This is a genomic window from Enterobacter sp. 03-F-07-AD-ECC (assembly GCF_047530935.1).
In the GTDB taxonomy this organism is placed as follows: domain Bacteria; phylum Pseudomonadota; class Gammaproteobacteria; order Enterobacterales; family Enterobacteriaceae; genus Enterobacter; species Enterobacter cloacae.
Window position 1 is genome coordinate 54,301 of the sequence record NZ_JBLKBZ010000011.1, and the last position, 57,671, is coordinate 111,971.

Annotated in this window: 45 protein-coding genes (2 of these 45 only partly in view); 25 read left to right on the top strand and 20 right to left on the bottom strand. The window is 56.7% G+C overall.

The window, feature by feature from the left end; all coding sequences use genetic code 11:
* Positions 1-485: the 3' portion of a glycerophosphodiester phosphodiesterase gene (gene ugpQ / locus ACMWKA_RS16710; RefSeq protein ID WP_013099123.1), read on the top strand. Its footprint begins 262 nt before the window's first position; the window shows 485 of its 747 coding nt (coding positions 263-747); the start codon falls outside the window, past its left edge; it ends in the stop codon at positions 483-485.
* Here the strand turns inward: ugpQ and ACMWKA_RS16715 are convergent.
* Complete coding sequence (locus ACMWKA_RS16715) at positions 469-846, bottom strand: DUF2756 family protein (protein ID WP_013099122.1); 378 nt, start codon at positions 844-846, stop codon at positions 469-471. The two genes, ugpQ and ACMWKA_RS16715, sit on opposite strands and share 17 nt — an antisense overlap.
* 122 nt (positions 847-968) lie before the next feature.
* On the opposite strand from ACMWKA_RS16715, the gene ggt reads away from it, so the two are divergent.
* Positions 969-2,714: a gamma-glutamyltransferase gene (gene ggt / locus ACMWKA_RS16720; protein WP_414760435.1), complete on the top strand. Its 1,746-nt coding sequence runs from the start codon at positions 969-971 to the stop codon at positions 2,712-2,714.
* Positions 2,715-2,768: 54 nt separating this feature from the next.
* On the opposite strand, the gene yhhY is transcribed toward ggt, so the two are convergent.
* A complete protein-coding gene (gene yhhY / locus ACMWKA_RS16725; RefSeq protein WP_013099120.1) occupies positions 2,769-3,257 on the bottom strand; it encodes an N-acetyltransferase in 489 nt (162 codons plus the stop codon).
* Between the two features lie 309 nt (positions 3,258-3,566).
* On the opposite strand from yhhY, the gene ACMWKA_RS16730 reads away from it, so the two are divergent.
* From ACMWKA_RS16730 to gntU, 5 genes are all read left to right on the top strand, one after another.
* Positions 3,567-4,604 (top strand): oxidoreductase, encoded by a 1,038-nt coding sequence (locus ACMWKA_RS16730; protein ID WP_023621444.1) that lies wholly within the window; start codon positions 3,567-3,569, stop codon positions 4,602-4,604.
* A 123-nt stretch (positions 4,605-4,727) separates the two neighbouring features.
* The gene (locus ACMWKA_RS16735; protein WP_048972508.1) at positions 4,728-5,423 is read left to right on the top strand and encodes a pirin family protein; all 696 of its coding nucleotides are present in this window, start codon (positions 4,728-4,730) and stop codon (positions 5,421-5,423) included.
* Positions 5,424-5,524: 101 nt separating this feature from the next.
* Positions 5,525-6,520 (top strand): gluconate operon transcriptional repressor GntR, encoded by a 996-nt coding sequence (gene gntR / locus ACMWKA_RS16740; RefSeq protein WP_014833579.1) that lies wholly within the window; start codon positions 5,525-5,527, stop codon positions 6,518-6,520.
* A 126-nt stretch (positions 6,521-6,646) separates the two neighbouring features.
* Positions 6,647-7,174 (top strand): gluconokinase, encoded by a 528-nt coding sequence (gene gntK, locus ACMWKA_RS16745; protein WP_038420757.1) that lies wholly within the window; start codon positions 6,647-6,649, stop codon positions 7,172-7,174.
* Between the two features lie 3 nt (positions 7,175-7,177).
* On the top strand, positions 7,178-8,518 hold the full coding sequence (gene gntU, locus ACMWKA_RS16750) for a gluconate transporter (protein ID WP_014833577.1): 1,341 nt from the start codon (positions 7,178-7,180) through the stop codon (positions 8,516-8,518).
* Between the two features lie 153 nt (positions 8,519-8,671).
* Here gntU and ACMWKA_RS16755 read toward each other — a convergent pair whose 3' ends face one another.
* Together ACMWKA_RS16755 and yhgN are read right to left on the bottom strand one after the other, a co-directional pair.
* Positions 8,672-9,118 (bottom strand): hypothetical protein, encoded by a 447-nt coding sequence (locus tag ACMWKA_RS16755; RefSeq protein ID WP_029883906.1) that lies wholly within the window; start codon positions 9,116-9,118, stop codon positions 8,672-8,674.
* 396 nt (positions 9,119-9,514) lie between these two features.
* Positions 9,515-10,108 carry an NAAT family transporter YhgN gene (gene yhgN, locus ACMWKA_RS16760; protein WP_003861574.1) on the bottom strand — a complete coding sequence of 198 codons (594 nt, stop codon included), beginning with the start codon at positions 10,106-10,108 and terminating at the stop codon, positions 9,515-9,517.
* Between the two features lie 177 nt (positions 10,109-10,285).
* Here yhgN and asd point away from each other — a divergent pair, with 177 nt between their 5' ends.
* The 6 genes from asd (at position 10,286) to glgP (ending at position 20,997) form a co-directional block, all read left to right on the top strand.
* Positions 10,286-11,389: an aspartate-semialdehyde dehydrogenase gene (gene asd, locus ACMWKA_RS16765; protein ID WP_029883894.1), complete on the top strand. Its 1,104-nt coding sequence runs from the start codon at positions 10,286-10,288 to the stop codon at positions 11,387-11,389.
* A 239-nt stretch (positions 11,390-11,628) separates the two neighbouring features.
* Positions 11,629-13,815 (top strand): 1,4-alpha-glucan branching enzyme, encoded by a 2,187-nt coding sequence (gene glgB, locus ACMWKA_RS16770; protein WP_414760436.1) that lies wholly within the window; start codon positions 11,629-11,631, stop codon positions 13,813-13,815.
* Complete coding sequence (gene glgX / locus ACMWKA_RS16775) at positions 13,812-15,785, top strand: glycogen debranching protein GlgX (protein WP_414760437.1); 1,974 nt, start codon at positions 13,812-13,814, stop codon at positions 15,783-15,785. Before glgB ends, glgX begins: the two co-directional genes overlap by 4 nt.
* A 17-nt stretch (positions 15,786-15,802) precedes the next feature.
* The gene (gene glgC / locus ACMWKA_RS16780; protein WP_013099110.1) at positions 15,803-17,098 is read left to right on the top strand and encodes a glucose-1-phosphate adenylyltransferase; all 1,296 of its coding nucleotides are present in this window, start codon (positions 15,803-15,805) and stop codon (positions 17,096-17,098) included.
* Positions 17,098-18,531 carry a glycogen synthase GlgA gene (gene glgA, locus ACMWKA_RS16785; RefSeq protein ID WP_013099109.1) on the top strand — a complete coding sequence of 478 codons (1,434 nt, stop codon included), beginning with the start codon at positions 17,098-17,100 and terminating at the stop codon, positions 18,529-18,531. Before glgC ends, glgA begins: the two co-directional genes overlap by 1 nt.
* 18 nt (positions 18,532-18,549) lie before the next feature.
* A complete protein-coding gene (gene glgP / locus ACMWKA_RS16790; protein ID WP_013099108.1) occupies positions 18,550-20,997 on the top strand; it encodes a glycogen phosphorylase in 2,448 nt (815 codons plus the stop codon).
* A gap of 86 nt (positions 20,998-21,083) precedes the next feature.
* Here the strand turns inward: glgP and glpD are convergent, their stop codons facing one another.
* Positions 21,084-22,592 carry a glycerol-3-phosphate dehydrogenase gene (glpD, locus tag ACMWKA_RS16795; RefSeq protein WP_222169118.1) on the bottom strand — a complete coding sequence of 503 codons (1,509 nt, stop codon included), beginning with the start codon at positions 22,590-22,592 and terminating at the stop codon, positions 21,084-21,086.
* Positions 22,593-22,842: 250 nt separating this feature from the next.
* Between glpD and glpE the strand changes: the two genes are divergently transcribed.
* Genes glpE through ACMWKA_RS16810 form a run of 3 tightly spaced genes read left to right on the top strand, consistent with a single transcriptional unit; the run spans position 22,843 to position 24,828 of the window.
* A complete protein-coding gene (glpE, locus tag ACMWKA_RS16800; protein WP_014833569.1) occupies positions 22,843-23,175 on the top strand; it encodes a thiosulfate sulfurtransferase GlpE in 333 nt (110 codons plus the stop codon).
* Between the two features lie 47 nt (positions 23,176-23,222).
* Complete coding sequence (gene glpG, locus ACMWKA_RS16805) at positions 23,223-24,053, top strand: rhomboid family intramembrane serine protease GlpG (protein ID WP_013099104.1); 831 nt, start codon at positions 23,223-23,225, stop codon at positions 24,051-24,053.
* Positions 24,054-24,069: 16 nt separating this feature from the next.
* Positions 24,070-24,828, top strand: a complete 759-nt coding sequence (locus ACMWKA_RS16810) for a DeoR/GlpR family transcriptional regulator (protein ID WP_057072379.1) — start codon at positions 24,070-24,072, stop codon at positions 24,826-24,828.
* A gap of 61 nt (positions 24,829-24,889) precedes the next feature.
* On the opposite strand, the gene malT is transcribed toward ACMWKA_RS16810, so the two are convergent.
* A complete protein-coding gene (malT, locus tag ACMWKA_RS16815) occupies positions 24,890-27,595 on the bottom strand; it encodes an HTH-type transcriptional regulator MalT (RefSeq protein ID WP_414760438.1) in 2,706 nt (901 codons plus the stop codon).
* A 585-nt stretch (positions 27,596-28,180) separates the two neighbouring features.
* On the opposite strand from malT, the gene malP reads away from it, so the two are divergent.
* Positions 28,181-30,574 carry a maltodextrin phosphorylase gene (gene malP, locus ACMWKA_RS16820; protein WP_023619866.1) on the top strand — a complete coding sequence of 798 codons (2,394 nt, stop codon included), beginning with the start codon at positions 28,181-28,183 and terminating at the stop codon, positions 30,572-30,574.
* A gap of 9 nt (positions 30,575-30,583) precedes the next feature.
* Complete coding sequence (gene malQ, locus ACMWKA_RS16825; RefSeq protein WP_045900930.1) at positions 30,584-32,662, top strand: 4-alpha-glucanotransferase; 2,079 nt, start codon at positions 30,584-30,586, stop codon at positions 32,660-32,662.
* 111 nt (positions 32,663-32,773) lie between these two features.
* On the opposite strand, the gene gntT is transcribed toward malQ, so the two are convergent.
* From gntT to gntX, 3 genes are all read right to left on the bottom strand, one after another.
* Positions 32,774-34,090, bottom strand: coding sequence for a gluconate transporter (gene gntT / locus ACMWKA_RS16830; protein ID WP_013099097.1), 1,317 nt, complete (start codon positions 34,088-34,090; stop codon positions 32,774-32,776).
* Between the two features lie 389 nt (positions 34,091-34,479).
* Positions 34,480-35,055, bottom strand: coding sequence for a Fe-S biogenesis protein NfuA (gene nfuA, locus ACMWKA_RS16835; RefSeq protein ID WP_013099096.1), 576 nt, complete (start codon positions 35,053-35,055; stop codon positions 34,480-34,482).
* Positions 35,056-35,116: 61 nt separating this feature from the next.
* Entirely contained in the window at positions 35,117-35,800 is a 684-nt protein-coding gene (gene gntX / locus ACMWKA_RS16840; protein WP_414760439.1) for a DNA utilization protein GntX, read from the bottom strand.
* A gap of 35 nt (positions 35,801-35,835) precedes the next feature.
* Between gntX and bioH the strand changes: the two genes are divergently transcribed.
* Positions 35,836-36,618 (top strand): pimeloyl-ACP methyl ester esterase BioH, encoded by a 783-nt coding sequence (bioH, locus tag ACMWKA_RS16845; protein ID WP_262812393.1) that lies wholly within the window; start codon positions 35,836-35,838, stop codon positions 36,616-36,618.
* On the opposite strand, the gene feoC is transcribed toward bioH, so the two are convergent.
* The 5 genes from feoC to greB all read right to left on the bottom strand — a co-directional run bounded on the left by feoC (position 36,590) and on the right by greB (position 42,639).
* Positions 36,590-36,829 (bottom strand): [Fe-S]-dependent transcriptional repressor FeoC, encoded by a 240-nt coding sequence (gene feoC / locus ACMWKA_RS16850; RefSeq protein WP_013099093.1) that lies wholly within the window; start codon positions 36,827-36,829, stop codon positions 36,590-36,592. The genes bioH and feoC overlap by 29 nt on opposite strands.
* Positions 36,830-36,837: 8 nt before the next feature.
* Positions 36,838-39,156: a Fe(2+) transporter permease subunit FeoB gene (gene feoB, locus ACMWKA_RS16855; RefSeq protein ID WP_029882174.1), complete on the bottom strand. Its 2,319-nt coding sequence runs from the start codon at positions 39,154-39,156 to the stop codon at positions 36,838-36,840.
* Positions 39,157-39,186: 30 nt separating this feature from the next.
* Positions 39,187-39,414 (bottom strand): ferrous iron transporter A, encoded by a 228-nt coding sequence (feoA, locus tag ACMWKA_RS16860; RefSeq protein ID WP_010436417.1) that lies wholly within the window; start codon positions 39,412-39,414, stop codon positions 39,187-39,189.
* Between the two features lie 334 nt (positions 39,415-39,748).
* The gene (locus ACMWKA_RS16865; protein ID WP_343482594.1) at positions 39,749-42,079 is read right to left on the bottom strand and encodes a Tex family protein; all 2,331 of its coding nucleotides are present in this window, start codon (positions 42,077-42,079) and stop codon (positions 39,749-39,751) included.
* 86 nt (positions 42,080-42,165) lie between these two features.
* Positions 42,166-42,639 carry a transcription elongation factor GreB gene (gene greB / locus ACMWKA_RS16870; RefSeq protein WP_013099090.1) on the bottom strand — a complete coding sequence of 158 codons (474 nt, stop codon included), beginning with the start codon at positions 42,637-42,639 and terminating at the stop codon, positions 42,166-42,168.
* A 232-nt stretch (positions 42,640-42,871) separates the two neighbouring features.
* Between greB and ompR the strand changes: the two genes are divergently transcribed.
* Positions 42,872-43,591, top strand: coding sequence for a two-component system response regulator OmpR (gene ompR, locus ACMWKA_RS16875; RefSeq protein WP_006177890.1), 720 nt, complete (start codon positions 42,872-42,874; stop codon positions 43,589-43,591).
* A complete protein-coding gene (gene envZ / locus ACMWKA_RS16880) occupies positions 43,588-44,934 on the top strand; it encodes a two-component system sensor histidine kinase EnvZ (protein WP_029882169.1) in 1,347 nt (448 codons plus the stop codon). The genes ompR and envZ overlap by 4 nt, the downstream gene beginning before the upstream one ends.
* A 96-nt stretch (positions 44,935-45,030) precedes the next feature.
* Here envZ and pckA read toward each other — a convergent pair whose 3' ends face one another.
* Positions 45,031-46,650: a phosphoenolpyruvate carboxykinase (ATP) gene (gene pckA, locus ACMWKA_RS16885; protein ID WP_414760440.1), complete on the bottom strand. Its 1,620-nt coding sequence runs from the start codon at positions 46,648-46,650 to the stop codon at positions 45,031-45,033.
* A 335-nt stretch (positions 46,651-46,985) separates the two neighbouring features.
* Between pckA and ACMWKA_RS16890 the strand changes: the two genes are divergently transcribed.
* Positions 46,986-48,734, top strand: coding sequence for a DUF4153 domain-containing protein (locus tag ACMWKA_RS16890; protein WP_129327958.1), 1,749 nt, complete (start codon positions 46,986-46,988; stop codon positions 48,732-48,734).
* Between the two features lie 35 nt (positions 48,735-48,769).
* Here ACMWKA_RS16890 and hslO read toward each other — a convergent pair whose 3' ends face one another.
* The 4 genes from hslO to ACMWKA_RS16910 form a co-directional block, all read right to left on the bottom strand.
* Positions 48,770-49,648: an Hsp33 family molecular chaperone HslO gene (gene hslO / locus ACMWKA_RS16895; protein ID WP_013099084.1), complete on the bottom strand. Its 879-nt coding sequence runs from the start codon at positions 49,646-49,648 to the stop codon at positions 48,770-48,772.
* Positions 49,649-49,672: 24 nt separating this feature from the next.
* Positions 49,673-50,074: a ribosome-associated heat shock protein Hsp15 gene (gene hslR, locus ACMWKA_RS16900; RefSeq protein WP_013099083.1), complete on the bottom strand. Its 402-nt coding sequence runs from the start codon at positions 50,072-50,074 to the stop codon at positions 49,673-49,675.
* On the bottom strand, positions 50,071-50,754 hold the full coding sequence (gene yrfG / locus ACMWKA_RS16905) for a GMP/IMP nucleotidase (protein WP_013099082.1): 684 nt from the start codon (positions 50,752-50,754) through the stop codon (positions 50,071-50,073). Before yrfG ends, hslR begins: the two co-directional genes overlap by 4 nt.
* Before the next feature lie 62 nt (positions 50,755-50,816).
* Positions 50,817-52,955, bottom strand: coding sequence for an intracellular growth attenuator family protein (locus ACMWKA_RS16910; protein ID WP_013099081.1), 2,139 nt, complete (start codon positions 52,953-52,955; stop codon positions 50,817-50,819).
* Positions 52,956-53,280: 325 nt separating this feature from the next.
* On the opposite strand from ACMWKA_RS16910, the gene nudE reads away from it, so the two are divergent.
* Complete coding sequence (nudE, locus tag ACMWKA_RS16915) at positions 53,281-53,841, top strand: ADP compounds hydrolase NudE (protein ID WP_029882167.1); 561 nt, start codon at positions 53,281-53,283, stop codon at positions 53,839-53,841.
* An 82-nt stretch (positions 53,842-53,923) separates the two neighbouring features.
* On the opposite strand, the gene mrcA is transcribed toward nudE, so the two are convergent.
* Entirely contained in the window at positions 53,924-56,476 is a 2,553-nt protein-coding gene (gene mrcA / locus ACMWKA_RS16920; protein ID WP_013099079.1) for a peptidoglycan glycosyltransferase/peptidoglycan DD-transpeptidase MrcA, read from the bottom strand.
* Positions 56,477-56,596: 120 nt separating this feature from the next.
* Here mrcA and ACMWKA_RS16925 point away from each other — a divergent pair, with 120 nt between their 5' ends.
* Positions 56,597-57,373, top strand: coding sequence for a DNA utilization protein HofM (locus ACMWKA_RS16925; protein ID WP_414760441.1), 777 nt, complete (start codon positions 56,597-56,599; stop codon positions 57,371-57,373).
* Positions 57,370-57,671 carry the 5' portion of a PilN domain-containing protein gene (locus tag ACMWKA_RS16930; RefSeq protein WP_048972496.1) on the top strand. It continues 187 nt past the right edge of the window, so the window shows 302 of its 489 coding nt (coding positions 1-302); its start codon is at positions 57,370-57,372; its stop codon lies beyond the right edge, outside the window. Before ACMWKA_RS16925 ends, ACMWKA_RS16930 begins: the two co-directional genes overlap by 4 nt.

A 57,671-nucleotide genomic window follows, 5' to 3' on the forward strand; every position in this document is an offset into this window, starting at 1 on the left:
AGTACAAAGGCGAACCGTTGCCGCTGCTGGCGGAAGTGGCCGACCGTTGTCGTCAACACGGGATGATGGCCAACATCGAAATCAAACCGACGACCGGTACCGGGCCGCTCACGGGCAACGTGATTGCGCTGGCCGCACGCGAGCTGTGGGAAGGCATGACGCCACCGCTGCTGTCGTCATTTGAAATTGATGCCCTTGAAGCGGCACAGGCTGCGGTGCCGGAGCTGCCGCGCGGGCTGCTGCTGGACGAGTGGCGCGAGGACTGGCGTGAGCTGACCACCCGCTTAGCGTGCGTGTCGATCCATCTCAATCATAAGCTGCTGGATGAGGCGAGGGTTAAGATGCTGAAAGCGGCAGGGCTGCATATTCTGGTGTATACCGTCAACAAACCCCAGCGTGCGGCTGAGCTGCTGCGCTGGGGTGTGGACAGCATCTGTACCGATGCGATTGACCTGATCGGCCCGGACTTTAGTTCTGCGGATTAAGCATACTGCCATTAGACTGCGACGGCAGCATATGCTGCTGTCCGCTGCCTGACGAACTCATCCCTCCCAGCATCCCGCCGTTTTTATTCGGCAGCGGTTGCTCGCGCATCTGCCCCTGCTGCACGCGCTGGGTGTTAGTGTTCATCTGATTTTGCAGGCTCTGCTGCTGCATTCGGGTCTGCGTGTTCAACTGCTGGTTCAGCATCCCTTTTTGCTGTTGCTGCTGACTCATCATCTCCGTCTGCATACGCTGCTGGCTCGGAATGACATAGCCCGGCTGGTTAGGGTTATTCATCGTATTGAGTGGCTGTGCAAGTGCGGCAAACGGGAGCAACGCCGTAAGGATCAGGAAGCGTTTCATGATCTTCTCCTTCTTTGAGGTTTCTCTTAAGTTTACCCCGAATTCACCATGACGATGATTTTTTAGGAGTTGTGAACCAGGCTTAAGCGGGGAATATGGCTCCCTTCACCTGGAGAACAATAATGATGAAACCAACCCTTTTGCGCTGGGTCGCCATCGCTGCGCTGATGGCAGGCGGTACATTTAGCGTGGCGGCTAACCCGCCTGCGGCTCCTCCGGTCTCTTATGGCGTGGAGGAAGATGTGTTTCATCCCGTGCGGGCCACGCACGGGATGGTGGCCTCGGTGGATGCGCTGGCAACGAAAGTGGGCGTCGATATTCTCAAACAGGGCGGTAATGCGGTGGATGCCGCGGTGGCGGTCGGCTATGCGCTGGCGGTAACACACCCGCAGGCGGGGAATCTCGGCGGCGGCGGCTTTATGATGCTGCGCACCAAAGACGGGAAGACGACGGCTATCGACTTCCGCGAAATGGCGCCTGCTCAGGCCTCCCGCGATATGTTCCTTGACGATCAGGGCAATCCGGACAGTAAAAAATCGCTGACCTCGCACCTTGCGTCCGGTACGCCTGGCACCGTCGCAGGCTTCTCGCTGGCGCTGGAAAAATACGGCACGATGCCGCTGAACAAAGTGGTCCAGCCTGCCATTAAGCTGGCACGCGACGGCTTTGTAGTGAATGACGCCCTGGCCGATGACCTTAAAACCTACGGCAGCGAAGTCATTCCGAACCATGTAAACAGCAAGGCGATCTTCTGGAAAGACGGAGAGCCGCTGAAGAAGGGCGATAAGCTGGTGCAGAAGAACCTTGCCAAAAGCCTGGAGCTGATTGCGGAGCATGGCCCGGACGCCTTCTACAAAGGGGCGATTGCCGACCAGATTGCCGAAGAGATGCAAAAGAACGGCGGGCTCATCACCAAAGCGGATCTGGCGGAGTATAAGGCAATGGAGCGCGAGCCAATTAGCGGCACCTACCGTGGCTATGAGGTCTTCTCCATGCCGCCGCCGTCCTCCGGCGGGATCCACATCGTGCAGATCCTCAATATTCTGGAAAACTTCGATATGCACAAGTTTGGCTTCGGCAGTGCCGATGCCATCCAGGTGATGGCCGAGGCGGAAAAACGCGCCTATGCCGACCGCTCGGAATACCTTGGCGACCCGGACTTTGTGAAGGTGCCGTGGCAGGCGCTGACCAACAAAGCGTATGCCAAATCCATTGCCGATCAGATCGACATCAATAAGGCTAAGCCGTCGAGCGAGATCCGCCCCGGCAAGCTGGCACCGTATGAAAGTAACCAGACCACCCACTTCTCGGTGGTGGATAAAGACGGTAACGCGGTGGCGGTTACCTATACGCTCAATACCACCTTTGGAACCGGTATTGTGGCGGGTAACAGCGGCATTCTGCTGAACAACGAGATGGATGACTTCTCTGCCAAACCGGGCGTACCGAACGTCTACGGGCTGGTCGGTGGGGATGCCAACGCGGTGGGGCCGAAGAAACGTCCGCTGTCGTCGATGTCACCAACCATTGTGGTGAAAGACGGCAAAACCTGGCTGGTAACCGGCAGCCCGGGCGGCAGCCGAATTATCACCACCGTGCTGCAGATGGTGGTGAACAGTATCGACTTTGGTATGAACGTGGCGGAGGCGACCAACGCCCCACGCTTCCATCACCAGTGGCTGCCGGATGAACTGCGCGTCGAGAAGGGCTTTAGCCCGGACACCCTCAAACTGCTGGAGCAGCGCGGACAGAAGGTAGCGGTGAAAGAGGCGATGGGCAGCACCCAGAGCATTATGGTGGGGCCGGACGGGGCGCTGTTTGGCGCGTCAGACCCGCGGTCGGTGGATGATTTAACGGCGGGGTATTAATCTGTTGTCTAATTCCCTCTCCCGGTGGGAGAGGGTTAGGGTGAGGGCAACTAACTACTTCATTCGCGCCATATAATACGCATCCACATACTCGCCGTTGCGCAGGGCATAACGCTTGCCTGTGCCTTCAATCTCAAATCCGTGTTTTTTGTACACCGCAATCGCCGGCTCGTTATCGACAAACACCGTCAGCTCAATGCGGTCAACGCGCAGCCAGTTATCGCACATATCAATCATGGTGCGCATCAGTGCGCTGGCAACGCCCCGGTTTTGCCACTGCGCGCCTACACAGATCCCAAAATCAGCCACATGGCTGCGGCGCGGGCGTTGCGCAACGGCGATGCACAGGTGTCCGGCAACGGTGCCGTCGATACATGCGACCAGCTGTTTAATGCCCGGCTGGTCGGATAGCCGCTCTTGCCACATCTGCTCAGAGGGATGAGGAACCTGTAGCGTGTTGTGGTACACCTCCGGCTGGGCGTGGATCTGACGAATGGCGTCATAATCTTTCGGTTCCGCATGGCGTATCACTATCTCACTCATTCCTTATTCCTCAGTCAGTTAAACATCCTTTCCAACATCAGTGACTTTGAAATTTGAGTCAACCGCTATTTTTTGCAAAAAGTATTGGACAAGTGCGAATGAGAATGATTATTATTGCTCTGCATTCAGGAAGACCACTACGGGAACCTGAAAGCACGACATTGCTCACATTGCTTCCAGTATTACTTTAGCCAGCTTTTAGCTGGCTTTTTTTTGTCCTTTTTCGCCCTCTCCCCGTGGGAGAGGGCTGGGGTGAGGGCAAAACATGCGCTATGGTAAAACCCAGTAACCTTCCAAAAGGACTGAGCTATGACCTTACATTGCGCATTTATTGGATTTGGTAAAAGTACGACCCGCTATCACCTTCCGTATGTTCTCAACCGTAAAGACAGCTGGCATGTGGCGCATATCTACCGCCGCAGCGCGAAGCCGGAAGAGCAGTCTCCGCAGTATTCCCATATTCATTTCACCAGCGATCTCAATGAAGTCCTGGGCGACCCGCAGGTTAAACTGGTCATCGTCTGTACCCATGCCGACAGCCATTTCGACTATGCGAAACGCGCGCTCGAGGCGGGTAAAAACGTGCTGGTAGAAAAACCCTTCACCCCGACCATCGCTGAAGCGAAAACGCTCTTCGCACTGGCGAAAAGCAAAGGGCTGACCGTCACGCCGTATCAGAACCGTCGCTTCGACAGCTGCTTCCTGACGGCGAAAAAGGCGATTGAGAGCGGCAAGCTTGGCGACATCGTCGAAATGGAAAGCCATTTTGACTATTACCGCCCGGTGGCGGAGACCAAGCCCGGCCTGCCGCAGGACGGTTCCTTCTACGGTCTTGGCGTCCATACCATGGACCAAATCATCTCCCTGTTTGGCCGCCCGGACCACGTGGCGTATGACATTCGCAGCCTGCGTAATAAAGCCAACCCGGACGATACTTTTGAAGCGCAGCTGTTCTACGGCGACCTGAAAGCCATCGTTAAAACCAGCCATCTGGTGAAAATCGACTACCCGAAATTTATCGTTCACGGCACGAAAGGTTCGTTTATCAAGTACGGTATCGATCAGCAGGAGACCAGCCTGAAGGCCAATATCATGCCGGGTGAACCGGGCTTTGCGGCGGATGATTCGGTTGGCGTACTGGAGTATGTGAACGCAGAAGGTGTGACGGTCAGAGAAGAGCTGACGCCTGAAACCGGCGACTATGGTCGCGTCTACGACGCGCTGCATGCAACCCTGACCCGCGGCGTGGCGAATTACGTCAAGGAATCTGACGTTCTGACCAACCTCGAAATCCTCGAACGGGCCTTCGAACAGGCTTCTCCTGCCACGGTAACCCTTGCGAAATAAGCAAAAATGGCTCCTCTGCACTTGTTCATAATTTTTGAACAGAGGAGTCAATTTTCACCCTCTATGATCCCAGGCGGTTTGCGTCCACACTTACTCCATCGAAACGAACTGAGGGTGAAAACAATGATCTACTTACGCAAAGCAAACGAACGTGGTCACGCGAATCATGGCTGGCTGGACTCATGGCATTCATTCTCGTTTGCCGACTACTACGACCCGAACTTCATGGGCTTCTCCGCACTGCGCGTGATTAACGATGACGTGATTGATGCAGGCCAGGGCTTCGGTACCCACCCGCATAAAGACATGGAAATCCTGACCTATGTGCTTGAAGGGGCGGTTGAGCACCAGGACAGCATGGGCAACAAAGAGCAGGTTCCGGCGGGCGAGTTCCAGATCATGAGTGCGGGTACCGGTGTTCGTCACTCGGAGTACAACCCGAGCAAAACGGAAAAACTGCACCTGTATCAAATCTGGATCATTCCAGAAGAAACCGGCATCAAGCCGCGCTACGAGCAGCGCCGCTTCGACGCCAAACAGGGCAAACAGCTGGTGCTCTCCCCGGATGCGCGTGAAGGTTCGCTGAAAGTGCATCAGGATATGGAACTGTACCGCTGGGCGCTGGCGAAAGACGAACAGTCTGTACACCAGATCGCCGCGAACCGCCGCGTCTGGATCCAGGTGGTGAAAGGTGAAGTGTCCATCAACGGCACCAAAGCGACAACGGCGGATGGTCTGGCCATCTGGGATGAGCAAGCGCTCTCCGTGCATGCCGACAGCGAAAGTGAAATTCTGCTGTTTGATCTGCCACCGGTGTAATAAATCATAAATAAATGCCCATCCTTCCCTTTGACAGGGGAAGGATGGGCTTTGTCCGTGATAAACTGAGCAAATCTCTCTCTTCAAGATTTCTCAGGACGATGAAAAAGAAACGCCCCGTACTTCAGGATGTCGCCGATCGTGTTGGTGTGACCAAAATGACGGTCAGCCGTTTTTTACGTAACCCGGAACAGGTTTCCGTAGCGTTGCGTGGCAAGATTGCCGCTGCTCTCGATGAACTGGGTTATATCCCTAACCGCGCACCCGATATTCTTTCTAATGCCACCAGTCGTGCGGTGGGCGTCCTCCTGCCTTCTTTAACTAACCAGGTCTTTGCCGAAGTGTTGCGCGGTATTGAAAGCGTCACGGATGCGTTTGGTTACCAGACCATGCTGGCACACTACGGCTACAAACCGGAACTGGAAGAAGAACGTCTTGAATCGATGCTTTCCTGGAACATCGATGGCCTGATTTTAACTGAACGTACTCACACCCCCCGTACGCTGAAGATGATCGAAGTGGCCGGGATCCCGGTGGTGGAACTGATGGACAGCCAGTCGCCGTGCCTTGATATTGCCGTGGGTTTTGACAACTTCGAAGCGGCGCGGCAGATGACGGCGGCGATCATCGCGCGTGGTCATCGTCATATCGCCTACCTGGGTGCGCGTCTTGATGAACGTACTATCATCAAACAGAAGGGATACGAGCAGGCGATGCTTGACGCAAATTTAACCCCGTACAGCGTGATGGTGGAGCAGTCCTCTTCCTATACGTCGGGTATTGAGCTGATGCGGCAGGCACGGCGCGAGTATCCACAACTGGACGGTATTTTCTGTACCAACGATGACCTTGCGGTCGGTGCAGCGTTCGAATGCCAGCGTCTGGGGCTGAAGATCCCCGATGATATGGCGATAGCCGGTTTCCACGGCCATGACATCGGCCAGGTGATGGAGCCGCGTCTGGCGAGCGTCCTGACACCGCGTGAACGCATGGGTCGCATTGGCGCAGAACGCCTGCTGGCGCGCATTCGCGGTGAAGCGGTTACGCCAAAAATGTTAGATTTAGGTTTCACCTTGTCACCGGGTGGATCTATTTAATCCGACAAATTTGAAGTAGCTCACACTTATTCACATCGCGCACGTTTGGATATTGCTTCTCTTTTGCCCCGGCAGGACAATGTTACCGATAACTGTTACCCGTAACAATTGACTGAGGGACACCCTTTGAGCACGACTAATCATGATCACCACGTTTACGTCCTGATGGGCGTTTCCGGTAGCGGTAAATCTGCCGTGGCAAGCGAAGTGGCGCATCAACTTAATGCGGCGTTTCTTGATGGCGACTTCCTCCATCCGCGCAGCAACATCATGAAGATGGCCTCCGGCGAGCCGCTGAACGACGACGACCGTAAACCGTGGTTACAGGCGCTGAACGATGCCGCGTTTGCCATGCAGCGCACCAATAAAGTTTCCCTGATCGTCTGCTCTGCGCTGAAAAAAACCTACCGCGATCTGCTGCGTGACGGCAACCCGAACCTCTCTTTCATCTACCTGAAAGGCGATTTCGACGTCATCGAAAGCCGTCTCAAGGCGCGCAAAGGCCACTTCTTCAAAACCCAGATGCTGGTCACACAGTTCGAAGCGCTGCAGGAGCCAGGTGAAGATGAAAAAGACGTCTTAGTGGTTGATATCGATCAGTCACTGGAGGGTGTTGTTGCCAGCACCATCGAGGTCATTAATAAAAGGCAGTAAGTTTTGAGTACATTAACGCTAGTTTTGACAGCAGTGGGTTCGGTATTGCTGCTGCTGTTTTTAGTGATGAAAGCGCGTATGCATGCTTTTGTTGCTTTGATGGTGGTTTCTATTGGTGCAGGTCTCTTTTCCGGCATGCCGCTCGACAAGATCGCTGCGACGATGGAAAAAGGGATGGGGGGCACACTGGGCTTCCTGGCTATTGTGGTCGCGCTGGGCGCGATGTTTGGCAAGATTCTGCATGAGACGGGCGCGGTCGACCAGATTGCCGTCAAGATGCTGAAATCGTTTGGTCACAGTCGTGCACACTATGCAATTGGCCTGGCCGGTCTGATCTGCGCGCTGCCGTTGTTCTTTGAAGTGGCCGTGGTGCTGCTGATTAGCGTGGCGTTCTCCATGGCACGCCATACCGGTACTAACCTTGTGAAGCTGGTTATTCCGCTGTTTGCGGGCGTGGCCGCGGCGGCGGCGTTTCTCTTGCCGGGACCGGCACCGATGCTGCTGGCTTCCCAGATGCACGCTGACTTTGGCTGGATGATCCTGATTGGCCTGTGCGCGGCAATCCCGGGAATGATTATCGCCGGTCCGCTGTGGGGCAATTTCATCAGCCGCTACGTTGAACTGCATATTCCTGATGATATTACCGAGCCGCACCTGGGCGAAGGTAAAATGCCGTCCTTCGGCTTCAGCCTGTCTCTGATCCTGCTGCCGCTGGTGCTGGTGGGTTTGAAAACCATTGCCGCGCGCTTTGTACCGGTGGGCTCTACCGCGTACGAATGGTTCGAATTTATCGGTCACCCGTTCACGGCAATTCTGGTGGCGTGTCTGGTGGCGATTTATGGCCTGGCGATGCGTCAGGGGATGCCGAAAGACCGCGTGATGGAAATCTGCGGTGCTGCGCTGCAGCCAGCGGGCATTATCCTGCTGGTGATCGGTGCGGGTGGCGTGTTCAAGCAGGTGCTGGTGGATTCAGGCGTCGGTCCGGCGCTGGGTGAAGCGCTGACCGGAATGGGACTGCCCATCGCGGTCACCTGCTTTGTGCTGGCGGCGGCGGTGCGTATCATTCAGGGCTCCGCGACCGTTGCCTGTTTAACGGCTGTTGGCCTGGTGATGCCGGTGATTGAACAGCTGAACTACTCCGGTGCGCAGATGGCGGCGCTGTCTATCTGTATCGCAGGTGGTTCGATTGTGGTGTCGCACGTGAACGATGCGGGCTTCTGGCTGTTCGGTAAATTTACCGGTGCGACCGAAGCGCAAACCTTGAAAACCTGGACGCTGATGGAAACGATCCTCGGCACCACGGGTGCGATTGTCGGGATGATTGCGTTTACGCTGCTGAGCTAACCCCGGTTTTCTCCCTCTCCCTGTGGGAGAGGGTTGGGGTGAGGGCATCAGGCCGCAGAGATCTTATTTTGTCGGGTGGCGGCTTCGCCTTACCCGACCTACAAAAAACTCAGTTCCCGTAGGCCGGGTAAGCGCAAGCGCCACCCGGCTTTTTTACAGCAGCACTGTGCCTTCCGTTGTGCGCAGCCAGCGCGGCGCTTTTAGCGTATCGCTGTAAAATCGCACCAACTCCTGCAACAGATCTCCCGCCACTCTCTCATCGCTTTCTGACAGCGAATGCGCTAACAGCATTTGCGTTAACAGCTGGCAATATCGCCCTAACTGATCAACTTCCGGTTCGAATACCGGGACGTCCAACGGCAGGTCATCCACCGTCAGGCTGGCTTTTAAATATTCTGGTACAGGTTCAAGCAGCGTGGGCTGAAGCAGGGTGAGGCAGGCGGAAAGTCGTCCACACAGCGCCATCTTCTGGGTTGGATCGTCACATTCAACCAGCACGTCGACAAACCGCGCGCAGTTGTCTGCCTGCTCGGTGAAGTCGGTGGTGTGATCGAACGGTGTGGTGAATAAGGAGTGAGAAAAGCTAAGGGTAGTAGTCATAAGACCGCCTCTGATGCGTAAAATGGACCGCCACAGGAGGGACCAACCTCACTGGTGGCGGACTGAACGGAGTTGGTCCTACCGGCCTCATCAGCTACCGGCGCGCCTTGCGGCGCCACCGTCCAGCCCACCATTAAGGTGTAACTGACTACGCGATAAAGAAATTTTATCACGGATGAGGATAACAGAGGACCAACCCTGACGCCTGATTTTGCAGGCGCGGCAAGAAGATACTGCGTTGGGGATGGGGTGACAAGTGAGGCTCTGGAAGGCGGCTCGCAAAACGAAATATTATTTTTGAGGAGTGCGGCCTGATGCCCTCACCCCGGCCCTCTCCCACGGGGAGAGGGAGCAAACACTAAAAACGGCAATCAAGGATTGCCGTTTTGCTTTTACCTAGCCCTTCATCCACGCCCGTATCCCGTCCAGGAACATCTGCGTCGCCATCATCACCAGAATCAGCCCCATCAAACGTTCCAGCGCATTGACCCCTTTTTCGCCCAGCAGGCGCAGGAACAGCGACGATTGCAGCAGAATGATGAACGTTCCGCCCCAGGCAATCAGCAAAGCAATCACCAGATGGCTCATCTGGTTGGGATACTGATGCGACAGTAGCATCAATGTGGCCAGAATGGTCGGCCCGGCGACCAGCGGGATCGCCAGCGGTACGATAAACGGCTCTTCACCCGCAGGCAGTCCGCTGCTGCTGCCTTCCGCGCTCGGGAAAATCATCTTAATGGCAATCAGGAACAGAATAATTCCGCCGGAAATGGAAACCGTTTCGGCACGCAGATTCAGGAAGGCGAGAATTTTTTCGCCGGCAAACAGGAAGATAAACATCACCAGCAGGGCGATAAGCAGCTCGCGGATCATGATCGCCCGGCGGCGCTTGGGTTCGGTGTGCTTCAGCACCGACATGAAAATCGGCAGGTTTCCCAGTGGATCCATTATCAGGATCAATAAAACCGCCGCAGAAATGATTTCACTCATGTAAATTAGCCCTGAATTTCTCTATGGTTATTAGGATGATTAGCTCTTTTTCTGATTGCCGGGCAATCATCGATTAATTTCGCTTGCGACTTTGGCAGCATTTTGTAATGTGAAGCATATCCCAGTTCAATACTGGCTTGCACAAACAGCACACACCCTCTGCAGGAAACAAATGCTATGAAAAACGTTGGTTTTATCGGCTGGCGCGGTATGGTCGGCTCTGTACTCATGCAACGCATGGTTGAAGAGCGCGATTTCGACGCTATCCGCCCGGTCTTCTTCTCCACTTCCCAGCTCGGCCAGGCTGCACCGTCCTTTGGTGGTACCACAGGGACGTTGCAGGATGCTTACGATCTGGAAGCGCTGAAGGCACTCGACATTATTGTGACCTGCCAGGGCGGCGATTATACCAACGAAATCTATCCAAAGCTGCGTGAAAGCGGCTGGCAGGGCTACTGGATTGACGCGGCCTCTTCGCTGCGTATGAAAGACGATGCCATCATCATCCTCGACCCGGTGAACCAGGGCGTGATCACCGACGGCCTGAACAACGGCGTGAAAACCTTTGTCGGCGGTAACTGCACCGTCAGCCTGATGCTGATGTCCCTCGGTGGCCTGTTCGCGCAGGACCTGGTTGAGTGGGTCTCCGTGGCGACCTACCAGGCCGCATCCGGCGGCGGTGCGCGTCACATGCGTGAACTGCTGACCCAGATGGGCCAGCTGCACCAGAGCGTTGCGACCGAGCTGGCAAATCCGGCGTCCGCGATCCTCGATATCGAGCGTAAGGTCACCGAGCTGACCCGCAGCGGCGAACTGCCGGTCGATAACTTTGGCGTACCGCTGGCCGGTGGCCTGATCCCGTGGATCGACAAACAGCTGGATAACGGCCAGACCCGTGAAGAGTGGAAGGGTCAGGCGGAGACCAACAAAATCCTCGCTACCGCGAACACCATTCCGGTTGACGGTCTGTGCGTGCGTATCGGCGCGCTGCGCTGCCACAGCCAGGCCTTCACCATTAAACTGAAAAAAGATGTGTCTATTCCAACCGTGGAAGAGCTGCTTGCCGCACACAACCCGTGGGCGAAAGTGGTGCCAAACGATCGCGATATCACCATGCGCGAACTGACGCCTGCGGCCGTTACCGGCACGCTGACCACGCCGGTTGGCCGTCTGCGTAAGCTGAACATGGGGCCAGAGTACCTCTCCGCGTTCACCGTGGGTGACCAGCTGCTGTGGGGTGCCGCAGAGCCGCTGCGCCGCATGCTGCGCCAGCTGGCGTAATAATTTGTTAACTACCGGGGGTGATTTTCACCCCCTTTTTTTGCGTACTACATGGAGTAAAACGCAGATGTCTTATTTTTTATCAGGAGGAACCTCGTCGTTGGCTATGCTTTAAGGAAGATTTATTTCTCACCTGAGGGTAGGGCGGAGCAGAGAGGATGAGCTGCACCGTTTAGGTCACATTAAAAGTCGTCCCGGAGCGAATAAAAAGGGCGACATAAAAAAACAGGATGAATACCATGTCCGATCGTATTTCGAGAGACGTGATTAATGCGCTTATTGCGGGTCATTTTGCCGACCCCTTTTCTGTGCTAGGGATGCACCGTACAGAGGCCGGGCTGGAAGTTCGCGCGCTGTTACCGGATGCCACAGAAGTGTGGGTCATCGAACCCAAAACCGGCCGCAAGGTGGGTAATCTGGAATGCCTCGACTCACGTGGCTTCTTCTCGGGCGTCATGCCCCGTCGTAAAAACCCCTTTCGTTATCAGCTTGCCGTCATCTGGCACGGTCAGCAAAACCTGATTGACGATCCCTATAGCTTTGGCCCGCTCTTAAAAGAGATGGATGCCTGGCTGCTGTCCGAAGGTACCCATCTGCGGCCTTATGAAACGCTGGGTGCCCATGCGGATACCATGGATGGTATTACCGGCACGCGGTTTGCCGTGTGGGCGCCAAACGCCCAGCGCGTCTCCGTCGTCGGGCAGTTCAACTACTGGGACGGTCGTCGTCACCCCATGCGCCTGCGTCGGGAAACCGGCATCTGGGAGCTGTTCATCCCCGGCGCGCATAACGGTCAGCTCTATAAATTTGAGATGATCGATGCCAACGGCAAGCTGCGCATTAAGGCTGACCCGTACGCCTTTGAAGCGGAGCTGCGCCCGAATACTGCCTCGCTTATTTGCGGCCTGCCGGAGAAGGTGGTCCAGACGGAAGAGCGCAAGCAGGCTAACCGCTTCGACGCGCCAATCTCCGTTTATGAGGTGCATCTCGGCTCCTGGCGTCGCCACACCGATGACAATTTCTGGCTGAGCTATCGTGAGCTGGCTGACCAGCTGGTACCGTACGCCAAATGGATGGGCTTTACCCATCTGGAGCTGCTGCCGGTTAACGAACATCCGTTCGACGGAAGCTGGGGCTATCAGCCCACCGGGTTATACGCACCGACGCGCCGCTTTGGCACGCGCGACGACTTCCGCTATTTCGTTGATGCCGCACACGCCGCCGGGCTGAACGTCATTCTTGACTGGGTGCCGGGCCACTTCCCGTCGGATGATTTTGCGCTGGCCGAGTTCGACGGCACAAAACTGTACGAGCACAGCGACCCGCGCGAAGGCTATCACCAGGACTGGAATACGCTGATCTACAACTACGGTCGTCGTGAAGTCGCGAACTACCTGGTCGGGAACGCGCTTTACTGGATCGAGCGTTTCGGCATTGATGCCCTGCGCGTGGATGCGGTGGCGTCGATGATCTATCGCGACTATAGCCGCAAAGAGGGCGAGTGGATCCCGAACGAGTATGGCGGTCGCGAGAACCTGGAAGCGAGTGAGTTTCTGCGCAACACCAACCGCATTATTGGCGAGCAGGTCGAGGGCGCGGTGACGATGGCGGAAGAGTCCACCGACTTCCCGGGCGTTTCCCGTCCGCCGTCAATGGGTGGCCTGGGCTTCTGGTACAAGTGGAACCTGGGCTGGATGCACGACACGCTCGATTACATGAAGCTCGACCCGGTTTATCGTCAGTATCATCACGATAAGCTTACCTTCGGGCTGCTCTACAACTACACCGAAAACTTCATGCTGCCGCTGTCGCACGATGAAGTGGTGCACGGTAAAAAATCCATTCTCGACCGCATGCCGGGCGACGCGTGGCAGAAGTTTGCCAACCTGCGCGCCTACTACGGCTGGATGTTCGCCTTCCCGGGCAAAAAACTGCTGTTTATGGGCAACGAGTTCGCCCAGGGGCGCGAGTGGAACCACGATACCAGCCTCGACTGGCATCTGCTGGAGGGCGCTGACAACTGGCACCACGGCGTGCAGCGGCTGGTCCGCGATCTGAACCTGACCTACCGCCACCATAAAGCACTGCACGAGCTGGACTTCGATCCGTACGGTTTTGAGTGGCTGGTGGTGGACGACCATGAGCGCTCGGTATTTGTCTTTGTGCGCCGGGATAAAGCGGGCAACGAGATTATCGTTGCCAGCAACTTTACGCCGGTTCCACGTCATCATTACCGCTTTGGCATTAATCAGGCCGGTAAATGGCGCGAAATCCTCAACACCGATTCCATGCATTACCACGGCAGTAACGCCGGTAATGGCGGACTGGTCCAGAGTGATGCCATCGAAAGCCACGGGCGCCCCAACTCCCTGAGCCTGACGCTGCCGCCGCTCGGTACCATCTGGCTGGTGCGGGAGGGCGAATGACGCAGCTTACGGCAGGTAAACCCGAACCGCTCGGGGCGAGCTTTGACGGAAAGGGTGTGAATTTCACCCTCTTTTCTGCTCACGCGGAGCGGGTCGAACTCTGTGTGTTTGACGGGGAAGGTAACGAACATCGTTACGATTTACCGGCGCGCACCGGGGATACCTGGCACGGTTACCTGGCCGGTGGGCGGCCAGGGATGCATTACGGTTTTCGCGTTCACGGTCCCTGGGCGCCTGCTCAGGGGCACTGGTTTAACCCGGCAAAGCTGCTTATTGACCCCTGCGCCCACCGCGTGGAAGGCGAGTTTAAAGACGACCCGATTTTCCACGTCGGCTACGGGGAACCCGACCACCGCGACAGCGCCCACGTAGCCCCGAAAAGCGTGGTGGTGGGCGATCGCTACGACTGGGAAGACGATGCCCCGCCGGGCACGCCGTGGGGCAACACCGTGATTTACGAGGCCCATGTAAAAGGGCTGACCTATCTCCATCCGTCTATTCCCAAAGAGATGCGCGGCACCTATAAGGCGCTCGGCCATCCGACCATGATCGCCTATCTGAAACATCTCGGGATCACCGCGCTGGAGTTGTTGCCCATCGCCCATTTCGCCAGCGAGCCTCGCCTGCAGCGACTGGGCCTGAGCAACTACTGGGGCTACAACCCGCTGGCGATGTTTGCGCTCGACCCCCGCTACGCCGTCCACCCGGACAAGGCGCGGGACGAGTTTCGTGATGCGGTGAAAGCGCTTCATGCGGCCGGTATCGAAGTGATTCTGGACGTGGTGCTGAACCACAGCGCGGAAAGCGATCTTGACGGTCCGACGCTCTCCATGCGCGGAATTGATAACCGTAGCTATTATTGGATCAGAGAGGATGGTGATTACCACAACTGGACCGGTTGCGGTAACACGCTCAACCTCAGCCATCCGGCGGTGACGCATTTTGCGTATGAATGCCTGAAATATTGGGTGGAAACGTTCCACGTCGACGGTTTTCGTTTTGACCTGGCGCCGGTGATGGGCCGCACGCCGGGGTTCAGCCAGCAGGCGCCGCTGTTTGAGGCGATCAAAAACTGCCCCGTGCTCTCGCGGATGAAGCTGATTGCCGAGCCGTGGGACATTGGTGAAGGCGGCTACCAGGTGGGGAACTTCCCGCCGCTGTTTGCCGAATGGAACGACCACTATCGCGATGCCGTACGCCGCTTCTGGCTGGAGAGAAGCCTGTCGCTGGGGGAGTTCGCCGGACGCTTTGCCGCTTCCAGCGATCTGTTTAAACGTGATGGCAAACGACCGTCTGCTACCGTCAACCTGGTGACCGCGCATGACGGTTTTACGCTCCGGGACTGCGTTTGTTTCAATCAGAAACACAATGAGGCAAATGGCGAGGAGAATCGCGATGGCACTAACAATAACCATAGCTTTAATCATGGTATAGAAGGGTTAGGCGGAAGTCTGGATGTTATTGAGCGGCGACGCGCCAGCGTGCATGCGCTGCTGACGACGCTTTTGTTGTCGCAGGGCACGCCGATGCTGCTGGCAGGGGATGAACATGGCCACAGCCAGCACGGTAACAACAACGCCTATTGCCAGGACAACACCTTAACCTGGCTCGACTGGGGAGAAGCGAACAGCGGCCTGATCCACTTTACCGCGGCGCTGATCCACCTTCGTCAGCAGATCCCCGCGCTCACCGCCAACCGCTGGTGGGAGGAGGGCGACGGCAACGTTCGCTGGCTGAATAAAGACGCGCAACCGTTAAGCGCGCAAGAGTGGCAACACGGCGTACCGCGCCTGCAGATCCTGCTTTCGGATCGCTGGCTGGTTACGCTGAACGCGACGGATGACGTCGCGGAGATTGTTTTACCTGACGGGGAATGGCGCGCCGTTCCCCCCTTTGCCGGAGCGGATAATCCGGTAGTAATGGCTGTCTGGCACGGGCCTGCGCACGGAGTGTGCGTATTCCAAAGATGATAAAAAAGGAGTTAGTCATGGTTAGATTAGAGAAGAACGATCCCTTAATGTTGGCACGCCAGCTCCCCTTAAAAACGGTTGCCCTGATCCTCGCTGGCGGGCGCGGAACCCGTCTTAAAGATTTGACCATCAAGCGCGCCAAGCCGGCTGTTCACTTTGGTGGTAAGTTCCGAATTATCGATTTTGCACTGTCCAACTGCCTGAACTCAGGTATTCGCCGCATTGGCGTCATTACGCAGTATCAGTCGCACACCCTGGTGCAGCATATTCAGCGCGGCTGGTCATTCTTCAGCGAAGAGATGAATGAGTTTGTCGATCTCCTGCCTGCCCAGCAGCGTGTTCACGGGGAAAACTGGTACCGCGGCACCGCTGATGCGGTGACCCAGAACCTCGATATCATTCGCCGCTACAACGCGGAGTACATTGTGATCCTCGCCGGGGATCACATCTACAAGCAAGACTACTCCCACATGCTCATCGACCACGTCGAGAAAGGGGCGCGCTGCACCGTGGCGTGTCTGCCGGTGCCCGTTGCCGAGGCGACGGCGTTTGGCGTGATGCACGTGGACGCGGACGATAAAATTATCGACTTCGTTGAAAAACCGGCCAACCCACCAACCATGCCGGGAGATGACACCAAATCGCTCGCCAGCATGGGGATCTATGTCTTTGATGCAGATTACCTTTATGAGCTGCTGGAAGAAGACGACAAAGACGAACACTCCAGCCACGACTTCGGTAAAGACATCATTCCGAAAATTACCAAAGCTGGCATGGCCTATGCACATCCTTTCCCGCTGTCCTGCGTGCAGTCAGATCCGAATGCGGAACCTTACTGGCGCGATGTGGGAACCCTGGAAGCGTACTGGAAAGCCAACCTCGATCTGGCCTCCGTCACGCCTGAGCTGGATATGTACGACCAGAACTGGCCGATCCGTACCCATATGGAATCCCTGCCGCCAGCGAAATTCGTTCAGGACCGCTCCGGCAGCCACGGCATGACGCTGAACTCGCTGGTCTCTGGCGGGTGCATTATCTCCGGCTCGGTGGTGGTGCAGTCGGTGCTGTTCCCGCGCGTGCGTATAAACTCATTCTGTAATATCGATTCGGCGGTGCTGCTGCCGGATGTCTGGGTCGGGCGTTCGTGTCGTCTGCGTCGCTGCGTGATCGACCGTGCCTGCGTCATTCCTGAAGGAATGGTGATTGGTGAAAACGCGGAAGAAGATGCACGTCGCTTCTACCGTTCTGAAGAGGGGATCGTGTTAGTCACACGGGAAATGTTGCGGAAGCTGCAGATCAAACAGGAGCGATGATGCAGGTTTTACACGTATGTTCTGAGATGTTCCCGTTGTTAAAAACGGGCGGCCTGGCGGATGTTCTTGGTGCATTACCCGCGGCGCAAATCGCCGGCGGAGTCGATACCCGAGTCCTGCTGCCTGCCTTCCCGGATATCCGGCGCGGCATTCCCGATGCAAAGGTGGTGACGCGCCGTGACACCTTCGCCGGACGCATCACCCTGCTGTATGGACATTACAATGGCGTGGGCATCTACCTGATCGACGCGCCGCACTTATATGACCGACCAGGTAGCCCGTATCACGATACGAACCTGTTTGCCTATACCGACAACGTGCTGCGTTTTGCGCTGCTCGGCTGGGTTGGGGCTGAAATGGCGGTAGGGCTGGATCCGTTCTGGCGCCCGGACATTGTGCACGCACACGACTGGCACGCGGGGCTCGCTCCGGCATATCTGGCGGCGCGCGGCCATCCGGCGAAATCGGTCTTTACGGTGCATAACCTGGCGTATCAGGGCATGTACTACGCCCATCACATGAATGACATCGATCTGCCATGGTCGTTCTATAACATGCACGGGCTGGAGTTTAACGGGCAGATCTCGTTCCTGAAGGCCGGGCTTTACTATGCCGACCACATCACGGCCGTGAGCCCGACCTACGCCCGTGAAATTACGCAGCCGGAGTTCGGCTACGGCCTGGAAGGGTTGCTCCGTCAGCGCCATCGTGAAGGGCGTTTGTCGGGGATCCTCAACGGTGTCGATGAACAGATCTGGAACCCGGAGACCGACCTGCTGCTCGCGGCCCGCTATGGCCGTGATTCCGTGGAAGACAAAGCGGAAAACAAACGCCAGTTACAAATTGCGATGGGGCTGAAGGTCAACGACAAAGTGCCGCTGTTTGCGGTGGTGAGCCGTCTGACCAGCCAGAAAGGGCTGGACCTGGTGCTGGAGGCCCTGCCGGGACTGCTGGAGCAGGGCGGACAGCTGGCGCTGCTCGGCGCGGGCGACCCGGTATTGCAGGAAGGCTTCCTGGCGGCAGCGGCGGAACACCCAGGGCAGGTGGGCGTGCAGATTGGCTATCACGAAGCGTTCTCGCACCGGATCATGGGCGGCGCGGACGTCATTCTGGTGCCGAGCCGTTTCGAACCTTGCGGCCTGACGCAGCTCTACGGCCTGAAGTACGGCACCCTGCCGCTGGTGCGACGCACGGGCGGGCTGGCGGATACGGTATCTGACAGCTCACTGGAAAACCTGGCGGACGGTATCGCCAGCGGGTTTGTCTTTGAGGACAGTAATGCCTGGTCGCTGCTTCGGGCGATTCGGCGTGCTTTCGTCTTGTGGTCCCGTCCGTCGCTGTGGCGTTACGTTCAACGTCAGGCGATGTCTATGGACTTTAGCTGGCACGTTGCGGCGCAGTCATACCGCGATCTCTATCAACGCTTGATGTAACGAGGCGAAGTTACTGATATGAACGCTCCTTTTAGCTACTCTTCCCCCACGCTCAGCGTTGAGGCGTTGAAGCACTCTATCGCCTATAAGCTGATGTTTACCATCGGGAAAGATCCGGTCATCGCCAACAAACACGAGTGGCTCAACGCCACCCTGTTTGCGGTGCGTGACCGCATGGTTGAACGCTGGCTGCGCTCCAACCGCGCCCAGCTGTCGCAGGAAACGCGTCAGGTTTACTACCTGTCGATGGAATTTTTGATTGGCCGCACCCTCTCTAACGCGCTGTTATCGCTCGGTATTTACGATGACGTTAAAACCGCGCTGGAAGAGATGGGGCTGGACTTAGAAGAGCTGATTGACGAAGAGAACGACCCGGGGCTCGGTAACGGTGGCCTGGGGCGACTTGCCGCCTGCTTCCTCGACTCGCTGGCGACGCTGGCCCTGCCGGGGCGTGGCTACGGCATTCGCTACGACTACGGGATGTTCAAGCAGAACATCGTGGACGGACGTCAGAAAGAGTCCCCGGACTACTGGCTGGAATACGGTAACCCGTGGGAGTTTAAACGACACAATACGCGCTATAAGGTGCGGTTTGGCGGACGTATTCAGCAGGAAGGGAAAAAGTCCCGCTGGGTGGAAACCGAAGAGATCCTTGCCGTCGCCTATGACCAGATTGTCCCGGGCTACGACACCGATGCGACCAATACGCTGCGTCTGTGGAACGCGCAGGCCAGTAGCGAGATTAACCTGGGTAAATTTAACCAGGGCGACTACTTCGCGGCGGTGGAAGATAAAAACCACTCCGAGAACGTCTCCCGCGTGCTCTACCCGGACGACTCGACCTATTCCGGGCGCGAGCTGCGCCTACGTCAGGAGTATTTCCTCGTCTCCGCGACGATTCAGGATATCCTCAGCCGTCACTATCAGCTGCACAAGACCTACGCCAATCTGGCGGAAAAAACCGCCATTCACCTCAACGATACCCATCCGGTGCTGTCGATCCCGGAGCTGATGCGTCTGCTTATCGACGAGCATAAGTTCAGCTGGGACGACGCGTTTGAGGTGACCTGTCAGGTCTTCTCTTACACTAACCACACGTTGATGAGCGAAGCGCTGGAAACCTGGCCGGTGGATATGCTCGGCAAAATTTTGCCGCGCCACCTGCAGATCATCTTTGAAATTAACGACTACTTTCTCAAGACGTTGCAGGAGCAGTATCCGAACGATACCGGCCTGCTGAGCCGCGCTTCTATCATCGATGAATCGAACGGTCGTCGCGTACGCATGGCCTGGCTGGCGGTGGTGATCAGCCACAAGGTGAACGGGGTTTCAGAGCTGCACTCGAACCTGATGGTGCAGTCGCTGTTTGCGGACTTTGCGAAGATCTTCCCGACGCGTTTCTGCAACGTGACCAATGGCGTCACGCCGCGTCGCTGGCTGGCGCTGGCAAACCAGCCGCTTTCTGAGGTGCTGGATGAGCACATTGGCCGCACCTGGCGAACCGATCTCAGCCAGCTGAGCGAGCTTGAACAGCACATTGATTTTCCGGCGGTGAACAAAGCCGTACGAGAAGCCAAGCTGCTGAACAAGAAACGTCTGTCAGTCTGGCTGGCGTTGCATCTGAACGTGGTGGCAAACCCGAAAGCGCTGTTCGACGTGCAGATCAAGCGTATTCATGAGTACAAGCGCCAACTGATGAACGTGCTGCATGTGATCACCCACTATAACCGCATCAAGGCCGATCCGACGGCGGAGTGGGTGCCGCGTGTGAAGATCTTTGCCGGTAAGGCGGCATCCGCTTACTACATGGCGAAGCACATCATTCACCTCATCAACGATGTGGCGAAGGTGGTCAACAACGATCCGGATATCGGCGACAAGCTGAAGGTGGTCTTTGTTCCTAACTACAGCGTCAGCCTGGCGCAGCTGATCATTCCGGCGGCCGATCTCTCTGAGCAGATCTCCACCGCCGGGACGGAAGCGTCCGGCACCAGTAACATGAAGTTTGCCCTTAACGGCGCGCTGACCATCGGCACGCTGGACGGGGCCAATGTCGAAATGCTGGAGCACGTGGGGGCGGAAAATATCTTTATCTTCGGGAATACCACGGAAGAGGTGGAGGCGCTGCGCAAGAAAGGCTACTCGCCGCGTGAGTATTACGAAGAGGATGAGGAGCTACGTCAGGTGCTGACGCAAATCGCCACCGGGGTGTTTAGCCCAGACGAGCCAGGACGCTATCGGGACCTGGTGGATTCGCTGATTAACTTTGGCGACCACTATCAGGTGCTGGCGGATTACCGCAGCTACGTGGATTGTCAGGACAGGGTGGACGAGCTTTATCGTCAGCAGGAGAAGTGGACCTGCGTCGCGATGCATAACATCGCCAATATGGGGTATTTCTCGTCCGACAGGACCATTAAGGAGTATGCCGAGAATATCTGGCATATTGATCCGGTGCGGTTGTAAAAACAAAGCCCGGTGGCGCTGCGCTTACCGGGCCTACGGGATCGAGTAGGCCGGGTAAGGCGGAGCCGCCACCCGGCTTTTTTACATCACGACGCCAACGACAGCTCACGCTTCCCCGCATGCTGCAGCAACCACTGCGCCACACGCGACTGCTGTTCGGCATTCAGCCACATACCCTCTTTGGTACGACGCCAGATGGCATCATCCAGACGGCGAACCCACTCATGTTCCACCAGATAGCGCAGTTCGGCTTCGTACAGCTCGTGACCAAAATGTTCGCCCAGGTCGGCAATCTCTTTCGCGTCACTCAGGATCAATTCCGTGTTGCTGCCGTAGGTACGGGCATAGTGGCGCGCCATGCCTTCCGTGATGAATGGATAGCGACGACGCAGCTTCGCGGCGTAATCATCGCGGTTGTCGCCGATATCACCGCCAGGCAGTACCGCGCCTTTGGTCCATGCCGGGCCAATGCCTTTGTAGTAAGGCGCCAGTTTTTCCAGCGCGTGCTCGGCCAGCTTACGGTAGGTGGTGAGCTTGCCGCCAAACACGGAGAGCAGCGGTGCCTGACCCTCCACGTCGTGAATATCGAGCGTATAGTCGCGGGTAATCGCCTGCGGTGAGTCAGATTCGTCATCGCACAGCGGACGCACGCCGGAGTAAGTCCAGACCACGTCATCGCGGGACAGCTGTTTCTTGAAGTGCGCGTTATACACCTTCAGCAGGTAGTTCACTTCGCTCTCGTCGATCTCGACGTTTTTCGGATCGCCTTTGTACTCCACGTCGGTGGTGCCGATGATGGAGAATTCGTCCATCCACGGGATCACAAACACAATGCGCTTGTCTTCGTTCTGCAGAATGTAGGCCTGCTTCTGGGTGTGCACGCGTGGTACCACAATGTGGCTGCCTTTGATCAGGCGGATACCGTACGGAGATGGCAGATGCATCCCCTCGTCGAAGAACTGTTTCACCCATGGGCCGGTGGCGTTCACCAGACCGCGCGCTTTCCAGCTGAACTTCTCGCCTGTATCTACGTCTTCCGCTTCGACGATCCACAGGCCGTTTTCACGGCGCGCAGCGGTGGCGCGGGTACGGGTTTTCACTTCGCCGCCTTTCTTCTCAACCATCTGTGCATTAGCCAGCACCAGACGCGCATCGTCCACCCAGCAGTCGGAATATTCGAAACCGCGCACGATTTCAGGCTTAAGGACCGATTCTGAGCCAAAACGCAAACCGTTTGAACCCGGCAGGCTGGTGCGTTTACCCAGATGATCGTACATAAACAGACCGATTCGAATCATCCACGCCGGACGCAGATGCGGGCGATGGGGCAGGCGGAAGCGCATCGGGATGGCCAGGTGCGGTGCCATCTTCAGCAGCACTTCACGTTCGGCCAGCGCTTCACTGACCAGACGGAATTCATAGTGTTCCAGGTAGCGCAGGCCACCGTGAATCAGTTTGGAGCTGGCGGACGACGTCGCGCAGGCGAGGTCGTTAGCTTCCAGCATCAGTACGGATAATCCGCGTCCTGCGGCGTCTGCCGCAATACCGGCACCGTTGATGCCACCGCCTATCACAATCAGATCTTTGGTTTCCATAACACCCTCACGCACTTTCGTTAAAGCTCAGAAATGTTCGATATCGCTCATAATAGCAAAGGAACGCGCTTTTGGTAACATCAAAAAAACAATTTAGAGTGATATGGATAACATAATGGCGTTTACCCGCCGCCAGGACGTACACTACGGGGTAAAATAGTGCGACTAACTTTTCTCCCTCTCCCCGTGGGAGAGGGCTGGGGTGAGGGCATCAGAGCGCACCCAACCTGAACAACAGAAAGAGAACACCATGGATCAGTTTGAATGTATTAACGTAGAAGAAGCCCACCAGAAGATGCACCAGGGAACGGCGGTGCTGGTGGATATCCGCGATCCGCAGAGTTTTGCGATGGGCCACACCCCGGGTGCGTTCCACCTCACCAACGATACGCTGGGCGCGTTTATGCGCGATAACGACTTCGATACGCCGGTGATGGTGATGTGCTATCACGGCAACAGCAGCAAAGGTGCGGCGCAGTACCTTATTCAGCAGGGCTATGATGCGGTCTACAGCGTCGACGGCGGTTTCGATGCCTGGCATCGTCATTTCCCGGCAGAAGTGGAATACGCTTTTGAGCGCTGATCCCGCTATACTGTCCCCTTTTGTGTGGAAATAAGCGACCGCCGCCCATGTTGATGATCACCTCTTTTACCAATCCGCGCGTCGCCCAGGCGTTTGTCGACTATATGGCAACCCAGGGCATCATCCTGACCGTTCAGCAGCACACGAAAACCGATGTCTGGCTGGCGGATGAAAGCCAGGCCGATCGCGTGAATGCGGAACTGGCCCGCTTTCTTGAGAATCCCGGCGACCCTCGCTATCTGGCCGCGAGCTGGCAGTCGGGGCAGACGGGGAGCGGACTGCACTATCGGCGCTTCCCCTTCCTTGCCACCATTCGCGAGCGCGCAGGTCCGTTTACGCTGCTACTGATGGCGGCCTGCATTATCGTCTTCATCATTATGAACGTGGTGGGCGACCAGAGCGTGATGATCGCGCTTGCGTGGCCGTACGACCCGTCTCTCGATTTTGACGTCTGGCGCTATTTCACCCACGCGCTGATGCACTTCTCGGTGATGCATATTCTCTTTAACCTGCTGTGGTGGTGGTATCTCGGTGGCGCGGTGGAGAAGCGTCTGGGCAGCGGCAAGCTGATTGTTATCACCCTTATCAGCGCCCTGCTGAGCGGCTATGTGCAGCATAAATTCAGCGGCCCGTGGTTCGGTGGTTTATCCGGCGTGGTGTATGCCCTGATGGGCTATGTCTGGCTCAGAGGCGAGCGCGACCCCGAAAGTGGCATCTATCTGCAGCGCGGATTGATAACCTTTGCGTTAATATGGCTAATTGCCGGATGGTTTGATCTGTTTGGTATGTCTATCGCCAATGGTGCACACGTCACCGGGCTGGCCGTCGGGCTGGCAATGGCGTTTGCCGACACGCTCCATGCGCGAAAACGAACATAATTCCCAGGGATATTTCATGAAACAAACACAACGTCATGACGCCATTATCGAACTGGTAAAAAAACAGGGATACGTCAGCACCGAAGAGCTGGTGGAACAGTTTGCCGTCAGCCCACAAACCATCCGCCGCGACCTGAACGATCTTGCCGATCAAAACCGTATTTTGCGCCATCACGGCGGGGCGGCGCTGCCGTCCAGTTCGGTTAACACCTCGTGGCATGACCGCAAAGCCACGCAGACGGCAGAGAAAGAGCGCATTGCCCGTAAAGTGGCGAGCCAAATCCCCAACGGGGCGACGCTGTTTATTGATATCGGCACCACGCCTGAAGCGGTCGCCCATGCGCTGCTGGATCACGAAAACCTGCGCATCGTGACCAACAACCTGAACGTGGCCAATACCCTGATGCAGAAAGATGATTTCCGCATCATCCTCGCCGGGGGCGAACTGCGCAGCCGCGACGGCGGCATTATTGGTGAAGCGACGCTCGATTTTATCTCTCAGTTCCGTCTCGACTTCGGCATTCTGGGGATCAGCGGCATCGACAGCGACGGCTCACTGCTGGAGTTTGATTATCACGAGGTGCGCACCAAGCGCGCGATCATTGAAAACTCACGTCACGTGATGCTGGTGGTGGACCACTCCAAATTTGGCCGTAACGCGATGGTCAACATGGGCAGCATCAGCATGGTAAATGCGGTTTATACCGATGTGATGCCACCGGCGGGCGTGATGCAGGTGATTAAAGATAATAATTTGCAGTTAGAGTTATGTTGAGACGCCTTTCTCCCTCTCCCTGTGGGAGAGGGCCGGGGTGAGGGCATCAGCCCGCACAAACCTACACCCCATACCCCATCATCTTCAACAACTGCTGCGCATGCTGCACCGCATCCTGACGGTGCGCCACGCCCAGCTTCTGATACAGATTGCGGATATGCGTTTTGATGGTGGTTGCCGCCACCGCCAGCTCACCGGCAATCTGCTCATTGCTGTAGCCTGAATAGATAAGCCCCAGCACCTGCCATTCGCGCTGCGTCAGCGGGCTGGTGCGAATAAGTTCAGGCACTTCCGGATGGTTCAGCAGGCGCTCAACGAAGTTCTCGTCGAAGTGGGCGAACTTGTGGCGATGGTGCTGGTTAATCTCGCGCAGGATGCGCTGGGCACGGTGCTGATCCAGCTCCGGCAGCGTGTTGAGCTGAATAAGCTGACGCAGCTGTTGAGCCATCACTTCGCCCTCAATCACAAAGTGACTGATAAACCCGGTACGGTTCGCCAGCTGCAACGCCTCCAGCAGCACGCGCTGGGCATCATTTTTACGCCCGGCCTGCCAGTAGAGCTGGTTAAGCAGCAGCAGGTTACGGTTGAGATCGCTCATCAGACGCAGGCTGCGGGCGTTCTCGTTCAGCTCTTCCAGCACAATCTCAGCCGGCTCAAACTCACCGAGCAGGATCTGCGCGCGGGCAATGTTTCGCCACTGACTTTGCAGGAAGTGGTTATTTGCAAATTCAGGTTTTGGCGTCTGGCGCAGCCAGTTGGCGGCGGATTTCTTATCACCCGTCATCTGCCAGTAAATCACCCGCACCTTATCGGCGTTCGAAACCCAGTCGCTGTGATACTGACCATTGCCGAGCAGGTTCTCCAGACGGTTCAGGTGGTTGCGGGCATTATCCAGATCCCCGCGCGCCAGCGAGCATTGCACCAGCAGGGCCAGGCACTGCAGTTGCTGCTGCGGCTGGAAGCCGGAAAGCACCTCTACGCCCTGGCGGGCACAGCTCTCTGCTTCATCCAGGCGCGACCACGCCCACAGAAGCTGGGCGCGAATACGCAACAGGAACTCGTGCATTGGCAGCTGTTCAAGATGCTGTTCGCGAATCAGCTGGAACGCTTTTTCCTGATTCTCCCAGGCCGCCTGCAGGAATCCCTGAGCAAATAAAATTTCGCTTTGCTGGATCAGGCTCCACAGCGCGTAATGCCAGACATCATGACGGCGGGCCATCTGTTCGGTCTGTTGCATCAGCGACAGGGAGCGCGTCAGCTCACCCTTACAGTGCAGCACCTCGCCGTGTACCGACGTCGCCACAATGCGGCTGTAGAAATTGGCCAGCGGCAGCTCATCCAGCGCGACCATTGCCAGCCGCTCTGCTTCTTCCGGATCGCCATCGTTGATTGCTACCTGGGCCCGCAAGGCGTTAAATTCGCCGTGCAGGGTGGTATCCATATCGCTTTCCATCTCCTGCTCGGCACGCGCCAGCAGGGTATTCACTTCGCTGTAGCGGTGCTGGCTCTGCATCAGCCAGGCCTGCAGCAGCACCAGACGCGGATTCTCCAGCAGGCTCTCCCACGGCAGCGCTTTCAGCGACTCTTCCAGCAGCGTCAGTTCGCTGTGGTTAAACAACCCCCACGCGTGGTTGAGGAGGATATCGCGCAGCATGCTGGCATCACCGGCGGCGAGCGCATGATGGATAGCCTCGCTCGGGAAGCCTTGCGCCATCCAGCTCTCAGCGGCAGCCCGGTGGATGTCCGGCAATTCAGTCGCCAGCTCCCACTGGCAACGCTGGCGCAGGAAACTGCCAAACAGCGGGTGATAGCTGAACCATTCGCCGGGATCGTCCATCCGCGTCAGGAACAACCCCTGGCGTTCAATCTCTTCAAGCTGCAGCTGACCGTTTTCGCAGCCGGTCACGCGCACAATCAGCGCGTCGTTCATGGAACGCAGCAGGGAGCTCTTCAGCAGGAAATGGCGGGTCGAAGGATCGACGCTGTTCAGCACCTCATCCACCAGGTAATCAGAAAGATGGCTGGCGTTGATCCCCGCCAGGCGACGTGCGGACTGATGCGTCGGACTGTTGTTTTGCCGGGCGGAGAGGGCAATCAGCTGCAGCGCTGTCGCCCAACCGGCGACATCGTCGCACAGGCGGCTGCTTTCAGCGGCCTCAATCGGTGAGTTCAGGCGGCAGTCTAAGAACTGTTTGGCTTCCTGATGGGTAAAGGCCAGCTGTTGGCTACCCACTTCCAGCAGTTGATCGCGCACGCGCAGGTTGGCAATGCCCAACTGCGGCAGGTTACGCGACAGCACCACCAGGGTCAGGTTTTCCGGCTGATGGCGCAGGAAGAAGCGCATGGACTCATGGATCACCGGGTTAGTGATCAGATGATAATCATCAATGACCACGTAAAGCGGGCGGTGCCACTCAGCCAGTTCAATAAACAGCTGAGAGAAAAGGGAGGACAGGCTGGCGTACTGGCGCTTTTGCACCATCACTTCGCTGGCCACGCAGTGCCCATTGGTGGCCTGCTGAATGGCGGCAATCAGATAGCTGGCAAAACGTTCTTGCTGGTTATCGCCCTCATCAAGGGAGTACCAGCCAAGATCGCTTTTACCTGCGGCCCATTGCGAAATGAGCGTTGTTTTTCCATAACCTGCAGGGCTCGTAACCAGCGCCAGTCGGAAATTATGCGCGCCGGAAAGTTTAGCCAACAGACGCTCGCGGACCACTGTATGGTCAAGACGAACCGGGCGACTTAATTTAGACGGAATCAACATAGGTTTCACTTCACTGTGGGGAACGAGAGAATTTATTTTTTTTGCGCTTCGTAATTAATAGATATAAGGTCGGCCAGAAAGAGAACTATTGCAAGTTATGTCTGGTTTTGGTGGCTCTGAATTTGCACTCTGTCACAAAACATTCAGACAGATGATGGAACTTTCTGGAAAGGGCTGTGATGCCGCGTCAATGCTGGCTTGTATGGCTGTGCTGCGGCTGCACTGAAACTGGTTTCAGAAAGGTATAGTGACGTCAAATTTAATAAACGCGGGGTAAAGTTTAGTGAAATTAATAATCTTCTTCGTTCTGACCCGGTTGCAGAAATATTATTCTACGTAAGTAATCATTTCAGCGCGTTTTAATTTCACCCGAAACTGCATTTCATTTTCCTGACACGCTTCCCGGTTATCTTTTTATCTTCCTGACACACTCCGACTATGCTCTCAGAGTGGCCTCGATCACACTTTTATGCTCATCCCCGCTACTCCTCCCTGCCTAATCCCCTGCGGGAGGAGGAAGAGGAGAAATGAGCCAGGCACACTAGCGCCAACTTGTGTTTTCTTTCTAAAGGATGCCGATCCCCTATGTCACAGCCTACCTTCAACAAAGCTCAATTCCAGGCTGCCCTGACGCGTCAGTGGCAGCGTTTTGGCCTTCATGCTGCAAACGAGATGACGCCTCACCAGTGGTGGCAGGCGGTGAGCGGTGCGCTCGCAGAGCAGCTGGATGCTCAACCTCTGGCAAAACCGGTAAAAGGTCAGCGCCACGTCAACTATATCTCGATGGAATTCCTGATCGGTCGTCTGACCGGCAACAACCTGCTGAACCTCGGCTGGTATCAGGAAGTTGGGGATGTGCTGAAAGAACACGACATTAACCTGACCGACCTGCTGGAAGAAGAGATTGACCCGGCGCTGGGCAACGGTGGTCTGGGACGTCTGGCGGCCTGTTTCCTCGATTCGATGGCAACGGTTGGGCAGTCGGCCATTGGCTACGGTCTGAACTATCAATACGGTCTGTTCCGTCAGTCATTTGCAGACGGGCATCAGATGGAAGCGCCGGACGACTGGCACCGTAACACCTACCCGTGGTTCCGCCACAACGCGCAGCTGGATGTGCAGGTGAACATTGGCGGCAAAGTATCAAAACAGGGTCTCTGGGAACCGGCATTTACGTTTATCGGCGAAGCCTGGGACCTGCCGGTGCTCGGTTACCGTAACGGCGTGGCGCAACCGCTGCGTCTGTGGCAGGCGAAGCATGCGCATCCGTTTAACCTGACCAAATTCAATGACGGCGATTTCCTGCGTGCTGAACAGCAGGGCATCGACGCCGAGAAGCTGACCAAAGTGCTCTACCCGAACGACAACCATCTGGCGGGCAAGAAACTGCGTCTGATGCAGCAGTACTTCCAGTGCGCCTGCTCCGTGGCGGATATTCTGCGTCGTCACCACCTGGCGGGCCGCAAGCTGGCACAGCTGCCTGACTTTGAAGTGATTCAACTTAACGACACGCACCCGACCATCGCTATTCCTGAACTGCTGCGTGTGCTGATCGACGAGCACCAGCTGAGCTGGGATGATGCCTGGGCGATCACCAGCCGCACCTTTGCTTACACCAACCACACCCTGATGCCAGAAGCGCTGGAGTGCTGGGACGAGAAGCTGGTGAAAACGCTGCTGCCGCGCCATATGCAGATCATCAACAAGATTAACGACCAGTTTAAAACGCTGGTGGATAAAACCTGGCCGGGCAACAAAGCGGTCTGGGCGAAGCTGGCCGTGGTGCATGACAAACAGGTGCGCATGGCAAATATGTGCGTGGTGAGCGGCTTTGCGGTGAACGGTGTGGCGGCGCTGCACTCGGATCTGGTGGTGAAAGACCTGTTCCCGGAATATCACCAGCTGTGGCCGACCAAATTCCATAACGTGACCAACGGCATCACGCCGCGTCGCTGGATCAAACAGTGCAACCCGCTGCTGGCCGGTCTGCTGGACAAAACGCTGAAGAAAGAGTGGGCCAACGATCTGGACCAGCTGATCAACCTGGAAAAATACGCGGACGACGCGAAATTCCGCGAACAATACCGCGCCATCAAGCGGGATAACAAAGTGCGTCTGGCGGCGTTTGTGAAAGCGCGTACCGGGATCGAGATTAACCCGAACGCCATTTTCGACATCCAGATTAAGCGTCTGCACGAATATAAACGTCAGCACCTGAACCTGCTGCATATCCTCGCGCTGTACAAAGAGATCCGCGAGAACCCGCAGGCTGACCGCGTGCCGCGCGTGTTCCTGTTCGGCGCGAAAGCGGCACCGGGCTACTACCTGGCGAAAAACATTATCCTCGCCATCAATAAAGTGGCGGAGGCTATCAACAACGATCCGAAAGTGGGCGACAAGCTGAAAGTGGTGTTCCTGCCGGACTACTGCGTCTCTGCCGCAGAGATGCTGATCCCGGCGGCGGATATCTCCGAGCAGATCTCGACCGCGGGTAAAGAAGCGTCCGGTACTGGCAACATGAAGCTGGCGCTGAACGGCGCGCTGACTGTTGGTACGCTCGACGGTGCGAACGTAGAGATTGCCGAGAAGGTTGGAGAAGAGAACATCTTTATCTTTGGTCATACGGTTGAAGAAGTGAAAGCCCTCAAGGCCAAAGGCTACGATCCGGTGAAATGGCGTAAGAAGGACAAAGTGCTGGATGCGGTGCTGAAAGAGCTGGAAAGCGGTAAATACAGCGATGGCGATAAGCATGCGTTTGACCAGATGCTGCACAGCATGGACAAACACGGCGGCGACCCGTATCTGGTGATGGCGGACTTCACGGCCTACGTGGAAGCGCAAAAACAGGTCGACGTGTTGTACCGTGACCAGGAAGCGTGGACCCGGGCGTGCATTCTGAACACCGCCCGCTGCGGAATGTTCAGCTCTGACCGTTCAATCCGGGATTATCAGACTCGTATCTGGCAGGCAAAACGCTAAGGAAGCGCGATGGAGAGTAAACGTCTGGACAGTGCCGCGCAGGCGGCGGGGATCAGCCTCAGTTACATTAATGCTCACGGCAAACCACAGTCTATTGGCGCCGACACCAAAAGACGTTTGCTGGATGCCATGCACAAAACCGACGCGAAAGCGTCGGCCACGCCGGTACCGAACGTTAAAGTCTTCACCGCGGGCAAAAAGATGTTGCTGGCGGTGGAAGGACGCGGCGAGTTTACCTGGCTGCTGACCACCGAAGAGGGACATCAGCACAAGGGCCACGCCACCGGCGGCAAAGCACTCACCCTTCCGGCGAAGCTGCCGGAGGGTTACCACACCCTAACGCTCACCCAGGACGAGCTGCGCTTTCACTGCCGGTTGATCGTGGCGCCAAAACGTTGTTATGAGCCGCAGGCGTTGCTCGAAGGCAAAAAGCTGTGGGGTGCCTGCGTGCAACTCTACACCCTGCGCTCTGACAGCAACTGGGGCATCGGCGATTTTGGTGACCTGAAAAAGATGCTGGCATCGGTGGGGGAGCGCGGTGGTGCGTTTATCGGCCTCAACCCGATCCACGCCCTCTATCCGGCTAACCCGGAGAGTGCCAGCCCGTACAGCCCGTCGTCCCGTCGCTGGCTGAACGTGATTTACATCGACGTGAATGCGTTAGACGATTTCAAAAACAGCCCGGAAGCGCAGGCGTGGTGGGCACTTAGCACCACTCAGCAGGCGCTGAAGCAGGCGCGCGAAGCAGACTGGGTGGACTATTCCACCGTGACGGCGCTGAAGATGGCTGCCCTGCGTCTGGCGTGGAAAGGCTTTTCTCAGCGTGATGACGAGGAGATGGCCGCCTTCCGTCAGTTTGTGGCGCAGGAGGGCGAGAGCCTCTACTGGCAGGCGGCGTTCGATGCGCTGCATGCGTATCAGGTGAAAGAGGACGAAATGCGCTGGGGCTGGCCGGTCTGGCCGGAGGCGTATCAATCCGTCGACACGCCTGAAGTCAAAGCGTTCTGTAAAAAATACGCCGATGAAGTGGACTTCTACCTGTGGCTGCAGTGGCTGGCGTACAGCCAGTTTGCCGACTGCTGGCAGGTGAGCCAGGGCTATAAGATGCCGATCGGTCTGTATCGCGACCTGGCCGTTGGCGTGGCAGAAGGCGGGGCGGAAACCTGGTGTGACCGTGAGCTGTACTGCCTGAAGGCCTCCGTAGGCGCACCACCGGATATTCTGGGCCCGCTCGGCCAGAACTGGGGCCTGCCGCCGATGGATCCGCACGTAATGGCGGCGCGTGCCTACGAGCCGTTTATCGACCTGCTGCGCGCCAACATGCAGAACTGCGGCGCGCTGCGTATCGACCACGTGATGTCCGTGCTGCGCCTGTGGTGGATCCCCTACGGTGAGACAGCCGATCACGGGGCGTATGTTCAGTATCCGGTTGACGATCTGCTGTCGATCCTGGCGCTGGAAAGCAAGCGCCATCAGTGCATGGTGATCGGCGAAGATCTCGGTACCGTGCCGGTAGAAATCGTCAGTAAGCTTCGCGACAGCGGCGTTTACTCCTATAAAGTGCTCTATTTTGAAAACGACCATGAGAAAACCTTCCGCGCGCCGCAAGCGTACCCTGAACAGTCAATGGCAGTCGCGACGACGCATGACCTTCCTACGCTTCGTGGCTATTGGGAAAGCGGCGATCTGACGCTCGGTAAAACCCTGGGTCTCTATCCGGATGAAGATGTCCTTCGCGGCCTGTATCAGGATCGCGAGCTGGCGAAGCAGGGTTTGCTGGATGCACTGCATAAGCACGGCTGTCTGCCGAAACGCGCCGGGCATAAAGCGTCGCTGATGTCGATGACGCCGACGCTCAACCGCGGATTGCAGCGCTACATTGCCGACAGCAACAGCGCCCTGCTGGGCCTGCAGCCGGAAGACTGGATTGATATGGCGGAGCCGGTGAACATCCCGGGCACCAGCTATCAGTACAAGAACTGGCGCCGCAAGTTATCCACTACGCTTGAGACGATGTTTGCTGATGACGGGGTGAACAGGCTGATTAAGGATTTGGACAAGCGGCGAAAAGCAGTCGCGAAGAAGTGATAAAAAAACCCGCCGGTGGCGGGTTTTTTATTGCCCGGTGGCGCTACGCTTACCGGGCCTACATGGAGCGAGTAGGTCGCGTAAGGCGAAGCCTCCACCCGACTTATGGCATCAGACCACCATATTCAACAGCAGCACCCCGACCAGACCGCACACCGAAATAATGGTTTCCAGCGCGGACCAGGACTTGATGGTTTCACCGATAGTCAGGTTGAAGTACTCCTTGAACAGCCAGAAGCCCGGGTCGTTCACGTGTGAGAAAATCACGCTACCGGAACCGACGGCAATAACCATCAGCTCAGGGCTGACGCCCGTGGTGGCAATCAGTGGCGCAACGATACCGCCCGCGGTGATTGCCGCAACGGTTGCAGAACCCAGCGCGATACGCAGAACTGCGGCGATAGACCAGGCCATCAGAAGCGGCGACACGTTGGTTTCATGCATCATGGCCGCGATGTATTTATCCACACCGCTATCGACCAGAACCTGCTTGAACGCACCGCCACCGCCGATGATCAACAGCATCATGGCAATGATTTTGATGGAAGAGGTCAGCGTGTCGTTGATCTGATCCATGGAACGGCCGCGGTTCAGGCCGAAGGTGAACATCGCGATCAACACCGCAATCAGCGTGGCCATCACCGGGTCGCCGAGGAACTCAGCAACGGAGAGGAACGCGTGACCTTTCGGCAGAACCATCTCTGCCACGGCGCGCATCGCCATCAGGATCACCGGGACCAGAGAGGTCCAGACGCTGACGCCAAAGCCAGGCATTTCTTCTTCGGTGAAGGTTTTCGCGCTGTACAGACCTTCCGGAATCGGCTTATCAATGCCTTTCAGGAAGCGGGCATAAACCGGGCCTGCCAGAATCACGGTTGGGATGGCCAGAATCGTACCGAACAGCAGGGTTTTACCCATATCGGCGTGGAAAATGGTGGCGATAGCGGTTGGGCCCGGGTGCGGTGGCAGGAAGCCGTGCGTCACGGACAGCGCTGCTGCCATTGGCACACCGACATACAGCAGCGGAATGCTCGCCGCCGCCGCAATGGTGAAGACCAGCGGCAGCATCAGCACGAAGCCCACTTCATAGAACAGTGCGAAACCGACGGTAAAACCGGTTAACACAACTGCCCACTGGATGTTCTTCTTACCAAACTTGTCGATAAGCGTGGTGGCAATACGCTGTGCACCACCGCAGTCCGCCAGCATTTTGCCGAGCATGGCGCCAAAGCCCATGATCAACGCCAGGCTGCCGAGCGTGCCGCCGACACCCGCTTTAATGGAGCTAATAACTTTGACCAGCGGCATCCCTTGCATCAGACCGACTGCAAGTGCCACCAGAACCAGAGCGATAAACCCGTTCATTTTGAAACGGATCATCAAGAGCAGTAATAACACAACACCGATAGCAACGATGACTAATGGCATGATTTACCTGGCCTTTGAATTGTTATGGGTAACGTCATTGTTTCAACGACACGTTCCGGTTGTCCCAACTGGGAACAGAGTGGTTAACGGCACTAATACTGATACCTTGGAAACTATTTAGTTTAGTCGGCTGTTATGAGTGTGTTTAGTGCCCATGAGAATGATACGGGTAACATGACGTGATTGAGAATCACCCTGGAGGGCAAAATTTAAATTATGAGACGCAGGTCAACATATGGAGGTAAACGCAAAACGGTAACCGCAAGGTTACCGTTTTTAATGTTTTCACCCTCTCCCGTGGGAGAGGGGCGGGGTGAGGGCATCAGACCGCACTATTTTTGTAGGCCCGGTAAGCGCAGCGCCACCGGGCAATACAGACGGGCAATGAATCAGTAGTAAGAGTGCTCGCCGCGCTGGTGTTCGGTCAGGTCACGCACGCCTTTCAGTTCCGGGAACTCGTTCAGCAGCTGCTTCTCGATCCCTTCTTTCAGGGTCACATCGACCATGGAGCAACCGTTACAGCCGCCGCCAAACTGCAGAATTGCGTAGCCTTCGTCGGTGATTTCCATCAGGGAAACGCGACCACCGTGACCGGCCAGCTGCGGGTTGATCTGGGATTGCAGCAGATACTCTACGCGCTCCATCAGCGGGGCATCGTCAGATACTTTACGCATTTTGGCGTTTGGCGCTTTCAGCGTCAGCTGCGAGCCCAGCTGGTCGGTGACGAAGTCGATCTCCGCATCTTCAAGATACGGCGCGCTCAGCTCATCAACATATGCCGTGAGCTGGTCAAATTTAAGGGCAGTGTCAGTTGCTTCCACCGCGTCTGGCGGACAATAGGAGACACCACATTCTGCATTCGGAGTGCCTGGATTGATCACAAACACGCGGATCTGCGTCCCTTCTTCCTGATTTGCCAGCAGTTTGGCAAAGTGCGCTTGTGCAGAATCGGAAATACGGATCATAGCTTTGGCCTAATAGTTGACTAAATTACCTGGGTATAATCATACGCCCATTGGAGAAGGGCTACAAGGTACGGCACAGACACCATACCTGAACCGACGCGGCGCCGCTTTGCAAAAGCAGTCGGGAAAGTTCAGCAACGGTACTGCCTGTGGTGACGACATCATCCACAATCGCGATATGGAGCCCTTTGACGGCGAATTCAAGGCGAAAGGCGTTTTTGAGGTTCCTTTTGCGAAGCCGGGCGCTCAGCTGATGCTGAATGGCGGTGGCATGGCGGCGCGTCAGCGCAGCGGCAGGGTACTGACAGCCGAGCCACCGGGCGAGCGGGCGACAGAGTAGGTCGCTCTGGTTGTAGCCGCGTCGCCAGTGACGGCGCCGGTATAAGGGCACATTCAGCACCATATCCACTTTCGGCAGCGCGCGCGTGCGCCGTGCCTGCAACACCGCCAGCAATAACAGGCAGGCGAGAGGGCGAGCCAGCGCAATCTGGCCGGAAAACTTCAGCGCGTGGATAAGCCTGCTTAACGGTGGAACGTAATCATCGACCGCCACCAGGGCGCTCCACGGTGGTGGCTTCTTCAGGCAGCGACCGCAGGGAAACTGTGGACTGTACGCCGGTAAACCGCACTGCGGGCAGGTCGTGATACTACTTGCCAGCGAACGCGTGCAGACGGAACAGACTCCCCACGCGCTCAGCGCAAGTGGCATTCGACATAGCCAGCACAAGCCGGGCACTGTTAGCATAGACAACCTCCATGTAAAAAAGAGAACAGTAACTGATGAAGACGCTGTGGTGGCAGACCGTAGGGACGGGAAATCGCCATCTTGTGCTGCTGCACGGATGGGGACTGAATGCGGAAGTATGGCATTGCGTAAATGAGGAACTTGCCTCGCATTTCACGCTGCATCTGGTGGATTTACCCGGTTTTGGCCGCAGCCGGGGCTATGGGGCGATGTCGCTTGACGAAATGGCGCAGCAGGTTCTGGCCGCCGCACCGCAACAGGCCATCTGGCTCGGCTGGAGTCTGGGCGGGCTGGTGGCAAGTGAGGTTGCATTAACGAACCCTGAACGCGTGCAGGCGCTGGTAACGGTGGCCTCGTCGCCGAACTTCAGTGCGCAGGAGGAGTGGCCGGGTATTAAGCCGGACGTACTGAGCAACTTCCAGCGGCAGTTGAGCGAAGATTACCAGCGAACGGTAGAACGCTTCCTGGCCCTGCAGACGATGGGGACAGAGAGCGCCCGTAAGGATGCTCGTCTGCTGAAGCAGACCGTGCTGTCGCTGCCGATGCCGGATGTGGAGGTACTGAACGGGGGACTCGAATTACTGAAAACGGTCGACCTGCGTGAGCCGCTGACCGCGCTGGCGGTGCCGCACCTGCGCATTTATGGTTATCTGGATGGGCTGGTTCCACGCAAAGTGGTGCCACTGCTGGATGAACTGTGGCCAGAGAGTCAATCGCTGACAATCGCCAAAGCGGCTCATGCGCCGTTTATCTCGCATCCTGACGAGTTTTGTTCAGCGTTGATCGCCTTCAGTCACGAAGTGCCCACCACTCCCTGAGACAGGCTTTCCCTTCCGGGCAATGTTTACAACTGCCGGACAGACAACCGTCCGGCTCTTCCTGAATACGTATGGCTTTCCCCATCGCTTCCAGTCTTTCCAGCATGGCATCGATCATCGGCTGCGGCGTATGCAGGCTGAGGCTCAGCTGTTTTGCCTCCATACGCCCCTGCAACGCCAGTAAATCACGAACCTGAATCAACGATGCCATGGCTCCCCCTAGTGACAGTCGCCCGCCGGGCTGTTGCAGCAGGTCGCGGCGGTTTTACGGTTTGCCAGCAGGTTGATATCGACGCGGCTGCGTGCCCGGCGTAGCAGACCGAGAACGAGCACGTTAAACAGCACAACCGCCAGGATGCAGACCAGGCTGTAGCGCGGATGCTGGCTGAAGTTAACGGTCTGGTAAAAGAGCGTCGCCAGCGAGTAGGCGATGTTTAAGCCCCACAGGATGGAGAACCCCATCCAGCCGCGGCTGGACTCACGGGCTATCGCCCCCATCACCGAGATGCACGGAATATAGAGCAGGACAAAGATGAGGTAGCTGTAGGCCGCTGACGCGCTGCCAAATTTCTCGCTCATCACGCCCATGGCACCGGTGGCCATTTCGCCGTCGCCCTTGCTGGCTTCAATAGGGTTCGCCAGTACGCTCAGGCTGAAGGTGTCTTTCAGGCTCTGCCAGGTCTCTTCCACCGCGCCGAGCAGTTCATCACCGAGGTGGAACGCTGCCGGGTTAAACTCTTCTTCCTGGATATTCTCAGCGGTGTAAAGCGTGTTCAGGGTGCCGACCACCACCTCTTTTGCCATCGCGCCGGTGAACAGGCCAACGGTCGCCTGCCAGTTGTCTTCATGCACGCCAATCGGTTTAAACACCGGGGTAATGACGCGGCTCACGGAGGCGAGGGCGGAGTCGTTGATGTTATCCGCCGCCTGCCCGCTCAGGGTGAAACTGTTCAGCGCGCTCAGGAAGATGCTGACGATAACAATCACTTTACCGGCGCGCAGCACAAAACCTTTCAGGCGCTGCCAGGTCTGGATCGCCAGGCTTTTCAGATGCGGCACGTGATACACCGGCAGTTCCATCACAAACGGCGACGCTTCCCCACGCATGATGGTGTGTTTAAGCATGAGCCCGGTCAGGATCGCCATCACGATGCCCAGCACATACAGCGAGAAGACCGCCAGTGCCCCTTCCTGACCAAAGAAGGCCGCGGCAAAGACCGCAAAGATAGCCAGTCGAGCCCCGCAGGACATAAATGGCGCCATCATGATGGTCATCAGACGTTCGCGGGGCGCATCAAGCGTGCGCGCACCCATTACCGACGGCACGTTACAGCCGAAGCCGACAATCAGCGGGACGAAGGATTTACCTGGCAGACCCAGGGCCTGCATCAGACGATCCATCACGAAAGCCGCACGCGCCATGTAACCGGAGTCCTCTAGGAACGAGAGGAACAGGTACATCATGCCGATTTGCGGTACCAGCGGCAGAACGGTGTTGATACCACCACCGATCCCCTGGGCGAGGAAAATGGTCAGCCATTCCGGGAAGTGCAGGGTGTAGCCCAGCCACTGAATACCGTGGACAAATATCGCCACAGAACCAGCATCGAAAATAGGCTGTAGCGCGCCACCGATGTTAATGGCGAGCAGGAACATCAGGTACATGACCAGTAAAAAGATCGGCAAACCGAGGAAGCGGTTAAGCACAATCTTGTCCACGGCGGCCGTAAAGCGGCTTGGCTCAGCCGTCAGGGCATTACTGACCACGTCGCAAATGGCGGCGATGGCCTGATAGCGCGCGTCGGCGATGTGCAGGGCCGGGTCATCGAGCTCATCGCTCAGACGCGCCAGCGCCACGTCCAGTTTGTCTGCGGCATGGCCCGCATAGGCGCGGCTGTAGATATCGCCTTCCAGCATCTGCAGGCCGAGCCACAGGCGCTGTCTGGCGGGCATGCTGTTGTCCATCTCCTGCGCCAGCAGACCGGCTTCGCGCAGAAGCGGTTGCGCATAGTGCACCAGCTCAACGTCGGCGTTGCCCGCGTGGCGGTCAATGGCCAGCTTCAGTGCGTCAATTCCGCGGGCACGGGTAGAAACCAGCGGCACTACCGGGCAGCCCAGACGCGCGGAGAGGGCGTCGACGTCGATACGCAGCTTTTGTTTCTCTGCGATGTCGAGCATGTTGAGCGCCACAATGCAGGGGATCCCCAGCTCGAGCAGCTGCAGCGTCAGATAGAGGTTACGCTCCAGGTTAGATGCATCGACCACGTTGATTAACAGGTCCGCATCGCCACTCAGAATATAGTGACAGGCAATCTGCTCATCGAGCGAGGTTTGTGACGAAATGGTGGTTAAGGAGTAGGTGCCGGGCAGATCCACCAGGGTGACTTGATTGTCTGTCGTGGTGAACTGGCCTTCTTTACGTTCAACCGTTACGCCCGCCCAGTTACCCACACGCTGGCGTGCACCGGTGAGCTGGTTAAATAACGTTGTCTTGCCGGAATTAGGATTGCCAATTAAGCCAATAGTTAATTTTTTCATTGTTTTCGACTCACTGAAACCGCTGGCTTGTTATTGTGATAAGGCTTCGACTTCAATTAATGCGAGGTCTTTTTTACGCAGTACCAGATTCACGCGCCGGGTTTCGATATGAACGGGATCACCTAACGGGGCCACGCGCACTACCTGGAATGACGAGCCGGGGAGCATGCCCAGCGACAGCAGCTTTTGCCGATAGGCCGGGCTAATTTCGCGGGTAAAACCGGTAATTTTCCATGCACTGTCTGGAGTGAATTGCATAATGCCTGATTCCACGGAAGGTTAAATTATCTACTATGGGATGATAATGAGAATAGTTTTTATCAGCAATATGAAAACTGTGACGGAATGTTGTTAAGCGTATTAATTTACGGCCTGTTTGACCTTGCTCAATATTTGCTGAATTACGGGGCAGGGAATAATAAATGTATTTGTTAACGGAGTGATAAATGGTGGTTTAAATATGGATATGCAATCGGTTTCATCTCTTGCGATATAATTTGTCCCCTCACCCCGGCCCTCTCCCACAGGGAGAGGGTGTTCAAGTTCCCTCTCCCCTTTGGGGAGAGGGTTAGGGTGAGGGGCATTTACAACCTTAGCGTTTCTTACCCATCGCGGCCGCCAGCGCATCCATCATTGCGCTGTTACCCGCTGGCTGCGCATCACGCCCGCGCGGCTTCGCGCCTTTAGCGGCAGGGCGCTGCTGCTCACGGCCACCGCCGTTACTGCCGCGGCGCGCGTTGGTTTCACCTGGCTGCTCGTCCAGACGCATGGTCAGGGCGATTCGCTTGCGCTGCAGGTCCACTTCCAGCACTTTCACCTTCACGATATCGCCCGCTTTGACCACCGTATGAGGATCTTCAACGAACTTATCGGCGAGCGATGAGATATGCACCAGGCCATCCTGATGCACGCCGATATCGACAAAAGCGCCAAAATTAGTGACGTTGGTGACGGCGCCTTCCAGCACCATGCCCGGCAGCAGGTCGTTCATGGTCTCGATGCCGTCGGCAAAGGTCGCGGTTTTGAACTCAGGACGCGGATCGCGGCCCGGTTTTTCCAGCTCTTTGATGATGTCGGTCACGGTCGGCACGCCGAACTGCTCGTCGGTGAAATCGACCGCTTTCAGGTTGCGCAGCGCGTTGCTGTCGCCCATCAGGTCTTTGAGTGCCTGCTGGGTCGCTGCCAGTATGCGCTCAACCACCGGGTAGGCTTCCGGGTGAACGGTTGACGCATCCAGCGGGTTATCGCCGTGGTTGATGCGCAGGAAGCCCGCACACTGCTCAAACGCTTTCGGCCCCAGACGGCTTACCTTCAGCAACTGCTGGCGGTTCTGGAACTGACCGTTCTCATCACGCCAGGCAACGATGTTCTGCGCCATCATGCGGGTTAAGCCTGCAACGCGGGTCAGCAGAGGAACGGAGGCGGTGTTCAGGTCCACGCCCACGGCGTTTACGCAATCTTCCACCACCGCATCCAGCTTACGCGCCAGTTGCGTCTGGCTCACGTCGTGCTGATACTGGCCCACACCGATGGATTTCGGGTCGATCTTCACCAGTTCCGCCAGCGGATCCTGCAGACGACGGGCGATAGAGACCGCACCGCGCAGGGAGACGTCCAGGTCCGGGAACTCCTGGGCCGCCAGCTCTGACGCAGAATAGACGGACGCCCCGGCCTCGCTGACGATCACTTTCTGCGCCGTCACTTTCGGGAACTGTTTCTGCACGTCGAGGTAGAAACGTTCGGTTTCGCGGGAGGCCGTACCGTTGCCGATAGCCACCAGCTCAACGTTATATTTCTCGCACAGTGCGGCCACCACTACAGCAGCCTTCGCCGCCTGACCGGTATGCGGGTAAATGGTGTCGGTTGCCACCAGCTTGCCGGTACCGTCAACCACCGCCACTTTTACGCCGGTACGCAGACCCGGATCGAGACCCATGGTCGCACGCAGGCCAGCAGGTGCGGCCATCAGCAGATCATGCAGGTTACGGGCAAAGACGTTGATTGCTTCGTCTTCCGCACGCTCGCGCACGGTGCCCATCAGTTCGGTTTCGAGGTGCATCAGCACCTTAATGCGCCACGTCCAGCTCACCACGCCTTTACGCCAGTTGTCTGCCGGGGCGTTATTCAGGCGCAGGCCGAGGTGATCGGTGATGATCTGCTCGCAGTGGCTCTCTTTTGGCGGCTCATCAAACTGCGGGTCGGCGTTGAGAGAGAGCTGCAGCACGCCTTCATTACGGCCGCGGAACATGGCAAGCGCACGGTGAGAAGGCACGGTTGAAATCGGTTCGTGGTGATCGAAGTAGTCGCGGAATTTCGCGCCTTCCTCTTCTTTGCCTGCCACCACGGTAGAGACGATGTGGGCGTTCTTCCACAGATAATCACGCACACGGGAGAGCAGGGCGGCATCCTCGGAGAAGCGCTCCATCAGAATGTAGCGTGCGCCATCAAGGGCCGCTTTGGTGTCTGCCACGCCTTTGTCAGCGTCGATAAATTTGGCCGCTTCGGTTTCCGGGTCGTGTGACGGTTCGTTCCACAGCAGCTCGGCCAGCGGCTCCAGACCTGCTTCAATTGCAATCTGCCCGCGCGTACGGCGCTTCGGTTTGTAGGGCAGATAGAGGTCTTCGAGTTCAGTTTTGCTCAGGGTGCCGTTAATGGCCTTTTCCAGATCGCTGGTCAGTTTGCCCTGTTCGCCGATGGATTTGAGGATTGCCTGACGGCGGTCTTCCAGTTCACGGAGGTAGCCCAGACGGGTCTCCAGGTTACGCAGCTGCGTGTCATCCAGACCGCCGGTGACTTCCTTACGATAACGTGCAATAAACGGCACGGTGTTCCCTTCATCAAGCAGGCGAACGGCAGCTTCTACCTGTTCGGCTCTGGCCTGAAGTTCACCCGCAATAATGCGGCAGAGCGAATCTTTCATCATGGCTTTATCATCTTGTGGGTCAAAAATCAGGGGATAGTTATACGGGCTGACACGGTAAAATGCCAGCCGTGGAGGGCGCTCTCGGACTATTTTACGTAGGTGATCTCATTGACGTACCAGCTCGCTTCTCCGGCAGGCGTCTGGACGACGGCTAAATCACCCACCTCCTTTTTCAGCAGCGCGCGGGCCATCGGCGAGTCGATGGAGATGTAATCCTTACGTCCAAAAATTTCGTCGTACCCGACAATGCGAAAGCGCAGGGTATTGCCATCATCATTCTCGATCTCTACCCACGCGCCGAAGAAGACTTTGCCCTCCTGCTGCGGTGAATAATCGACAATTTTAAGATTCTCGAGACATTTGGTCAGATAGCGTACCCGACGGTCGATCTCACGCAGCCGCTTTTTGTTGTACTGGTAGTCAGCATTTTCGCTGCGGTCGCCCAGGCTTGCCGCCCAGGTGACTTTTTTGGTCACTTCCGGACGCTCTTCGCGCCACAGGTAATCCATCTCTTTTTTGAGTTTTTCGTACCCTTCGCGGGTGATCAGGGGCGTTTTCATACTGTGACCTTCAGACTCGACTTCATTGCAAACATTGCGCACATTACGTATCACGTAGTCTCTCAGACAGCGTTAATAATCATTTATGTGATGAATTGTGCAGATAAGCTGCTGTTAAATATGCTTTGTAACAATTTCGACTAGAATTTATACCAGAATTCGCTGGTCGAACCCGTGCACTTTTTTAGAATACGCTGTTATTAGACTATCCGAACCTTTGGGAGTACACACAATGCAAGAGAACTACAAAATTCTGGTCGTGGATGACGACATGCGCCTGCGTGCGCTGCTGGAACGTTATCTGACCGAGCAGGGCTTCCAGGTTCGTAGCGTCGCGAACGCCGAGCAGATGGACCGCCTGCTGACCCGTGAATCCTTCCATCTGATGGTCCTCGACCTGATGCTGCCGGGCGAAGACGGGCTCTCTATCTGCCGCCGCCTGCGCAGCCAGAGCAACCCCATGCCAATCATTATGGTGACGGCGAAAGGGGAAGAGGTCGACCGTATCGTGGGCCTCGAAATTGGCGCTGACGACTACATTCCTAAACCGTTTAACCCGCGTGAACTGCTGGCGCGTATTCGGGCCGTGCTGCGCCGTCAGGCGAACGAACTGCCAGGCGCACCGTCGCAGGAAGAAGCGGTGATTGCGTTCGGGAAGTTCAAGCTGAACCTCGGTACGCGTGAGATGTTCCGTGAAGACGAGCCAATGCCGCTCACCAGCGGCGAGTTCGCGGTACTGAAAGCGCTGGTCAGCCACCCGCGTGAGCCGCTCTCCCGTGACAAGCTGATGAACCTGGCGCGCGGCCGTGAATACTCGGCAATGGAACGTTCCATCGACGTGCAGATCTCTCGTCTGCGCCGCATGGTGGAAGAAGATCCGGCGCATCCTCGTTATATTCAGACCGTATGGGGTCTGGGCTACGTGTTCGTCCCGGACGGCGCTAAAGCATGAGGCGAATGCGCTTCTCACCGCGAAGCTCGTTTGCCCGTACCCTGCTTTTGATTGTCACCTTGCTGTTTGTCAGCCTGGTGACAACCTACCTGGTGGTGCTGAACTTTGCGATCCTGCCGAGCCTTCAGCAGTTTAATAAGGTCCTCGCGTACGAAGTGCGTATGCTGATGACCGATAAACTGCAGCTGGAGGACGGCACGCAGTTAGTGGTTCCTCCGGCGTTTCGCCGTGAAATCTACCGTGAACTGGGCATTTCGCTCTATTCGAATGAAGCGGCGGAAGACGCAGGTCTGCGCTGGGCGCAGCACTATGAATTCCTCAGCCAGCAGATGGCGCAGCAGCTGGGGGGCCCGACGGAGGTGCGTGTTGAGGTCAACAAAAGCTCGCCGGTCGTCTGGCTGAAAACCTGGCTGTCGCCCAATATCTGGGTGCGCGTTCCGCTGACCGAAATCCACCAGGGCGACTTCTCGCCGCTGTTCCGCTACACCCTTGCCATCATGCTGTTAGCGATAGGCGGCGCGTGGCTGTTTATCCGTATACAGAACCGACCGCTGGTCGACCTGGAACACGCTGCGCTCCAGGTCGGTAAAGGGATCATTCCGCCGCCGCTACGTGAATATGGCGCATCGGAGGTGCGTTCGGTGACGCGCGCGTTTAATCATATGGCGGCTGGCGTCAAACAGCTGGCGGATGACCGTACGCTGCTGATGGCGGGCGTCAGCCATGATCTGCGTACGCCACTCACGCGTATCCGACTGGCGACGGAGATGATGGGCGAAGAGGACGGTTATCTCGCCGAGTCCATCAACAAGGATATCGAAGAGTGTAACGCCATCATTGAGCAGTTCATTGACTACCTGCGTACCGGGCAGGAGATGCCGATGGAGATGGCTGACCTGAACGCGGTGCTGGGCGAAGTGGTGGCGGCTGAAAGCGGCTACGAGCGTGAGATTGATACCGACCTTCAGGCCGGTGAAATTCAGGTTCGTATGCACCCGCTCTCCATCAAGCGCGCGGTGGCAAATATGGTGGTGAATGCGGCCCGCTACGGTAATGGCTGGATTAAAGTCAGCAGCGGATCGGAACTCAACCGCGCCTGGTTCCAGGTGGAAGATGACGGTCCGGGTATCAAGCCCGAGCAGCGTAAGCATCTGTTCCAGCCGTTTGTGCGCGGCGACAGCGCGCGCAGCACCAGCGGAACCGGTTTAGGCCTGGCGATTGTGCAGCGTATTGTTGATAACCATAACGGGTTGCTGGAGATTGGTACCAGCGAGCGGGGTGGGTTGAGCATTCGCGCCTGGTTGCCTGTGCCGGTGACGCGGGGGCAGGTGAAAGAGGGTTAATCGGGGTGCGGCCTGATGCCCTCACCCCGGCCCTCTCCCATGGGGAGAGGGAGAAACCATTAAAAAAGGCAACTTTCGTTGCCTTTTTGCTTTTACCTACAGCTTCGGTCCCGCACTCACCAGCGCTTCACCCGCCGGGGTATCGGTATACTTCTCGAAGTTCTCAATAAACAGCTTCGCCAGCGTTTCCGCTTTCTCACGCCACTGTTCCGGGGAACCGTAGGTGTTACGCGGGTCAAGGATATGCGTATCCACGCCCGGCAGCGCCGTTGGAATAGCCAGATCAAACATCGGCAGGGTGAAGGTTTCAGCGTTATCCAGAGAACCATCCAGAATGGCGTCGATAATGGCGCGGGTATCTTTGATGGAGATACGCTTGCCGGTACCGTTCCAGCCGGTGTTAACCAGGTACGCCTGCGCCCCGGAGGCCTGCATGCGTTTTACCAGCACTTCTGCGTACTGCGTCGGGTGCAGCGACAGGAAGGCCGCGCCGAAGCAGGCGGAGAACGTTGGGGTTGGCTCCGTCACGCCCCGCTCGGTGCCCGCCAGTTTGGCGGTAAAACCGGAGAGGAAATGATACTGCGTCTGGCTGGCGGTCAGGCGGGAAACCGGCGGCAGCACGCCGAACGCATCCGCCGTCAGGAAAATCACCTTCGTCGCATGACCTGCTTTCGACACCGGTTTCACAATGTTGTCGATGTGGTAGATCGGGTAGGAAACGCGGGTGTTTTCGGTTTTGGATGCGTCGTCGAAGTCGATAGAGCCGTCGGCACGTACGGTGACGTTTTCCAGCAGCGCATCGCGGCGGATGGCATGGAAGATATCCGGCTCAGCTTCTTCAGACAGACGAATGGTCTTCGCGTAGCAACCGCCTTCGAAGTTAAACACGCCGTCGTCATCCCAGCCATGCTCGTCATCCCCAATCAGCCGACGTTTTGGATCGGTAGACAGGGTGGTTTTACCGGTGCCGGACAGGCCGAAGAACACCGCCACATCCCCTTTTTCACCGACGTTCGCTGAGCAGTGCATAGAGGCGATACCGCGCAGCGGCAGCAGGTAGTTCATGACCGAGAACATGCCTTTCTTCATCTCGCCGCCGTACCAGGTACCGCCAATCAGCTGGATACGCTCGGTCAGGTTAAAGGCGATAAAGTTCTCGGAGTTCAGGCCCTGCTCTTGCCACTGTGGGTTGGTGCATTTGGCACCGTTCATCACGATGAAATCGGGTTTGAACGTCTGCAGCTCTTCGTCGGTTGGACGAATAAACATGTTTTTCACGAAATGCGCCTGCCAGGCCACTTCGGTGATAAAACGCACGGAAAGACGGGTGTCGGCGTTAGCGCCGCAGAAAGCGTCGACAATGAACAGACGCTTGCCGGAAAGTTGTTGGGTGACGAGCCCTTTCAGATGCTGCCAGGTTTCCGGGGAGAGCGGTTTGTTATCGTTCTTCCCTTTGCCCTTGTCAGCCCACCACAGCGTGTCGCGGGTGGTTTCGTCTCGGACGATATACTTATCTTTCGGCGAACGACCGGTAAAGATACCGGTATCGACGGCGATAGCACCAAGGTTAGTCAACACACCTCGCTCGTATCCTTCCAGTGCTGGATTGAGCTCTTCCTGATACAGCGTATCGTAATCGGGGTTGTAGACGATTTTCTGGACGTCGTGAATACCATAAGCCTTGAGATCTTGCGGGGTTAAACCAGTAACACGCATATCACTGCTCCTTAGCCAATATGTACTGCCTGAAATTGTAGGGTTTTTCTGAGGTTGTTAACCGCGACGGGGCTCATAGATTTACGTATCTGGTCAAAACCCTTACTAACGGAAAACGCTGCGACTCCAGTCACAGGGCAGGCGGATTATCGCAGGAATCGCTTTTTTGTTGGGGAAAATGTTCCGAAAAGGTTAATGGCTGGTGATTTTATCGGAAAGAATGTGAATGTAATCGCATACACGTAAGAAAATTACGTAAGGGTTACAGTATGAAAACGATTCATGTCGTCCGCGGATTGATGAAACAATACGCTTTTCTGGAAAAGGGATGAGAGATGGAAAACAGTGAAACGTTATCCCCTTCAACGCGCCTGGCCATCGTGCTGGTGGGCGCTTTACAGGGGCTGATTTGCTACGGGATTAGCGAGTACATCGCGTATGCGAAATTGCCATCCGATACGGTGTGGTCTTTGTGCGTGATGCCTGCAACGGTGGCGATGACCGCCACTGTCGCGCTTTCCGTGACGTCATTCAGAAAACCGTTACTCTGGCTGGCGCTCGCGATCGTTGGCGCTGTTGTCGCCGGTATGGGGGCCTGGCTTAAGTGGAGCGTGTCCGGGCTTGAACACTGGGAAATTAAAGAGGCCGTGCTTGTCTGGGGCTTTCATCTTCTGTTGATGATGCTATTGATGTTGCCATGGCTGCAAAGGCGTCTGTCGCCTGCGACGACGGCCTCGTTCTACAGTGATTTTTACGATAAGCACTGGCACAACGCGCTGACTATACTCACTATTTTTATCTCCAACGGCCTCTTCTGGCTGGTGCTTTTCCTCTGGGCTGAACTCTTCAAACTCATTGGCATTCAGTTTTTTGATCGCCTTTTCTTCCAGTCTGACTGGTTTATTTCAGTGGCGATTGGCGTGGTTTCTGCCAGTGTCGCCGTGCTGGCGCGTATGCAGGTGCGCTTGATGCGCGCATTACAAAATCTGCTTACCCTGATCGCCACTGGCCTGTTGCCTCTGATGGCGGCCTTAGCCCTGCTGTTTATTGGCGCATTGCCCGTGATGGGCTTTGAGGCCATTTCAGCACGGATATCCGCGGCGGGCCTGCTGACCGCCTTAGCGCTACTGCTCCTTTTTCTGGTGACGATTGTCTGGCATCCGCAGCGTCAGACGCTACCTTACTATGCGCTTCTCAACGGGATGGTTCGTCTCGCCATCGCTATCGTTCCCGCCTATCCGGTGTTAGCAGGGTGGGCGTTATGGCTGCGCATTTCGCAATATGGCTGGTCGCCGGAGCGTCTGTATGGCGTGCTCATTACGCTGGTAGCGCTGGTCTGGGCGGTAGGATTTTGCATAAGCGTTGTCTTCTGTCGCCGCCAGGCACAAAAGCTGCAGGCGTCCGTTATCCCGCTAACGGGGTTACTTGCGCTTATTCTCCTGATCCTGATTCATACGCCGGTGCTTGATCCGTGGCGTATCAGCGTTGAAAGCCACATGTCCCGTTATCATGACGGGCGCATCAACGCGGATCAGGTCAGCCTGTATATGCTCAGCAACAGCGGGCGTAAGGGACGCGAAGCCATGCAGACGCTGCAATACGATCGGCAGTTTATGGCTGAGCCAAAGCGCCAGCGTGAGCTGTACGGCCTTCTCAGCGGAAACCGGGACGGAGCAGGGAAGATGACAGCCGGGATGCTTGAGAAGCAGTTCACACTCGCACCGGGTACGTCTCCCCCCGACAAGGGGTTATGGCAGGCGATGCTGAATAACCTGTACCGATTTGATTCCTGCAGTCGCGAGCGGAAAACCTGCTTACTGATGTCGCTGGATCTGAATGGCGACGGCAAGCCTGAAGCGGTGATTTATCAGTTTAGCGACCGCACGATTGTGGTGTACACGCAAACCGGTACCGGCTGGAAGCTGGCAGGCGATACCTGGAAAATGCCTGATGGTTTATCACGGGAAGAGCTGGAACGCGCAGTGCAGCAGGGGAAGGTAAAACCCGTTGTGAAGCCGTGGGCGGATATTGAGATCTTCGGTGAACGCGTAGAGATAAACTACGATAATGCACTGGTGCGTTAACAAAACGGCTCCTTGTGGAGCCGTTGCTTTATGAATCAGTGAACCTGCGGATCCGCCGGAGAGGCGTTGTTGCGGATCTCAGCGATATCCATCGAGTTGAACACATAGTGCGTACCGCAGTAGTCACAGTGCATATCGATTTCACCGTCTTCAGCCATAATGCTGTCGATCTCTTCATCCGGCAGGGTTTTCAGTGCGCCAGCGCAGCGTTCACGTGAACAGGTGCACTTAAACTCCACGGCTTGTGGATCGTAAACCGTCACCTCTTCTTCATGATACAGACGCCACAGCACATCGGTCGCCGACAGGTTGAACAGCTCTTCCGCCTTGATGGTTTCGGTCAGCGTCGCCAGGTGCTCAAAATCATTGGTCTGCGCATCCTGTGCGGGCAGAACCTGCAGCAGCATACCGCCTGCAGCGGGTTGCCCGTCTACTTCACCGGTACGGATGAACAGGCGAGTTGGCAGCTGTTCTGAACGCATGAAGTAATCTTCCAGACAGGCGGCCAGGGTATCGCCTTCCAGACCGACCACGCCCTGATAGCGTTCACCTTCTTCCGGGGAGATGGTGATCACCAGGTAGCCATTCCCCACCAGCGTTTTCAGGTCGGCATTTTCAGGAACGTCGCCCTGAACGCGCGCGACGCCGCGCATCTGCTGCTGATTGTTACCGTTGATCACGGCCAGCGACATCGGGCCATCACCCTGCAGCTGCACGGTGATATCACCGGCAAACTTCAGCGTGGCGGTCAGCAGGCTGGTGGCAACCAGCAGTTCGCCCAACAGGGTTTTCACCGGCAGCGGGTAGTTGTGGTTTTCCAGAATCTGTTTCCAGGTTTCGGATACGGTGACCAGCTCGCCACGCACGGCGAATTGTTCAAACAGATAGCGGTGTAATTGGTCGTGTTGGGCCATAATAGTCTCTCGTGCAGGTGAGGGTTACTCGGTCTCACCGTGTTTAAATTTCATCAGATCGCGGCGCTCTTTTTTATCCGGTCGCCGGTCCGGGTGGGGCATGGTCAGCGCATTCATTTTGCGCGCCAGCGCGGTCTTTTCGCGCTTTTCAATGCTCTCAGCCGTCTCTTCATAAAGCTGTACGGCTTCAGATGCGGGCCGTCGTTGTTCGGTAATGGCTTTAATCACCACCGTTCGTTCATCGTTGCCCTGACGCAGCGTTAAGGTGGCATTCAGTTCAACCAGCTTACTCGGCTTGCTACGCTGGCCGTTGTAATGCACCTTTCCGCCGTCAATCATCTCGCGGGCAAGGGCGCGCGTTTTATAAAAACGGGCTGCCCACAGCCATTTATCCAGTCTTACCCCATCTGAGGGTTTTTCTTTCATGGCGTCTCCTTCACGGTCAGTGAGGGGATCATCTGACGATAGTCACCCAGCCCCGGATGCCGCAGATAGCTTTTGTCCGCCAGACCGGAGTCAGGATTGGTCACGCCCAGGCAGTAGCGAATGCCAAACGCCGCGGCGGAATCCAGAATGGGCTCGCTGTCATCAATGAACAGCGTGCGTTCCGGCTGTAAACCGGTCTCTTCCTTCACCGCATGCCACAACCGCTGATCCTCTTTCGGATAACCAAATGTGTGGGTGGAAAGTAATAAATCAAGGTGTGACGCAAGACCCGTATGTTCCAGCTTCACGGCCAGATTATGCGGATGGGCGTTGGTCAGCAAAATACGGCGCTTGCCGCTTGCTTTCAGCGCATCCAGGAAGGGCACGGTGTCCTCACGCAGTACGGCGCGCGGGCCCTGGGCGGTGGTCATGGCACAAATATCCAAACCGAGGCGTTCGCTCCAGTAGTCCAGACAGTACCAGTTTAGCGTATGTTGCACCGCGCTATATTGCGAACGAATGAATTCCTGCGCTTCTGCCGGGGAGATACCCTGCTGTTCGCCATAGGTCTCCGGGACCAGCTTTTGCCAGAAGTAATTATCAAAGGCGAGATCGAGCAGCGTGCCGTCCATATCCAGCAGGACGGTATCTACCTCCTGCCAGGCGATATCAAGATGCATAGGGGAACTCCAGCCAGAAGAAACGTGCGCGACAGGGTAGCACAACTTGTCGCGCAGCGATGTTATCCGATCAGGCTCTCAGAGGAGGGGACCAGCTTAGGATTAAGGCAATTTTCGTAGTATTGCTGGATCTCAGCAAGCCGGGTGCGCGAACGCTGGTAACGGCGCAGGGCCATAATGCCGTTCCAGAAAATAGACACCAGCATGGCGATCATCAGCAGTGATGTACCGATATAACGCCATAAACCCGCGCTGTCAGGCATCCGGTGCAGGCCGATATGGCGCGTACCGTTGGCATCGGTAAAGATACTGGTCACAATCCCTTCGGCACTGAATGGCGTTTGCATCAGCATCTGCGCCAGACGCTGGAACTGCCCCCATTGTTCCTGAGCCGGGTAGTCGTACAGGGCAATCTGCGGATAAGGCTGATCGACCAGATCGCTGCCTTCATCGCTGACAATCACAAAACCGCCAGGCGCCGGGCTATTCAGCGCCTGGGCCGCACGGGTGGTTTCACGCATCACAAACGGCGCGGTAGAGGTCGCCACCAGGTTATCCAGCGATTCGGCACTCACTGGGCGCAGTAGCACGTTCACCCCGTCCAGACGACCCGCTTCGGCGCGCTTCACCAGCGAGTCCCAGTCTTTGCTGTTACCCAGGTTCACGAGCGCATTTTTAAGGCGAACGCACTCATCCTGTGCTGAACATAAATCCTGCGTTTTCAATACGATTTCGCCAAAGTCATCCAGCAGTACCATTCCGGATTTCTGAATGGCAGAACGCAGGGCAGGGCTGACGCGTGAATCATCATCGGTTTTCGGGTGCAGCTGGCGGTTGAGCGTCTGGGTGAGCGCAGTGGCTTTATTGACGACATCTGATTCCGGCAGCGGCAACGGCGGCGCATCGTTCCAGACGATTTGCGAGCAGTCGAACGGCATGAACGGCGAGTTCTGACGGGTATTCCAGGCCCCTGGGGTGTGGATGTTACACATCCCGGTACCCTTCAGACGGAGCGTATCACCCACCCGCACGCCAGCGTCATCCAGCTGCTTAACGCTGGTGGCTTCTACGGTTTGTGCCCCTTTGATCCACGACAGGGTGAATTTGATGGGCATATCCAGCGGCACGAACAGCAGCAACAGAGCAAAGACCAGCGCTGCGCCCCCGGCGATAACCGTACTGCGTAGCCAGTGCTGAAGCGGGAAGTTTTTCACTTCATCGTGCAGGGAGAGGAAGCGCCCCTGACGCACAACATGGCGGTCAAGGTAGATATCAATATCGGTTTTATGCCCCAAATCCTGTGCAATCCATGGCTGCCAGTGGCGCGGATAGATAAGGTCAATAATCCCGAGGGAGATATTGTTGATATGTTCCTGATCGTTCTCACCGAACAGGCCCCAGCGCTTAGGGGTGCCGCGCAGGCAGTGAATTTCACGCAAAGAGGTTTTGGCCGGAGGCGCAAACAGCCCCCACAGCCCGGCGGCTAACAGCAGCAGCGCACCGCCCGCGAGCCACGGGACAAACACATCCGGCGTCAACAGACAGAAGAAAAAGAGCAGGAAGGCGGCCACAATCAGGACCGCCTCGCGAATGCCATCCGGACGACTCAGGGCGTGCTCTTCATGAGTCTCCTGACGAATGTTCAGCAGTTCAATTTGCTCGGTCTCTTCACCGCGAATGGAGGCCTGCTTTGAACTCGCGCGTTCCAGCGCAAAGCGCGGTGCTTCATGAATATATTCATTCAGCGTATGGCCGTTCAGGGAGATGACCAGCGGCAGCGAATCGGTATGGATAAGCTCAACGCTGTTTTCGTCATTAATGTACTGCTCCCAGGAGGGAGGCAGATGCACTTCAACGGAGTCGAGGTAGTAACGCCATTTATTGGGATCGTCAGTCGTGATGCCATAACGGGTGATGGAGCGCGTCACGCAGAGCACGGTGTCGCTTTGTGCGTTCAGATTGAGGGTGACAGGCGCAGCCGTAGCCCCCGTTGGCCCGGGCGTTAACTGGGAACGGTTGAGGGTTTCGAGATAGTTCTCAACAGCATCGCGCTCTTCTTGCGTGAGTTTACGCGTTGTGGCACCGGCAAAGGCCGTTAAAAAGGGCAGCCTGAAACGACGCTGTACGCGACGCCTGTATACCCACCCTGCAACTAAAGCGCCGGCCAGCATAGCAGCGAGAACGATCAAAATGGTGCTCATGCTTTCCCCATCTTACTTTATCTTCTTACAGGTGTAGTCAGTGCACCTTTAACAATGAATGAGAGTCTGTGGTTGGCTATCGGCAAGCATGGAGTCGAACTTGAGCATTCTGCAGCGCATCCCAGTGACCGATGATGATAGCAAAGCCTGTCATGGCGCGATATCAGCAAATTCCTGGAAACATTTCAACCTCTTGACATTTGTTTTGATTTGAGGATTGATTCCTGTCAGGTTGCACAAATGTAAATAAAGAACAATTGACATTGCCGAAACCGTGCGGCGTATCGCACAATAAAGTCAGTTCACACTTCAAAGACCCGTCAAGATGAGCAAACCACTACAAAAACCCACCATTCTGAGTGTTGAAACTGTCGCGAAATCCCGGCTGTTTAATGTCGAAAGTGTGGACCTGGAGTTCAGCAACGGCGTGCGTCGCGTTTATGAACGTATGCGCCCCTCATCGCGTGAAGCGGTGATGATCATCCCCATTGTTGATGACCATCTGATTTTGATCCGCGAGTATGCAGTGGGCACGGAATCTTATGAACTGGGTTTCTCGAAAGGGCTTATTGACCCCGGTGAAACGGTCTTTGAAGCAGCAAACCGCGAGTTGAAAGAAGAGGTTGGGTTTGGCGCGAAAGAGCTATCGTTCCTGAAAAAGCTGAGCATGGCTCCCTCCTATTTTTCCAGCAAAATGAACATTGTGGTTGCTGAAGATCTTTACCCTGAATCGCTGGAAGGTGACGAGCCGGAGCCGCTGCCCCAGGTTCGCTGGCCACTGGCGCACCTGATGGATTTGCTGGAAGATCCTGACTTCAATGAGGCGCGTAACGTGAGCGCGCTGTTCCTGGTGCGGGAATGGCTGAAGGGGCAGGGGCGGCTGTAGTGGCCTGATGCCCCAACCCTCTTCCACGGGAGAGGGAGCAAACACAAAAACGGCAACCCGAGGTTGCCGTTTTGCTTTGTTGTCAGAACAGCTCGTGCGTCTCGCCGTTATCAATAATCTCTGTACCCACCTCATGTACCGCCTGCGTGGTTGGCTGCGTACCTTCGATGAAATACTCCTCACGGCTATTGCCACCGTTGGCTAACTGCCCGGTGCTGCGGTCGATATTGACCGTGACCACGCCCGGCGGTGGCGTCAGCGGCTGCTCCGGCACGCCCTCAAGAACGGATTTCATATAGGCATCCCAGGCCGGTTGCGCACTTTTGGCCCCGCCTTCGTAGCCGGAAATCTGATCTTTGATCGCGCCAGACGCCGTGGTGCGGCCTAAATCGCGGCGGTGATCGTCAAAGCCGATCCAGACCGAGGTCACCACGCCCGGGCCGTAGCCGGAGAACCAGGCATCTTTCGAGCTGTTGGTGGTCCCGGTTTTACCGCCGATATCGTGGCGCTGTAAATCACGCCCGGCACGCCAGCCGGTACCCTGCCAGCCCGGTTCACCGAAGATGTTGGTATTCAACGCGCTCTTGATCAGGAATGACAGCGGGGTGTTGATCACATGCGGGGCATACTCCTGCGCACCGCTCTGCGCCACCAGCGCCTGGTTTGCCTGTTCCAGCTGTGGCTGCGGCACCACGCCGTTCGGCTGCTCCTGCGACACGGCGACATCTTCCATGTCCTTGTTTTCAAGCACGTCAGACTTCGGCGTATTGCCGTAAATCACCGGGATATCGCACTCCGCACAGGCAATTTTCGGTTTCGCTTCGAACAGCACACCGCCCTGGTCGTTTTCGATTTTACTGATGAAGTACGGGTCGATCAGGAAGCCGCCGTTGGCCATGACCGAATACCCCCGCGCCACTTGCAGCGGCGTGAACGATGCCGAGCCTAACGCCAGCGATTCGGTGCGCACGATGTTCTGTGCCGGGAAGCCAAAACGTTGCAGATACTCTGCCGCGTAATCGACGCCCATCGCACGCATTGCACGCACCATCACCACGTTTTTCGACTGACCCAGCCCCTGACGAAGGCGAATAGGACCTGCGTATTCCGCCGGCGAGTTCTTCGGCTGCCAGTCGGAACCGGCACCGGCATCCCAGCGAGAGATCGGCACGTCATTGAGGATACTGGCAAGCGTTAAGCCTTTATCCATCGCCGCCGTGTAGAGGAACGGTTTGATATTCGAACCGACCTGACGCAGCGCCTGCGTCGCGCGGTTGAATTTGCTCTGGTTGAAATCAAACCCACCCACCAGCGCCAGCACGGCACCGTTTTGCGGGTTAATGGAGACCAGCGCGGAGTTGACGTCTGGCACCTGCGCCAGCCACCAGGCATCGCCCACCTGACGCACCCAGATTTGTTGTCCGGTTTGTACGACATCGGTCACTTTGCGTGGTGTTGGTCCCTGTAAGGTGTCAGAGCGGTACGGACGCGCCCAGCGGATCCCGTCCATGCGTAAGGAGACTGAGGTGCCATCCGCAAGCGTTGCAACGGCTTCCTGAGGCGTGGCCTGTGTCACCACCGCAGGCAGCAGCGGGCCGTAGGTAGGCAGCGCTTTCAGCGTACTGGTGATTTTTTTACTGTCCCAGGCGCTTTCGCCCACCTTCCACAGCACGTTGGACGGGCCGCGATAGCCGTGACGCATATCGTAGTCCATCACGTTATTTCTCACCGCATCCTGTGCTGCCTGCTGCCCTTTACGGGTAACCGTGGTGTATACGCGATAACCATCTTCATAGGCCTTATCCCCATAACGGCTGACCATTTCCTGGCGAACCATTTCGGTCAGATACGGGGCAGAGAAGGCGATCTCCGGCGCATGGTAGTTGGCGTCGATGACATCGTTGCGTGCCTGCTCATATTCACTCTGGCTGATGTAGCCTTCGCTCAGCATACGTGACAGAACGACATTGCGACGTGCGGTGGCGCGATCGAGCGAGTAGAGCGGGTTAAACGTGGACGGGGCTTTAGGCAGGCCGGCAATGGTCGCCATTTCGCTTAAGGTCAGTTGCTCCACGGGCTTGCCGAAGTACACCTGTGCCGCAGCACCCACGCCATAGGCGCGATAACCGAGATAGATCTTGTTGAGGTAAAGCTCAAGGATTTCGTCTTTACTCAGCAACTGCTCAATACGGATCGCGAGGAACACCTCTTTTATCTTACGGATCAGCGTCTTTTCAGGGCTGAGGAAGAAGTTACGCGCCAGCTGCTGCGTAATAGTACTTGCCCCCTGAGAGGCATGCCCGGAGAACAGCGCAACGCTTGCGGCACGGAAAATCCCCACCGGGTCAACGCCGTGGTGCTCGTAAAAACGGCTGTCCTCTGTGGCGATGAAGGCCTTCACCATCACAGGGGGAATTTGGTTTAAGGTCAGCGGGATACGGCGTTTTTCGCCGTACTGCGCCATCAGCTCGCCGTCGGCGCTGTAGACCTGCATTGGGATCTGGAGCCGCACATCACGAAGCGTAGCGACATCAGGTAGCTGCGGCTCAATATATTTGTACAAACCATAAATCGAGCCTGCTCCCAGCAGAATGCAACACACTGCAAGGATTAATAAATACTTTACGAACTTCACCGGAGATTTCCCATCTGGTTTCACTTGGGCAGTTTCTAAACAATCGCGCGGTAGTATAAAGGCAAGCCTGATTCATTGATATAGCCGTCACGGCGACGGGCGATAAGGAGATCGTGAAGCATGGCTTTCAAAACATGGCAAACGGGCGTTCATATTCAACAAGATAGGGTGCTGATTGTCGCGCTGGTTCGTGAGCGTCTCAGCTGGTGTCTGCGCCGCTGGTGGGCGATACCGCTGACGGAAGGCATCATCCTCGACGGGAAAATTTGTCAGCCAGAACAATTGCTTGACGCATTACGCGGCTGGCGGCGTACGTTGCCGCATCAGCACCGGGTGTTTCTCTCATTTCCGGCGGCGCGTACCCTGCAAAGATCGTTGCCCCGCCCGGCTATCGCCCTGCGCGACAGCGAACAGCTCTCCTGGCTAGGGGCTGCGCTCTCGCGTGAGCTGGAGATGTCCCCTGATGCGCTGTGCTTCGATTACGCACAGGACACGTTCAGCAACACATTTCATGTCACCGCTGCGCAAAACAAAGAGGTTGAAACACTACTGACGCTCGCGAAAACGCTGCATTTACGGCTGGTGACGATTACCCCGGATGCCAGCGCGCTGGCAAATTTTCTTCCTGCGGTGGCACCGGCGCAGTGTGTCGCGTGGCGAGACGAACATCAGTGGTTGTGGGCAATGCGCCACCAGTGGGGGCGCCGCTTCGCTACCGAGGCCAAAAGCGTGGCTGAACTGGCGGCACTGCTGGCTCTCGCGCCGGACGATATCGCGCTGTTTGATAGCCAGCGCGACCCGTGGGAGATCGTCTCTCGCTGTCAGCCCCCGCTGCCGGAGTGCGGTGCCGATTATGCCGTCGCGCTGGCGCTGGCCATGAGCGAGGTGCCTGAATGAGCATGACCAATCTTCTTCCGTGGCGACAGCAACGACGCGCGCGCCGCGTGCGATTCTGGGGAGGGCTGTCTGCGGCCACCTGTATTCTGACGCTGGCAACGGTCTTCAGTCTGAGCATGCACGCCCACCTGAAACTGCACGCCCTACAGGCTGAACTGGCGGGCATGCAGACCGTGCAGCGCGCGCTGTCTTCTCGTCTACCTCTTGCCACACCCGCTCCCACGCGCCAGCCACAGCGAATGGCGTGGCACCCGGTGCTGGCGTCACTCTCCGATGCCATTCCGGCGCAGGCCTGGTT

Excerpts from the sequence above, each read along its gene's own strand:
- hslO (WP_013099084.1), bottom strand. The coding sequence starts at position 49,648 with ATGGCCCAACACGACCAATTACACCGCTATCTGTTTGAACAATTCGCC.
- malT (WP_414760438.1), bottom strand. The coding sequence starts at position 27,595 with ATGTTGATTCCGTCTAAATTAAGTCGCCCGGTTCGTCTTGACCATACA.
- ACMWKA_RS16890 (WP_129327958.1), top strand. The coding sequence starts at position 46,986 with ATGGAAAACAGTGAAACGTTATCCCCTTCAACGCGCCTGGCCATCGTG.
- glgX (WP_414760437.1), top strand. The coding sequence starts at position 13,812 with ATGACGCAGCTTACGGCAGGTAAACCCGAACCGCTCGGGGCGAGCTTT.
- ompR (WP_006177890.1), top strand. The coding sequence starts at position 42,872 with ATGCAAGAGAACTACAAAATTCTGGTCGTGGATGACGACATGCGCCTG.
- nudE (WP_029882167.1), top strand. The coding sequence starts at position 53,281 with ATGAGCAAACCACTACAAAAACCCACCATTCTGAGTGTTGAAACTGTC.
- ACMWKA_RS16715 (WP_013099122.1), bottom strand. The coding sequence starts at position 846 with ATGAAACGCTTCCTGATCCTTACGGCGTTGCTCCCGTTTGCCGCACTT.
- feoC (WP_013099093.1), bottom strand. The coding sequence starts at position 36,829 with ATGGCATCGTTGATTCAGGTTCGTGATTTACTGGCGTTGCAGGGGCGT.
- asd (WP_029883894.1), top strand. The coding sequence starts at position 10,286 with ATGAAAAACGTTGGTTTTATCGGCTGGCGCGGTATGGTCGGCTCTGTA.
- gntT (WP_013099097.1), bottom strand. The coding sequence starts at position 34,090 with ATGCCATTAGTCATCGTTGCTATCGGTGTTGTGTTATTACTGCTCTTG.
- feoA (WP_010436417.1), bottom strand. The coding sequence starts at position 39,414 with ATGCAATTCACTCCAGACAGTGCATGGAAAATTACCGGTTTTACCCGC.
- ACMWKA_RS16730 (WP_023621444.1), top strand. The coding sequence starts at position 3,567 with ATGACCTTACATTGCGCATTTATTGGATTTGGTAAAAGTACGACCCGC.
- envZ (WP_029882169.1), top strand. The coding sequence starts at position 43,588 with ATGAGGCGAATGCGCTTCTCACCGCGAAGCTCGTTTGCCCGTACCCTG.
- glpD (WP_222169118.1), bottom strand. The coding sequence starts at position 22,592 with ATGGAAACCAAAGATCTGATTGTGATAGGCGGTGGCATCAACGGTGCC.
- ACMWKA_RS16755 (WP_029883906.1), bottom strand. The coding sequence starts at position 9,118 with ATGACTACTACCCTTAGCTTTTCTCACTCCTTATTCACCACACCGTTC.
- glpE (WP_014833569.1), top strand. The coding sequence starts at position 22,843 with ATGGATCAGTTTGAATGTATTAACGTAGAAGAAGCCCACCAGAAGATG.
- glgP (WP_013099108.1), top strand. The coding sequence starts at position 18,550 with ATGAACGCTCCTTTTAGCTACTCTTCCCCCACGCTCAGCGTTGAGGCG.
- nfuA (WP_013099096.1), bottom strand. The coding sequence starts at position 35,055 with ATGATCCGTATTTCCGATTCTGCACAAGCGCACTTTGCCAAACTGCTG.
- ggt (WP_414760435.1), top strand. The coding sequence starts at position 969 with ATGATGAAACCAACCCTTTTGCGCTGGGTCGCCATCGCTGCGCTGATG.
- glgC (WP_013099110.1), top strand. The coding sequence starts at position 15,803 with ATGGTTAGATTAGAGAAGAACGATCCCTTAATGTTGGCACGCCAGCTC.
- glgA (WP_013099109.1), top strand. The coding sequence starts at position 17,098 with ATGCAGGTTTTACACGTATGTTCTGAGATGTTCCCGTTGTTAAAAACG.
- ACMWKA_RS16735 (WP_048972508.1), top strand. The coding sequence starts at position 4,728 with ATGATCTACTTACGCAAAGCAAACGAACGTGGTCACGCGAATCATGGC.
- malQ (WP_045900930.1), top strand. The coding sequence starts at position 30,584 with ATGGAGAGTAAACGTCTGGACAGTGCCGCGCAGGCGGCGGGGATCAGC.
- ACMWKA_RS16810 (WP_057072379.1), top strand. The coding sequence starts at position 24,070 with ATGAAACAAACACAACGTCATGACGCCATTATCGAACTGGTAAAAAAA.
- yhhY (WP_013099120.1), bottom strand. The coding sequence starts at position 3,257 with ATGAGTGAGATAGTGATACGCCATGCGGAACCGAAAGATTATGACGCC.
- yrfG (WP_013099082.1), bottom strand. The coding sequence starts at position 50,754 with ATGCATCTTGATATCGCCTGGCAGGAGGTAGATACCGTCCTGCTGGAT.
- yhgN (WP_003861574.1), bottom strand. The coding sequence starts at position 10,108 with ATGAGTGAAATCATTTCTGCGGCGGTTTTATTGATCCTGATAATGGAT.
- pckA (WP_414760440.1), bottom strand. The coding sequence starts at position 46,650 with ATGCGTGTTACTGGTTTAACCCCGCAAGATCTCAAGGCTTATGGTATT.
- greB (WP_013099090.1), bottom strand. The coding sequence starts at position 42,639 with ATGAAAACGCCCCTGATCACCCGCGAAGGGTACGAAAAACTCAAAAAA.
- malP (WP_023619866.1), top strand. The coding sequence starts at position 28,181 with ATGTCACAGCCTACCTTCAACAAAGCTCAATTCCAGGCTGCCCTGACG.
- feoB (WP_029882174.1), bottom strand. The coding sequence starts at position 39,156 with ATGAAAAAATTAACTATTGGCTTAATTGGCAATCCTAATTCCGGCAAG.
- gntX (WP_414760439.1), bottom strand. The coding sequence starts at position 35,800 with ATGCTAACAGTGCCCGGCTTGTGCTGGCTATGTCGAATGCCACTTGCG.
- hslR (WP_013099083.1), bottom strand. The coding sequence starts at position 50,074 with ATGAAAGAAAAACCCTCAGATGGGGTAAGACTGGATAAATGGCTGTGG.
- ACMWKA_RS16925 (WP_414760441.1), top strand. The coding sequence starts at position 56,597 with ATGGCTTTCAAAACATGGCAAACGGGCGTTCATATTCAACAAGATAGG.
- bioH (WP_262812393.1), top strand. The coding sequence starts at position 35,836 with ATGAAGACGCTGTGGTGGCAGACCGTAGGGACGGGAAATCGCCATCTT.
- glpG (WP_013099104.1), top strand. The coding sequence starts at position 23,223 with ATGTTGATGATCACCTCTTTTACCAATCCGCGCGTCGCCCAGGCGTTT.
- glgB (WP_414760436.1), top strand. The coding sequence starts at position 11,629 with ATGTCCGATCGTATTTCGAGAGACGTGATTAATGCGCTTATTGCGGGT.
- gntR (WP_014833579.1), top strand. The coding sequence starts at position 5,525 with ATGAAAAAGAAACGCCCCGTACTTCAGGATGTCGCCGATCGTGTTGGT.
- ACMWKA_RS16910 (WP_013099081.1), bottom strand. The coding sequence starts at position 52,955 with ATGAGCACCATTTTGATCGTTCTCGCTGCTATGCTGGCCGGCGCTTTA.
- ACMWKA_RS16865 (WP_343482594.1), bottom strand. The coding sequence starts at position 42,079 with ATGATGAAAGATTCGCTCTGCCGCATTATTGCGGGTGAACTTCAGGCC.